51 protein-coding genes (1 of these 51 only partly in view) are annotated in these 56,173 nt (G+C 72.5%); 21 read left to right on the top strand and 30 right to left on the bottom strand.

The features are described 5' to 3' along the window. Both ACZ7MF_RS27385 and ACZ7MF_RS27390 read left to right on the top strand, forming a co-directional pair. On the top strand, positions 1–656 hold the 3' end of the coding sequence (locus ACZ7MF_RS27385; RefSeq protein WP_471480535.1) for a molybdopterin molybdotransferase MoeA. The gene continues 727 nt to the left of window position 1, outside the view; only the last 656 of its 1,383 coding nucleotides appear in the window; the start codon falls outside the window, past its left edge; it ends in the stop codon at positions 654–656. Next, positions 653–1,750, top strand: a complete 1,098-nt coding sequence (locus ACZ7MF_RS27390) for a potassium channel family protein (RefSeq protein ID WP_388526648.1) — start codon at positions 653–655, stop codon at positions 1,748–1,750. The genes ACZ7MF_RS27385 and ACZ7MF_RS27390 overlap by 4 nt, the downstream gene beginning before the upstream one ends. A gap of 45 nt (positions 1,751–1,795) precedes the next feature. Here the strand turns inward: ACZ7MF_RS27390 and ACZ7MF_RS27395 are convergent, their stop codons facing one another. Further along, positions 1,796–2,644, bottom strand: a complete 849-nt coding sequence (locus ACZ7MF_RS27395; RefSeq protein WP_471480537.1) for an ABC transporter permease — start codon at positions 2,642–2,644, stop codon at positions 1,796–1,798. Continuing rightward, positions 2,641–3,669 (bottom strand): ATP-binding cassette domain-containing protein, encoded by a 1,029-nt coding sequence (locus ACZ7MF_RS27400; RefSeq protein ID WP_471480539.1) that lies wholly within the window; start codon positions 3,667–3,669, stop codon positions 2,641–2,643. The genes ACZ7MF_RS27395 and ACZ7MF_RS27400 overlap by 4 nt, the downstream gene beginning before the upstream one ends. Positions 3,670–3,810: 141 nt before the next feature. Between ACZ7MF_RS27400 and ACZ7MF_RS27405 the strand changes: the two genes are divergently transcribed. After that, the gene (locus tag ACZ7MF_RS27405) at positions 3,811–4,791 is read left to right on the top strand and encodes an NAD(P)H-quinone oxidoreductase (protein WP_471480541.1); all 981 of its coding nucleotides are present in this window, start codon (positions 3,811–3,813) and stop codon (positions 4,789–4,791) included. A 257-nt stretch (positions 4,792–5,048) separates the two neighbouring features. Here ACZ7MF_RS27405 and ACZ7MF_RS27410 read toward each other — a convergent pair whose 3' ends face one another. Next, positions 5,049–5,786, bottom strand: a complete 738-nt coding sequence (locus ACZ7MF_RS27410) for a hypothetical protein (protein ID WP_471480543.1) — start codon at positions 5,784–5,786, stop codon at positions 5,049–5,051. Between the two features lie 202 nt (positions 5,787–5,988). Between ACZ7MF_RS27410 and ACZ7MF_RS27415 the strand changes: the two genes are divergently transcribed. Next, positions 5,989–6,528, top strand: coding sequence for a bacterial proteasome activator family protein (locus ACZ7MF_RS27415; RefSeq protein WP_003975113.1), 540 nt, complete (start codon positions 5,989–5,991; stop codon positions 6,526–6,528). Between the two features lie 114 nt (positions 6,529–6,642). On the opposite strand, the gene ACZ7MF_RS27420 is transcribed toward ACZ7MF_RS27415, so the two are convergent. Then, positions 6,643–8,316 carry a protein kinase domain-containing protein gene (locus ACZ7MF_RS27420; protein ID WP_471480547.1) on the bottom strand — a complete coding sequence of 558 codons (1,674 nt, stop codon included), beginning with the start codon at positions 8,314–8,316 and terminating at the stop codon, positions 6,643–6,645. A gap of 346 nt (positions 8,317–8,662) precedes the next feature. On the opposite strand from ACZ7MF_RS27420, the gene ACZ7MF_RS27425 reads away from it, so the two are divergent. Next, positions 8,663–10,291 carry a protein kinase domain-containing protein gene (locus tag ACZ7MF_RS27425; RefSeq protein ID WP_471480550.1) on the top strand — a complete coding sequence of 543 codons (1,629 nt, stop codon included), beginning with the start codon at positions 8,663–8,665 and terminating at the stop codon, positions 10,289–10,291. An 86-nt stretch (positions 10,292–10,377) separates the two neighbouring features. Here the strand turns inward: ACZ7MF_RS27425 and ACZ7MF_RS27430 are convergent, their stop codons facing one another. Both ACZ7MF_RS27430 and ACZ7MF_RS27435 read right to left on the bottom strand, forming a co-directional pair. Further along, complete coding sequence (locus ACZ7MF_RS27430; RefSeq protein ID WP_471480552.1) at positions 10,378–10,785, bottom strand: pyridoxamine 5'-phosphate oxidase family protein; 408 nt, start codon at positions 10,783–10,785, stop codon at positions 10,378–10,380. Positions 10,786–10,912: 127 nt separating this feature from the next. Beyond that, positions 10,913–11,569, bottom strand: a complete 657-nt coding sequence (locus ACZ7MF_RS27435) for a response regulator (protein ID WP_471480555.1) — start codon at positions 11,567–11,569, stop codon at positions 10,913–10,915. 323 nt (positions 11,570–11,892) lie between these two features. Between ACZ7MF_RS27435 and pdhA the strand changes: the two genes are divergently transcribed. From pdhA to ACZ7MF_RS27450, 3 genes are read left to right on the top strand one after another with little or no spacing between them, the layout of a single operon-like run. Beyond that, positions 11,893–13,146 (top strand): pyruvate dehydrogenase (acetyl-transferring) E1 component subunit alpha, encoded by a 1,254-nt coding sequence (gene pdhA / locus ACZ7MF_RS27440; RefSeq protein WP_471480558.1) that lies wholly within the window; start codon positions 11,893–11,895, stop codon positions 13,144–13,146. A 1-nt stretch (position 13,147) separates the two neighbouring features. After that, positions 13,148–14,128, top strand: a complete 981-nt coding sequence (locus ACZ7MF_RS27445; RefSeq protein WP_471480561.1) for an alpha-ketoacid dehydrogenase subunit beta — start codon at positions 13,148–13,150, stop codon at positions 14,126–14,128. 10 nt (positions 14,129–14,138) lie between these two features. Next, on the top strand, positions 14,139–15,536 hold the full coding sequence (locus ACZ7MF_RS27450) for a dihydrolipoamide acetyltransferase family protein (protein WP_471480564.1): 1,398 nt from the start codon (positions 14,139–14,141) through the stop codon (positions 15,534–15,536). A 133-nt stretch (positions 15,537–15,669) separates the two neighbouring features. On the opposite strand, the gene ACZ7MF_RS27455 is transcribed toward ACZ7MF_RS27450, so the two are convergent. The 3 genes from ACZ7MF_RS27455 to ACZ7MF_RS27465 form a co-directional block, all read right to left on the bottom strand. Beyond that, the gene (locus ACZ7MF_RS27455) at positions 15,670–16,671 is read right to left on the bottom strand and encodes a DUF1648 domain-containing protein (protein WP_471480566.1); all 1,002 of its coding nucleotides are present in this window, start codon (positions 16,669–16,671) and stop codon (positions 15,670–15,672) included. Next, positions 16,668–17,015, bottom strand: a complete 348-nt coding sequence (locus tag ACZ7MF_RS27460) for a GntR family transcriptional regulator (RefSeq protein ID WP_003975124.1) — start codon at positions 17,013–17,015, stop codon at positions 16,668–16,670. The genes ACZ7MF_RS27455 and ACZ7MF_RS27460 overlap by 4 nt, the downstream gene beginning before the upstream one ends. A 104-nt stretch (positions 17,016–17,119) precedes the next feature. Next, positions 17,120–18,064: a D-alanyl-D-alanine carboxypeptidase family protein gene (locus tag ACZ7MF_RS27465; RefSeq protein WP_471480569.1), complete on the bottom strand. Its 945-nt coding sequence runs from the start codon at positions 18,062–18,064 to the stop codon at positions 17,120–17,122. Positions 18,065–18,284: 220 nt separating this feature from the next. On the opposite strand from ACZ7MF_RS27465, the gene ACZ7MF_RS27470 reads away from it, so the two are divergent. Continuing rightward, a complete protein-coding gene (locus ACZ7MF_RS27470; protein WP_471480571.1) occupies positions 18,285–18,935 on the top strand; it encodes a GntR family transcriptional regulator in 651 nt (216 codons plus the stop codon). Continuing rightward, positions 18,932–20,242 carry an MFS transporter gene (locus ACZ7MF_RS27475; RefSeq protein ID WP_471480573.1) on the top strand — a complete coding sequence of 437 codons (1,311 nt, stop codon included), beginning with the start codon at positions 18,932–18,934 and terminating at the stop codon, positions 20,240–20,242. Before ACZ7MF_RS27470 ends, ACZ7MF_RS27475 begins: the two co-directional genes overlap by 4 nt. Before the next feature lie 99 nt (positions 20,243–20,341). Here ACZ7MF_RS27475 and ACZ7MF_RS27480 read toward each other — a convergent pair whose 3' ends face one another. Next, complete coding sequence (locus ACZ7MF_RS27480; RefSeq protein ID WP_471480575.1) at positions 20,342–21,166, bottom strand: maleylpyruvate isomerase family mycothiol-dependent enzyme; 825 nt, start codon at positions 21,164–21,166, stop codon at positions 20,342–20,344. A gap of 181 nt (positions 21,167–21,347) precedes the next feature. Here ACZ7MF_RS27480 and ACZ7MF_RS27485 point away from each other — a divergent pair, with 181 nt between their 5' ends. Next, positions 21,348–22,142 (top strand): carbon-nitrogen family hydrolase, encoded by a 795-nt coding sequence (locus tag ACZ7MF_RS27485; RefSeq protein ID WP_471480576.1) that lies wholly within the window; start codon positions 21,348–21,350, stop codon positions 22,140–22,142. Between the two features lie 66 nt (positions 22,143–22,208). After that, positions 22,209–22,673: a hypothetical protein gene (locus ACZ7MF_RS27490; protein WP_471480578.1), complete on the top strand. Its 465-nt coding sequence runs from the start codon at positions 22,209–22,211 to the stop codon at positions 22,671–22,673. A gap of 22 nt (positions 22,674–22,695) precedes the next feature. Here the strand turns inward: ACZ7MF_RS27490 and ACZ7MF_RS27495 are convergent, their stop codons facing one another. The 4 genes from ACZ7MF_RS27495 to ACZ7MF_RS27510 all read right to left on the bottom strand — a co-directional run bounded on the left by ACZ7MF_RS27495 (position 22,696) and on the right by ACZ7MF_RS27510 (position 26,866). Then, the gene (locus ACZ7MF_RS27495) at positions 22,696–23,190 is read right to left on the bottom strand and encodes an LURP-one-related/scramblase family protein (protein ID WP_356862095.1); all 495 of its coding nucleotides are present in this window, start codon (positions 23,188–23,190) and stop codon (positions 22,696–22,698) included. An 85-nt stretch (positions 23,191–23,275) separates the two neighbouring features. Then, complete coding sequence (locus tag ACZ7MF_RS27500) at positions 23,276–23,527, bottom strand: DUF6458 family protein (protein ID WP_189740256.1); 252 nt, start codon at positions 23,525–23,527, stop codon at positions 23,276–23,278. A 116-nt stretch (positions 23,528–23,643) separates the two neighbouring features. Beyond that, positions 23,644–24,942, bottom strand: a complete 1,299-nt coding sequence (locus ACZ7MF_RS27505) for a M18 family aminopeptidase (protein WP_471480582.1) — start codon at positions 24,940–24,942, stop codon at positions 23,644–23,646. Positions 24,943–25,039: 97 nt separating this feature from the next. Further along, the gene (locus tag ACZ7MF_RS27510; protein ID WP_471480584.1) at positions 25,040–26,866 is read right to left on the bottom strand and encodes an acyl-CoA dehydrogenase; all 1,827 of its coding nucleotides are present in this window, start codon (positions 26,864–26,866) and stop codon (positions 25,040–25,042) included. A 148-nt stretch (positions 26,867–27,014) separates the two neighbouring features. Between ACZ7MF_RS27510 and ACZ7MF_RS27515 the strand changes: the two genes are divergently transcribed. The 3 genes from ACZ7MF_RS27515 to ACZ7MF_RS27525 all read left to right on the top strand — a co-directional run bounded on the left by ACZ7MF_RS27515 (position 27,015) and on the right by ACZ7MF_RS27525 (position 29,749). Continuing rightward, complete coding sequence (locus ACZ7MF_RS27515; RefSeq protein ID WP_003975142.1) at positions 27,015–27,485, top strand: SseB family protein; 471 nt, start codon at positions 27,015–27,017, stop codon at positions 27,483–27,485. Positions 27,486–27,605: 120 nt separating this feature from the next. Then, positions 27,606–28,583 (top strand): pirin family protein, encoded by a 978-nt coding sequence (locus ACZ7MF_RS27520; protein WP_356862103.1) that lies wholly within the window; start codon positions 27,606–27,608, stop codon positions 28,581–28,583. Between the two features lie 65 nt (positions 28,584–28,648). Beyond that, positions 28,649–29,749 (top strand): AI-2E family transporter, encoded by a 1,101-nt coding sequence (locus tag ACZ7MF_RS27525; protein WP_471480587.1) that lies wholly within the window; start codon positions 28,649–28,651, stop codon positions 29,747–29,749. Here the strand turns inward: ACZ7MF_RS27525 and ACZ7MF_RS27530 are convergent. After that, entirely contained in the window at positions 29,665–31,845 is a 2,181-nt protein-coding gene (locus tag ACZ7MF_RS27530; protein WP_471480589.1) for a SpoIIE family protein phosphatase, read from the bottom strand. The genes ACZ7MF_RS27525 and ACZ7MF_RS27530 overlap by 85 nt on opposite strands. Positions 31,846–32,040: 195 nt before the next feature. Between ACZ7MF_RS27530 and aspS the strand changes: the two genes are divergently transcribed. After that, a complete protein-coding gene (aspS, locus tag ACZ7MF_RS27535) occupies positions 32,041–33,804 on the top strand; it encodes an aspartate--tRNA ligase (RefSeq protein ID WP_471480591.1) in 1,764 nt (587 codons plus the stop codon). 83 nt (positions 33,805–33,887) lie between these two features. Beyond that, positions 33,888–34,661 carry a glycosyltransferase family 2 protein gene (locus tag ACZ7MF_RS27540; protein WP_356862111.1) on the top strand — a complete coding sequence of 258 codons (774 nt, stop codon included), beginning with the start codon at positions 33,888–33,890 and terminating at the stop codon, positions 34,659–34,661. A 31-nt stretch (positions 34,662–34,692) separates the two neighbouring features. On the opposite strand, the gene ACZ7MF_RS27545 is transcribed toward ACZ7MF_RS27540, so the two are convergent. The 3 genes from ACZ7MF_RS27545 to ACZ7MF_RS27555 all read right to left on the bottom strand — a co-directional run bounded on the left by ACZ7MF_RS27545 (position 34,693) and on the right by ACZ7MF_RS27555 (position 38,178). Further along, positions 34,693–35,058, bottom strand: coding sequence for a PH domain-containing protein (locus ACZ7MF_RS27545; RefSeq protein WP_356862113.1), 366 nt, complete (start codon positions 35,056–35,058; stop codon positions 34,693–34,695). 100 nt (positions 35,059–35,158) lie between these two features. Continuing rightward, entirely contained in the window at positions 35,159–36,775 is a 1,617-nt protein-coding gene (metG, locus tag ACZ7MF_RS27550) for a methionine--tRNA ligase (protein ID WP_471480594.1), read from the bottom strand. A 116-nt stretch (positions 36,776–36,891) separates the two neighbouring features. After that, on the bottom strand, positions 36,892–38,178 hold the full coding sequence (locus ACZ7MF_RS27555) for a VWA domain-containing protein (protein ID WP_471480596.1): 1,287 nt from the start codon (positions 38,176–38,178) through the stop codon (positions 36,892–36,894). A 263-nt stretch (positions 38,179–38,441) separates the two neighbouring features. Here ACZ7MF_RS27555 and ACZ7MF_RS27560 point away from each other — a divergent pair, with 263 nt between their 5' ends. Continuing rightward, a complete protein-coding gene (locus tag ACZ7MF_RS27560; RefSeq protein WP_471480598.1) occupies positions 38,442–40,520 on the top strand; it encodes a PhoX family protein in 2,079 nt (692 codons plus the stop codon). Between the two features lie 26 nt (positions 40,521–40,546). Here ACZ7MF_RS27560 and ACZ7MF_RS27565 read toward each other — a convergent pair whose 3' ends face one another. The 4 genes from ACZ7MF_RS27565 to ACZ7MF_RS27580 all read right to left on the bottom strand — a co-directional run bounded on the left by ACZ7MF_RS27565 (position 40,547) and on the right by ACZ7MF_RS27580 (position 43,524). Next, positions 40,547–41,563 carry an endonuclease/exonuclease/phosphatase family protein gene (locus tag ACZ7MF_RS27565; protein ID WP_471480600.1) on the bottom strand — a complete coding sequence of 339 codons (1,017 nt, stop codon included), beginning with the start codon at positions 41,561–41,563 and terminating at the stop codon, positions 40,547–40,549. A gap of 35 nt (positions 41,564–41,598) precedes the next feature. After that, entirely contained in the window at positions 41,599–41,970 is a 372-nt protein-coding gene (locus ACZ7MF_RS27570) for an ADP-ribosylation/crystallin J1 (RefSeq protein ID WP_471480602.1), read from the bottom strand. Between the two features lie 45 nt (positions 41,971–42,015). Continuing rightward, entirely contained in the window at positions 42,016–42,933 is a 918-nt protein-coding gene (locus tag ACZ7MF_RS27575; protein ID WP_471480604.1) for a hypothetical protein, read from the bottom strand. 84 nt (positions 42,934–43,017) lie between these two features. Further along, complete coding sequence (locus ACZ7MF_RS27580) at positions 43,018–43,524, bottom strand: hypothetical protein (RefSeq protein WP_471480606.1); 507 nt, start codon at positions 43,522–43,524, stop codon at positions 43,018–43,020. Positions 43,525–43,617: 93 nt separating this feature from the next. On the opposite strand from ACZ7MF_RS27580, the gene ACZ7MF_RS27585 reads away from it, so the two are divergent. Continuing rightward, complete coding sequence (locus ACZ7MF_RS27585) at positions 43,618–44,877, top strand: PP2C family protein-serine/threonine phosphatase (protein ID WP_471480608.1); 1,260 nt, start codon at positions 43,618–43,620, stop codon at positions 44,875–44,877. Positions 44,878–44,958: 81 nt separating this feature from the next. Next, entirely contained in the window at positions 44,959–46,038 is a 1,080-nt protein-coding gene (locus ACZ7MF_RS27590; RefSeq protein WP_471480611.1) for a hypothetical protein, read from the top strand. A gap of 206 nt (positions 46,039–46,244) precedes the next feature. On the opposite strand, the gene ACZ7MF_RS27595 is transcribed toward ACZ7MF_RS27590, so the two are convergent. Beyond that, positions 46,245–47,009, bottom strand: coding sequence for a hypothetical protein (locus ACZ7MF_RS27595; RefSeq protein WP_471480613.1), 765 nt, complete (start codon positions 47,007–47,009; stop codon positions 46,245–46,247). 322 nt (positions 47,010–47,331) lie between these two features. Then, a complete protein-coding gene (locus ACZ7MF_RS27600; RefSeq protein WP_361014066.1) occupies positions 47,332–47,508 on the bottom strand; it encodes a hypothetical protein in 177 nt (58 codons plus the stop codon). A gap of 112 nt (positions 47,509–47,620) precedes the next feature. On the opposite strand from ACZ7MF_RS27600, the gene ACZ7MF_RS27605 reads away from it, so the two are divergent. Then, the gene (locus ACZ7MF_RS27605; RefSeq protein WP_471480617.1) at positions 47,621–48,970 is read left to right on the top strand and encodes a helix-turn-helix domain-containing protein; all 1,350 of its coding nucleotides are present in this window, start codon (positions 47,621–47,623) and stop codon (positions 48,968–48,970) included. Positions 48,971–48,995: 25 nt separating this feature from the next. Here the strand turns inward: ACZ7MF_RS27605 and ACZ7MF_RS27610 are convergent, their stop codons facing one another. The 6 genes from ACZ7MF_RS27610 to ACZ7MF_RS27635 form a co-directional block, all read right to left on the bottom strand. Continuing rightward, the gene (locus ACZ7MF_RS27610; protein ID WP_471480619.1) at positions 48,996–49,685 is read right to left on the bottom strand and encodes a hypothetical protein; all 690 of its coding nucleotides are present in this window, start codon (positions 49,683–49,685) and stop codon (positions 48,996–48,998) included. Positions 49,686–50,127: 442 nt separating this feature from the next. Then, positions 50,128–51,798 carry a glycoside hydrolase family 13 protein gene (locus ACZ7MF_RS27615; protein WP_471480623.1) on the bottom strand — a complete coding sequence of 557 codons (1,671 nt, stop codon included), beginning with the start codon at positions 51,796–51,798 and terminating at the stop codon, positions 50,128–50,130. Positions 51,799–51,898: 100 nt separating this feature from the next. Further along, on the bottom strand, positions 51,899–52,879 hold the full coding sequence (locus ACZ7MF_RS27620; protein ID WP_471480625.1) for a nucleoside hydrolase: 981 nt from the start codon (positions 52,877–52,879) through the stop codon (positions 51,899–51,901). 231 nt (positions 52,880–53,110) lie between these two features. Continuing rightward, entirely contained in the window at positions 53,111–54,334 is a 1,224-nt protein-coding gene (thrS, locus tag ACZ7MF_RS27625; protein WP_471480628.1) for a threonine--tRNA ligase, read from the bottom strand. A gap of 230 nt (positions 54,335–54,564) precedes the next feature. Then, positions 54,565–55,692 (bottom strand): M24 family metallopeptidase, encoded by a 1,128-nt coding sequence (locus ACZ7MF_RS27630; RefSeq protein WP_471480630.1) that lies wholly within the window; start codon positions 55,690–55,692, stop codon positions 54,565–54,567. 4 nt (positions 55,693–55,696) lie between these two features. Further along, positions 55,697–56,068: a DUF6479 family protein gene (locus ACZ7MF_RS27635; protein WP_385352400.1), complete on the bottom strand. Its 372-nt coding sequence runs from the start codon at positions 56,066–56,068 to the stop codon at positions 55,697–55,699. Positions 56,069–56,173 lie beyond the last annotated feature (105 nt).

The following is a 56,173-nucleotide window of genomic DNA, read 5'->3' on the forward strand; positions in this document are numbered from 1 at the left end:
AGCTGCTCACCCAGGGGCTCCCGCACGACGGCCTCATCCGTGACGCGCTCGGCCCGATGCTGCCGCCATGGCTGCGCGCCCTCGGCGCCGAGGTCCGCACCGTCCGCCGGATCGGCGACGACGCCAAGGCCCTGCACCGCGCCGTCACGACCTCCGAGGCCGACCTGATCGTCACGACCGGCGGCACCGCCGCGGGCCCGGTCGACCACGTTCACCCCACCCTGCGCCGCATCGGCGCCGAACTCCTCGTGGACGGCGTCAAGGCCCGCCCGGGCCACCCCATGCTGCTGGCCCGCCTCAAGGACGACCAGCACCTCGTCGGGCTGCCCGGCAATCCCCTCGCCGCCGTCTCCGGACTGCTCACCCTCGCCGAGCCGCTGCTGCGCACGCTCGCCGCCCGACCGGCGCCCGAGCCGTACACGCTGCCGCTGCGGGACGCGGTGCACGGGCACCCGTACGACACCCGGCTCGTGCCCGTCGTGCTGCGCGGCGAGGGCGCCGTGCCGCTGCACTACAACGGCCCGGCGATGCTGCGCGGCATCGCGGCCGCCGACGCCCTGGCCGTCGTACCCCCGGGCGGTGCGCGGTCGGGACAGGAGGCCGAGCTGCTCGACCTGCCCTGGGCCACCGGCGGAATCGGGGTGTGTTTCACGTGAAACTTCCGGGCCAGGACGCCATCGCGCGTCAGGCGGACGAGCACTTCGTGACCCACAAGGTGAAGCTCCCCAGGAAACTGGTGGAGCACCCGTTCCGTCAGGTCGCCAAGCGGCTGTCCATCGCCCTGCTGGTCCTCCTGGTGACGGCCGTCATCGTCTACGCGGACCACGACGGCTACACCGACAACTCCGACGGTTCCGTCGACCTCCTCGACTCCTTCTACTACGCCACCGTCACCCTCTCCACCACCGGCTACGGTGACATCACGCCCGTCAGCGACGCCGCCCGGCTGACCAACATCTTCGTCATCACGCCCCTGCGCGTGCTCTTCCTGATCATCCTGGTCGGCACCACGCTGGAAGCCCTCACCGAGCGCACTCGGGAGGAGTGGCGCCTGAACCGCTGGAGGTCCGCCTTGCGGGATCACACCGTCGTCGTCGGCTTCGGAACCAAGGGGCGGTCGGCGATCCAGACCGTCTGCGCGACCGGGCTGCGCAAGGACCAGGTGGTCGTGGTCGACCCGAGCGGCAAGGCCATCGAGGCCGCGACGGCCCACGGCTATGCGGGTGTGGTGGGTGACGCGACCCGCAGCGACGTACTCAACCGGGCCGAGGCGTACCGGGCGAAGCAGATCATCATCGCCACGCAGCGCGACGACACGGCCGTGCTGGTCACGCTGACGGCCCGGCAGCTCAACCGCGGCGCGAAGATCGTGGTCGCGGTCCGCGAGGAGGAGAACGCGCCGCTGCTGAAGCAGTCCGGCGCCGACGCCGTGATCACCAGCGCCAGTGCCGCGGGGCGGCTGCTCGGGCTCTCCGTGCTCAGCCCCGCCGCCGGCATGGTCATGGAGGACCTGATCAGCCAGGGCAGCGGACTCGACCTCATCGAACGGCCCGTCATAAAGGCCGAGGTGGGCAAGCACCTGCGGGAGGTGGACGACCTGGTGGTGAGCGTGCTGCGCGGGCACCGGGTCCTGGGCTACGACGACCCGGCCGTCGGCGGGCTGGAGCTGACGGACCGCCTGATCACGATCGTACGGGCGACGCCGGCCACCCATGTGGCGCCCGACGCCCGCCCGCTCCCCCGCGACTGAGCCGCTCCACACGGCCCGGTCGCGGGGCCCGCTCCCCGGGGCGCGCTACTTGCGGTTGTAGAGCCGCATCGTGACCGGGCCGAAGACCAGCAGGAACAGGGCCGCCCAGCCCAGGGTCCAGGCGATCTCGGCGCCGGGCCAGCCGCCCGCCATCAGGCCGCGCACCGCGGACGCCAGATGGGTGATCGGGCTGTTGTTGACGAAGGCCTGCAGCCAGCCCGGCATGGTCTTCGGGTCGACGAAGACGTTGGACAGGAAGGTGAGCGGGAAGATCACCATCATGCTGACGCTCATCACCGACTTCTCGGTGCGCAGCATCAGCCCGAACATCGTCCAGATCCACGAGAAGGCGAACGAGAAGAGCAGCAGCAGCGCGATCCCGGCGACCACGCCGACGAACCCGCCGTCGGGCCGGTATCCGAGCAGCAGCCCCACGGAGAGCATCACGACGGACGCGATCGTGTAGCGCAGCGCGTCGCCGAGGAGATAGCCGACCATCGCCGAGGGCCGCCAGATCGGCAGCGAGCGGATGCGGTCGAAGACGCCCTTCTCGATGTCGATGTTCACCGAGACCCCGGTGTACATCGTGATCATCACGACCGACATCACGAGGATGCCCGGCAGCACGAACTGGATGTAGTCGCTGGGCGAACCCGCCAGCGCACCGCCGAAGAGGTACGTGAACATCAGCAGGTTCATGATGGGGAAGGCGGTGACGTCGAAGAGCTGCTCCGGCACGTGCTTGATCTTGAGGATCGCGCGCCAGCCGAAGGTCAGGGACGTGGACAGGGCGCTGGGCCGCGGCGGCCGCTCCCTGGTCACCAGCAGGGCCGCCAGCGACTCGGTGCTGACCGGCGAGAGTTCCTTGTTCTCGGTGCCCGTGGCCGTACTCATGCCGCCAGCCCGCCCTTCGTGTCGGTGTCGGTGCCTGAGTCGCCGTCGGTGCCCTGGCCGGTGTCGTGCCCGGTCAGCGCCAGGAAGACCTCGTCGAGGCTGGGCTGGCCCAGGGAGAAGCTGTCGACGGTGATGCCGGCCCGGGCCAGCTCACCGAGCGCCTTGGCGGCCTGGTCGGCGGCGGTGTCACTGGCCGCCACCCCGAGGCGCGCGGTCAGCGCCACCGGGTCGGGCTCCGGCTGCACCTCGGCCACCAGCAGGTTCCGCAGCACCCGCTCGGCCTCGGGCCGCTCCTCCGCGTCCCGCAGCCGCAGATGCACGGAGCCCGCCCCGACGGACGCCTTCAGCTCGCCCTTGGTGCCCTCGGCGATCACCCGCCCCTTGTCGATGACGGCGATCCGGGACGCCAGCTGGTCCGCCTCGTCCAGGTACTGCGTGGTCAGCAGCACGGTCGTCCCCTGGGCGACGACCGCCCGCACGATGTCCCACACCTGGTTGCGGCTGCGCGGGTCGAGTCCGGTGGTGGGCTCGTCGAGGAAGAGCAGGTCGGGGGTGTTGAGGATGGAGGCGGCGATGTCGATGCGCCGCCGCATGCCGCCGGAGTAGTGCTTGACCTGCTTCGCCGCGGCCTCCGTCAGGCCGAAGGCCGCCAGCAGCTGGTCGCCCCGCTCCCGTGCGGCCGCCTTGCCGTGCCCGAGGAGCCGGCCCAGCAGGACCAGGTTCTCGGTGCCGGTGAGGTCCTCGTCCACGGACGCGTACTGCCCGGTGAGGCTCACCCGGCCGCGCACCTCGTCCGCCTCGTGCACCACGTCGTGACCGAAGACGCGGGCGTGGCCGTCGTCCGGCCGCAGCAGGGTGGCGAGCATCTTCACCGTGGTGGTCTTTCCGGCGCCGTTCGGGCCGAGGACGCCGTAGACCGTGCCGGCGGGCACGGCGAGGTCCACCCCGTCCACGGCCCGGGTCTCACCGAACGTCTTCACCAGTCCCGCGGTCTCGATGGCGAGTCCGGACGTGTGCGTGCTCATGCTGTGGGTCCTTCCGCGTGCTGGAGTACGCGTTCTTGGGCTACGCATGGGGAGACCTTTACCGTCGCGCAAACTCATCGGCGACGCACGGGGATTTTTCGGCGGAGGGCCACGCGGGCGCGCAGGAGTAGCGTCGCCCTCATGCATGCGATCACGATTTCCGAACCCGGGGGCCCCGAGGCGCTGGTGTGGTCCGAGGTCCCCGACCCGCAGCCCGGCGAGGGCGAGGTGCTGGTCGAGGTGACGGCCAGCGCCGTCAACCGCGCCGACATCATGCAGCGCCAGGGCTTCTACGACCCGCCGCCCGGCGCCTCCCCGTACCCCGGCCTGGAGTGCTCCGGGCGCGTGGCCGAGGTCGGTCCCGGCGTGTCCGGCTGGGCCGTCGGCGACGAGGTGTGCGCGCTGCTCGCGGGCGGCGGCTACGCCGAGAAGGTCGTCGTCCCGGCCGGCCAGCTGCTGCCGGTGCCGCGGGGCGTCGACGTGAAGGGGGCCGCGGCGCTGCCCGAGGTGGTCTGCACCGTCTGGTCGAACGTCTTCATGGTCGCCCACCTGCGCCCCGGCGAGACGCTGCTCGTGCACGGCGGCTCCAGCGGCATCGGCACCATGGCGATCCAGCTCGCCAAGGCCGTCGGCGCGAAGGTCGCGGTGACGGCCGGCACCAAGGAGAAGCTGGAGCGCTGCGCCGAGCTGGGCGCGGACATCCTGATCAACTACCGGGAGCAGGACTTCGTCGCCGAGGTGAAGGACGCCACCGGCGGCGCGGGTGCCGACGTCATCCTGGACAACATGGGCGCGAAGTACCTGGACCGCAACGTCCAGGCCCTCGCCGTGAACGGCCGGCTCGCGATCATCGGCATGCAGGGCGGCCGGAAGGGCGAGCTGAACATCGGCACGCTGCTCGCCAAGCGCGCCGCCGTCAGCGCCACCTCGCTGCGGGCCCGGCCCCTGGAGGAGAAGGCGGCCATCGTGGCGGCCGTCAAGGAGCACGTCTGGCCGCTGTTCGCCGGGGGACACGTCCGCCCGGTCGTCGACCGCGAGTTGCCGATGAGCGAGGCCGCCGACGGCCACCGGGTGGTGGAGGAGAGCGGGCACATCGGCAAGGTCCTGCTGGTCACCTCGTAGGCGACGCACGGTCGGGTCGCGGTGCGGTCCCTAGGGCCTGTCCGGCGGATCAGGTCGCAGGAAAGAAGCGGTACCTCGTCGGCGCTGGTGAGCGGGGGCGATGGGGAGCGTGCAGCTGCAAGGCGGAGGAGGGCGTCGACGCGATGGGGGTCCCCCCGCGCGAGCGCAGTCGAGCGTGGGGGAGTCGGCAACCGACGACAACGCCGCAGATGCGCGTGCCAGACCCCGCGTCTGCGGCATGATCCGCCGGACAGGCCCTAGTCCCGGCGCAGACGCAGTCCCACGAGGCCGAGGGCCAGGCCGAGCCCGATGAGCACCAGTCCGCTGCCCAGCGGCAGCACCCGCAGGAGGGGCTCGGCGGCGGCCCGGGTGGGCGTGCCGCTCTGCGACGGGGACCGGGACGGGGTGGCCGGGAGCACCTCCGCCGCCTCGGTCCGGCCGGGCGGTACGGCGGTGGCCGGGTCCTCGGGGACCCCTTCGCCGCCGTCCCCGTACCGGTCGGCGTCCTCGTCCGGGCCGTCCCGCTCCGGCGCCCGCTCCTCGGTGCGACCGGGCCGCTGCCTCCCCTCGCCCGGCCGGCTCCCGGCCCGGGAGGGCTCGGGGCCGGTCTCAGTGCCGGACGCCGACGGTGAACGGGAAGAGGACGGGGAAGGGCGGGAGGGCTTGGGCGAACCGCGCCCCGCGCTGCCGGCCGGGCCGGAGTCCTCGGCGGGCCGGGAGGCGGATCCGGCGTCCGGGCGCTCCGTACGGTCGTGGCCGTCGGGGCGCCGGGGACGTTCGTGACCGCCCCGCCCGTCATGGGTGCCGGAGCCGTCCGGGACGGTGGCCGCCCCCGGCGTGGCGGGCTCCGGTGACGGCGCCGCCGTGAACGGCGCCACCACCGCCGGGAACCCGGCGCCGTGGGCCGGGGCCGCCCCGTACGGCGCCACCACCGCGCCGACGCCCAGGGCCCCCACCAGCCCCGTCGCCCGCAGTGTGCGCAGCCATGGAGTCACGTCCGTGACCCCCTCCCGATGACGAGCAGTCGTGAAAGACGACAGAACAGAAGCGACGGAACAAAAGCGAAGGAACAAGATCGACGGAACCAGCCTCGCACCGGCCGGCGGCACCGGCATTCCGGGAGCCGCCGAACGCGTCGGCGCGGTTTGCGCGGGGGCACCGCCCGCCCGGGACCGGGGTGTGCGAGACAATGGCGGCATGGAGATGCCGAGGAACGACAGGTCGCCGGAGAACCCCCAGATCCTGGTCGTCGGCCAGGACGGAATGGCGCTCAGCGGCGGCGGGGACGACGACTCCCGCGAGATTCCGGTGACCGAGCAGGTGGAGCAGCCCGCCAAGGTCATGCGGATCGGCAGCATGATCAAGCAGCTGCTCGAAGAGGTGCGGGTCGCCCCCCTGGACGAGGCGAGCCGGGTCCGGCTCAAGGAGATCCACGCCAGCTCGGTGAAGGAGCTGGAGGACGGTCTGGCCCCGGAACTGGTGGAGGAGCTGGAGCGGCTCTCCCTGCCCTTCACGGACGACGGCACCCCGACCGACGCGGAGCTGCGGATCGCGCAGGCCCAGCTGGTCGGCTGGCTGGAGGGCCTCTTCCACGGCATCCAGACCACGCTGTTCGCCCAGCAGATGGCCGCGCGTGCCCAGCTGGAGCAGATGCGCCGCGCGCTTCCGCCGGGCGCCGTCCCGGAGGGTGAGGAGCCCCCGCACCCGGGCGGCCGTTCCGGCGGCCCCTACCTGTAGGACGACGACCTACTCACGACGACCCCTGCGCAACGACGACCACCGACACCGCGAAGGGCCCGGCAGCAGGCGCTGCCGGGCCCTTCGACGTCAACCGCCCGTCACCTCACGGGCTCATTCGGACGGCGGGTTGCCCGTCGAGACCTTGAGCTGGATCTCCGGCATGTTCTCCGGGTCGACGTCCGTGCCGGCGGTGGGGAACTGGTCCCGGACCGAGCCCTCGCCATAGGTGTTCTCGTCGACCTCGACGACCTTCATCCGCCAGCCCGCGGCGTTGAAGCACTCCTTGACCGAGCCGATGTACTTGAACGTGAAGTCCGGCACCTTGATCTTCTCGGGGTCGTTGTACGACTCCTCCGGCTCGGTGCACTCGTCCTTCTCGATCGTCTTCTCCTTGTCGGGCCCGCGGTAGCCCGCCGCCTTCGACGGCGACGCGGAGACCGACGCGGTGGAGGAGCCGCCGCCACCGGCTTCCGGGTCCTCGTCCCCGCCGCCGTTCATCAGCAGCGCGCCGATCAGCCCGCCGACAGCCACGACGGCGACCACGATCGAGCCGATGATCACCGGCTTGTTGCTCTTGCCGCCTCCCGCGGAACCGGAACCGGAGCCCGGGGCCGACGACGCCAGGTTGTACGGCGGCGGCGTGGCCGCGCCATGCTGCTGCGCGTACGGCGCCGGGGCGGGCGTCTGGTAGCCCGCCTGCTGCGGATAGCCGTACGCCGGCGAGTGCGCCGCCGGGGCCGGGGTGCCGTACGGGTTCGGGCCGGGGGACGGCGTCGGCTGGTACGGCGTCTGGACGGGGCCCGTGGGGGCCGGGGTGCCCTGGCCGACCGGCGGGAACACGGCGGAGCCGACGCCCGCGCCGCTCGACGTCTGGGCGCCGGGCACGATGCTCGGCGGGGCCGCCTGGAAGGAGGCCGCCACGCGCAGGCACTCGTCGCGCATCGCCTCGGCGCTGGGGAAGCGTTCGTTGGGGTTCTTCTTCAGCGCCCGGGCCACCAGCGCGTCCACCGCCGGGGGCAGGGCGCGGTTGACGGCGGACGGGGCCACCGGCTCCTCCTGCACGTGCGCGTACGCGATCGCCAGCGGCGAGTCGGCGTCGAACGGCAGGCGCCCGGTGACCAGTTGGAACAGCATGATGCCGACCGAGTACAGGTCGGAGCGGGCGTCGACGCCGCGGCCGAGGGCCTGCTCCGGCGAGAGGTACTGCGGGGTGCCGACGACCATGCCGGTCTGGGTCATCGAGGTCACGCCGGACTGCATGGCGCGGGCGATGCCGAAGTCCATCACCTTGACCACGCCGCGCTTGGTCATCATCACGTTGCCCGGCTTGATGTCCCGGTGGACCAGGCCCATCTCGTGGCTGATCTCCAGCGCGGCCAGCACGTCCGCGGTGATCTTCAGCGCCTTGTCGGCGGGCATCGCGCCCTGCTGCCGCACGTCCTCGTCCAGCACCGAACCCAGCGGCCGGCCCTCGACGTACTCCATGACGATGTACGGCGTCGTCATGCCGTCCAGATCGTCCTCGCCGGTGTCGAAGACCGAGACGATGTTGGTGTGCGTGAGCTTGGCCACGGCCTGGGCCTCGCGGCGGAAGCGCTCGCGGAAGGCCTGTTCGCGACCCAGCTCGGTGTGCAGCGTCTTGATCGCGACCTGGCGGTCGAGGACCGAGTCGTACGCCAGGTGCACGGAGGCCATGCCGCCCTCGCCGAGCAAGTCGCGCAGCTGGTAACGGCCACCGGCGAGCGCCCGCCCCGTGTACCGTCCCTGTCCGGCGTCCTGGCTCATGTGTCTGCGTCCCCCATTGGCGGCGGGCGCCGGTGGCAGCGGCACGCGCGCTTGTGATCGAAAGTGCTATTCCCGGCCAAGTCTGCCCCAGGGCACCGACACGTCAAGCGCGGTGCCCGTTCCGTGACCGTACGCGAAAGAAGCGTCGCGGAAGCGTTACAGCCGGCGTACTGCCGCTACACGGAATTTGCACGAGAGTACGGAACCAGGGTTTCATGACCGGTCCGTCTCATGTCCGGTCCCGGCGCCCATCTCGGACCGGAGGCCCCCGCGAAGCCTGTAGCGTGGCCGACGGAGACCGTAACAACACCGCGCGTACCGCGGGCAGAAACGACGGCGAGGACTGATGGCACAGCAGCAGCGCGCCCAGGGCCCGTCCGAACCCGAGGCATCTGGTGGCGGTATGTCTGACGCGCCGGAGAACTGGGGCAACGGCGGCCTGGTCGGCGACGGCCGGTACCGGCTGACCCGCAGGCTCGGGCGGGGCGGCATGGCCGAGGTGTTCGCCGCCGAGGACGTCCGCCTCGGACGCACCGTGGCGGTCAAGCTGCTGCGCGCCGACCTCGCCGAGGACCCCGTCTCCAAGGCCCGCTTCACGCGCGAGGCACAGTCGGTGGCCGGCCTCAACCACCACGCCATCGTGGCGGTGTACGACTCGGGCGAGGACGTCGTCGGCGGCCAGTCCGTGCCGTACATCGTGATGGAGATCGTCGAGGGGCGCACCATCCGCGACCTCCTCCTCAACGCCGAGGCGCCCGGCCCCGAGCAGGCGCTGATCATCGTCTCCGGTGTCCTGGAAGCGCTGGCCTACTCCCACCAGCACGGCATCGTGCACCGCGACATCAAGCCCGCCAACGTCATCATCACCAACAACGGCGCGGTCAAGGTGATGGACTTCGGCATCGCGCGCGCCCTGCACGGCGCCCAGTCGACGATGACCCAGACCGGCATGGTCATGGGCACTCCGCAGTACCTCTCCCCCGAGCAGGCGCTCGGCAAGGCCGTCGACCACCGCTCCGACCTGTACGCGACGGGCTGCCTCCTCTACGAACTCCTCGCACTGCGCCCCCCGTTCACGGGTGAGACCCCGCTGTCGGTGGTCTACCAGCACGTGCAGGACATCCCCACGCCCCCGTCCGAGGTCTCCGACGCCACCCCGCCGGAGCTGGACGGCCTGGTGATGCGCTCGCTGGCCAAGGAGCCCGACGACCGTTTCCAGACCGCCGAGGAGATGCGCGGCCTGGTCCAGTACGGGCTGCAGATGCTGTACGAGCAGGGCGGCCACACCAACACCTGGAACACCGGCCCGGTCGCCGCGCACGACGGCCGGCACACCCCGTCGGCCGGTCTCGCGGGCACGACGGTGCTGCCGCACCCCGACCACCACGGGGCGTCCGGCACCCAGCAGATCCCCCAGCCGATCCTGCCGGGCGGGTACGGCGGGGGCGACGACGGCGGCTTCGAGGGCCACGGCAACAAGGGCAGCGGCCGCGGCAAGCTGTGGATACTGGCCGTCTTCGCGGTGATCGCCATCGCGGCGGGCGTCGCGCTGGCCCTGAACAACGGCGACGACGGCAAGGGCGGCACCGAGACGGACAAGAGCCCGTCGGCGACCACCTCCCAGAGCACCGGCGAGGAGTCGCCCAGCTCCTCGCCCAGCGACGAGGCGACGCAGGAGACCACCGACCCGGGCACCGAGCAGGGCTCGGGCGGGGGCGGCACCGGCGACGGGGACTGGGACAAGCCGTACACACCGACGTGGACACCGTCGGAGACCGCGACGGACGATCCGACCGGCGACCCGACCGGCGATCCCACGGGTGACCCGACCGGCGATCCGACGGGTGACCCGACCGACGGCGGTGAGCCGACCGGTGGTGGCGACCCGACCGGCGGCGGCGATCCCACAGGCGGTGGCGAGCCGACGGGCGGCGCGACCGGCGCCCCGGGCGGTTCCGAGGGCGGCGAGGGCTGACCCGTACCGCCACCCCTGCGCGCGCGTGCGGCCCGGAAACGGGCTCCACGCGCGCGTTGCGTTGCGGGGACGCCGTCGCGGGGAGGTCAGAGCGGCCCCGCCGACCCGTCCGTGAAGTGCACCGTGCCGAACTGCGGGTCCACGCGCAGGTAGGCGGGCTCGAAGGGCTCGCCGTCCACCCGGTCCGGCGTCGGACCGAACCGCTCCAGCTCGGCGGTGTTCGGCTCGTGGGCCTCGCACCGGCCCACGACCTGCACGGTCCACAGGCTCTCGCCGGGCCGCGCGGAGGTCAGGTTGTCCGCTCCGTACGCGACGACGCTCCCGGCGCACACCCGGTGGTACCCCCAGCTCCTCGGCATGCGCAGCAGGACCCGGCCGTCGGCCACGATGTGCCGCGCGTGGGCGAGGAAGGGCAGGGCGCGCAGGGTGGTGGCCGCCCGGCCGTAGGCGGTGCGGCCGAGCAGGCCGACGGCGAGCTGTTCGTCGGAGGGCATGGTCTCACTGTGCGGGAGCCCGGGGCCCGGGAACAGGGCCGCCCGCCCCGGCAGGAGGGGACGTAAGTCCCGAATAAGTCGTCCCGGACGAGCCCGGAGCGCGCCCGGGCGGGGGACAGGACCCCCGTCAGCGGTTCTCGGCCTCCAGGCGGGCCACGAAGGCGGCCGCCTGGGAACGCCGCTGCATGCCGAGCTTGCCCAGCAGGCTCGACACGTAGTTCTTGATCGTCTTCTCCGCCAGGTGCAGCCGCTCGCCGATCGCGCGGTTGGTCAGCCCCTCGCCGATCAGGTCCAGGATGCGGCGCTCCTGCTCGGTGAGACCGGCCAGCCGGTCGTCCGGCTTCGCTCCGCCGTCGCGCAGCCGCTCCAGCACGCGCGCGGTGGCCGCCGGATCGAGCAGCGACTTCCCGGCCGCCACCTCCCGCACGGCGCCGAGCAGCTCGGCGCCGCGGATGTCCTTGAGGACGTAGCCGGAGGCGCCCGCCATGATCGCGTCGAAGAGGGCCTCGTCGTCGGCGAAGGAGGTCAGCATCAGGCAGCGGACGGACTCGTCCCGGGAGCGGATGTCCCGGCAGACCTCGACGCCGCTGCCGTCGGGCAGCCGCACGTCCAGGACCGCGACGTCCGGGCGGGTGGCCGCGACCCGGGCCTGTGCCTCGGCGGCCGTACCGGCCTCGCCCACCACCTCGATGTCGGCCTCGCCGGAGAGCAGATCGTGCACCCCGCGGCGGACCACCTCATGGTCGTCGAGGAGGAATACCCGGATTTTTCCGTCTTCGTGCACGCGGTCAGTGTCACACACCGACTCTTCCCGTGCCCGGGGTGGCCGGGATAACGTGCCGTTGTTCCGGCCCCCTGCAAGGCTGTGACCAGTAAAACTTCCGTCCTTCGCCGATTTACTTGGAAATCCGAGTAAAAACGCAGGTCAGGAGGGGTTTCACAGAAATGTGGAGCACTGGGTAACGTGCTGTTCGCAGGGCGCTCGCCGGGGCACCTGTCACGCCTGTTCCCGATCGGGCCGCACCCACCCTTGTGCGTCCGCCGGGCCGCAGGTGAGCCGCACTGGCTTCCGGCGAACCCGGGGGCCGGACCGACGGAGGAGCACACGTGACCGAGAGCACTGCCGCGCGCAAGCCGCGACGCAGCGCCGGAAGCAAGGCGGCCGGCACCACCGGCACCAAGGCGGCCGGGACCACCGGCAGCAAGGCCGGCACCGGCAAGCGCACGACTCGCACCACCAGCACCACCCGTAACGCTGCGAAGAAGGGCTCCGAGACGGAGCTGGTGCAGCTGCTGACGCCCGAGGGCGAGCGCGTCGAGGACGCCGCTCACGCCGAGTACGCCTCGTACGTCGCCGACATCACCCCGGACGAGCTGCGCGGTCTGTACCGCGACATGGTGCTCACCCGGCGCTTCGATGCCGAGGCCACCGCCCTGCAGCGCCAGGGCGAGCTGGGCCTGTGGGCCTCCCTGCTCGGCCAGGAGGCCGCCCAGATCGGCTCCGGCCGGGCCACCCGCGAGGACGACTACGTCTTCCCGACCTACCGCGAGCACGGCGTCGCCTGGTGCCGCGGGGTGGACCCGACCAACCTGCTCGGCATGTTCCGCGGGGTGAACAACGGCGGCTGGGACCCCAACAGCAACAACTTCCACCTCTACACCATCGTCATCGGCTCGCAGGCCCTGCACGCCACGGGCTACGCGATGGGCGTGGCCAAGGACGGCGCCGACTCGGGCGTGATCGCGTACTTCGGCGACGGCGCCTCCAGCCAGGGCGACGTCAGCGAGGCGTTCAACTTCGCCGCCGTCTACAACGCGCCCGTGGTGTTCTTCTGCCAGAACAACCAGTGGGCGATCTCCGAGTCCAACGAGAAGCAGACCCGGGTGCCGCTCTACCAGCGCGCCCAGGGCTTCGGCTTCCCCGGCGTCCGCGTCGACGGCAACGACGTGCTGGCCTCCCTCGCGGTCACCCGCTGGGCCCTGGACCGCGCCCGGCGCGGCGAGGGTCCTGCCCTGATCGAGGCGTACACGTACCGCATGGGCGCCCACACCACCTCGGACGACCCCTCCCGCTACCGGCACGACGACGAGCGGGCCGCCTGGGAGGCGAAGGACCCGATCCTGCGCCTTCGCCGCTTCCTGGAGTCCGCAAACCACGCGGACGAGGGATTCTTCGCGGAACTGGAGGCCGAGAGCGAGACGTTGGGCAAACGAGTGCGCGAAGTGGTCCGTGCCATGCCGGACCCGGACCGGTTTGCCATCTTCGAGAACGTGTACGCGGACGGGCACGCGCTCGTGGACGAGGAGCGGGCCCAGTTCGCCGCCTACCAGGCATCGTTCGCAGACGCAGAGGGGGTCTGACATGGCAGCGGAAAAGATGGCGCTGGCGAAGGCGATCAACGAGTCGCTGCGCCGCGCACTGGAGTCGGACCCCAAGGTCCTGATCATGGGCGAGGACGTCGGCAAGCTCGGCGGTGTCTTCCGGGTCACCGACGGCCTGCACAAGGACTTCGGCGAGGACCGGGTCATCGACACCCCGCTGGCCGAGTCCGGCATCGTCGGCACCGCCATCGGCCTGGCCCTGCGCGGGTACCGCCCGGTGGTGGAGATCCAGTTCGACGGCTTCGTCTTTCCGGCCTACGACCAGATCGTCACCCAGCTGGCGAAGATGCACGCCCGCTCGCTCGGCAAGGTCAAGATGCCGGTCGTCATCCGCATCCCCTACGGCGGCGGCATCGGCGCGGTCGAGCACCACTCCGAGTCCCCCGAGGCCCTGTTCGCGCACGTGGCGGGCCTGAAGGTGGTCAGCCCGTCCAACGCGGCGGACGCGTACTGGATGATGCAGCAGGCCATCCAGAGCGACGACCCGGTGATCTACTTCGAGCCCAAGCGCCGCTACTGGGACAAGGCCGAGGTCGACAAGGAGGCCATCCCGGGCCCGCTGCACACCGCGCGCGTGGTGCGCGAGGGCACCGACCTGACGCTGGCCGCCTACGGCCCGATGGTGAAGCTCTGCCAGGAGGTCGCCGACGCGGCCGCCGAGGAGGGCCGCTCCCTGGAGGTCGTCGACCTGCGCTCGATCTCGCCGGTCGACTTCGACACGATCCAGTCGTCGGTGGAGAAGACCCGCCGTCTGGTCGTGGTCCACGAGGCGCCGGTGTTCCTGGGCTCGGGCGCGGAGATCGCGGCCCGGATCACGGAGCGCTGCTTCTACCACCTGGAGGCCCCGGTGCTGAGGGTCGGCGGCTACCACGCGCCGTACCCGCCGGCCCGCCTGGAGGAGGAGTACCTGCCCGACCTGGACCGGGTGCTGGATGCCGTCGACCGCTCGCTGGCGTACTGAGGAGGGGAGCGTGACGACGATGACGGACAGCTCCGTGCGTGAGTTCAAGATGCCCGACGTGGGCGAGGGGCTCACCGAGGCCGAGATCCTCAAGTGGTACGTCAAGGCCGGTGACACGGTCACCGACGGGCAGGTGGTGTGCGAGGTCGAGACGGCCAAGGCCGCCGTCGAGCTGCCCATCCCCTACGACGGCGTGGTCCGCGAGCTGCACTTCCCGGAGGGCACCACGGTCGACGTGGGTACGTCGATCATCGCGGTGGCCGTCGGCGGCGGCGCGGCGGCGGCCGCGGAGCCCGAGCCGGTGCAGGAGGCCGTGGCGGAGGAGCCCAAGCCTGAGGGCCGCCAGCCGGTCCTGGTCGGGTACGGGGTCTCCACCTCCTCGACCAAGCGCCGCCCCCGCAAGGGCGCGGAGGCCCTGGCCGCCGCGCAGGCGCCTGCGGCGGCGATCCAGGCCGAGCTGAACGGCCACGGACCCGCGGCGCCGGCCGCGCCGGTCACCGGCGACCGCCCGCTGGCCAAGCCCCCGGTGCGCAAGCTCGCCAAGGACCTCGGCGTCGACCTGGCGACCGTGGTCCCGTCCGGCCCGGACGGGATCATCACCCGCGAGGACGTGCACGCGGCGGTGTCGGGGCCCGAGCCGGCCCAGGCGGCGGCCCCGCGTTCCGAGCCGGCCGCGCCCGCCCCGTCCCCGACGTCGTACGACACGACGCGCGAGACCCGTGTCCCGGTCAAGGGCGTGCGCAAGGCGACGGCGGCGGCGATGGTCGGCTCGGCGTTCACCGCGCCGCACGTCACCGAGTTCGTGACGGTCGACGTGACGCGCACGATGAAGCTGGTCGAGGAGCTGAAGCAGGACAAGGAGTACACGGGCCTGCGCGTGAACCCGCTCCTCCTGATCGCCAAGGCCCTCCTCGTCGCGATCAGGCGCAACCCGGACATCAACGCGTCCTGGGACGAGGCCGCCCAGGAGATCGTGGTCAAGCACTACGTCAACCTGGGCATCGCCGCCGCCACCCCGCGAGGCCTGATCGTCCCGAACATCAAGGACGCCCACGCCCAGACCCTGCCGCAGCTGGCCGGTTCGCTGGGCGAACTGGTGTCGACGGCCAGGGAGGGCAAGACCTCCCCGGCCGCCATGCAGGGCGGCACGGTGACCATCACCAACGTCGGCGTCTTCGGCGTCGACACCGGCACGCCGATCCTCAACCCGGGCGAGTCCGCGATCCTCGCGGTCGGCGCGATCAAGCTCCAGCCGTGGGTCCACAAGGGCAAGGTGAAGCCGCGTCAGGTGACCACCCTCGCCCTGAGCTTCGACCACCGCCTGGTCGACGGCGAGCTGGGCTCCAAGGTCCTCGCCGACGTGGCGGCGGTCCTGGAACAGCCGAAGCGGTTGATCAGCTGGGCATGAGAGCCACGAACCGACTGGCTTCATGACGGAAGGGGCGCCGCAAGTTGGAGTTGCGACGCCCCTTCCGCCTGCGGGAACGCTGAGACCGTAACTTCCAGTTACGGTCTCGGGCATCTCTCGGTGCGGGTCGGGATCAGCCCCGGGGCCGGTTCGGGTGCAGGGTGTTGAGGAGGGCTGCGCCGCGTTCGGCGTCGTCGATGCTGATGGCGAAGTCGGTTCGGCGGCCACGGGGGCGTATGACCAGGCACTCGCCGGCGCGCAGCATGACCGTGGTGCCGAGGCCGCTGAGGCGGTAGCCCCAGCCGCCGACCTCGGCGGGGCGGCGGACCTCCATCCGGGCCGTGTCGATGTCGCCGGGTGCCCAGCGGCGTCCGGGCCAGCCGAGCGGGCCGAAGGAGACCTCCAGGCCGCGCTCCGAGACGCGGGCCTGGACGGAGGAGAACATGGCGCAGGCGACGGAACCGGCGCCGCAGCCGGCGAACAGGGCCCACAGGGCGCCCGGGGCGGCCAGGCCGCCGACCAGGGCGACGAGCGCGCCCACGGCCACCAGGCCGATCGCGGCCGCGAGCAGTTGGAGCCAGGGGTTGGCGGTGCGGGAGAACCAGACCAGCCGGCGGCCCTTGGGGATGTCCAGCGCGGGGGTGCCCTCGTCGGGCGTCGTGGCGTCGTAGGTGCCGCGCCGCCGGGTGACGAGCAGCCAGCCGGCCACGCCCGCGAGTACGGCCGCGGCCAGGAGCGCGACGACCCAGGCGGTGGGCTGACGGGCCTCGTGCCAGTCCGCGCGGTCCAGGTTGGCCCGGATGACCGCGGCCTGCACGCCGGTGAGGACGATGCCCGTGGGGAGCAGGGTCACGGTGGTCCAGGGGCGGGCCGCCGGGCCCGCCCGCATCAGGGGGACGGTGACCGCGGCCGCCGTCACCAGCCAGACCAGCGCGGGGACGAGGGAGGCTGCCCACAGGGGCATCGAGCCGTTGGGCGCTTCGCCGTCCAGGCCCCAGTGGGTCCCCAGCCGGTCGGGCAGCCGGTCCCGTGCCAGGAGCGGCATCGCGGCGAGCACCGCCGTGACCCCGGCCGTCCAGACCACCGTCGTCCAGACCACCGCCGTCGTACGCCCCGCCGCTGTCGTGTCCCTCATGGCATCCCCCTGATCATGTCGATGAGATCGGTCCTGCTGTAGCCCAGCCGAGCGGCCTCGGCGAGCAGTTCCCGTACCCGGATCTGCAGTTCGGAGTGGGGCCGGGCGCCCTCGGCCACCGTCACCCCCCGGCCCCGGCGGAACTCCAGCAGGCCCTCGTCCCGCAGGCCGCGCAGTGCGCGCAGCACGGTGTTGACGTTGACGTCCAGGGCCTCGGAGAGGTCGCGGGCCGAGGGCAGTCGGTCCCCGGGGGCGCACTCCCCCTCGGCGATGGCGCGCCGGAGGGCGCCGGCCACCTGTTCGTGCAGGGGGCGGGTGTCGGTCTTGTCCAGACTCAGCAGCATGGTGCTAATGAAACTATCACCATGCGCTTCATCGGTACAGGGAGACCGGCACAGCGAGAAGGGCCCGTCGCGTCGGCGGCGGGCCCTTCGACGGGGTGTCGGGGTTACTTCGTGAAGGCGTGGTTCATGAGCTTCGTGGCGTCCTTGGCGCGCTGCGCCGACGACGAGGACGCCAGGACCGTGCCGATCACCGTCTTCCCCTTCCGGGTCGCGGCGAAGACCAGGCAGTACCTGGCCTCCGGTCCCGACCCGGTCTTCACGCCGATCGCTCCGCTGTAACTGCCCAGCAGCGTGTTGGTGTTGGTCCAGGGCGCCATCGTGCGGGTGCCGCCCTTCTTCGTCCTCGTCTTCGCCGTGTACTTCTTGGTCCTGACGATGGTGCGGAAGGTGGAGTTCTTCATCGCGCTGCTCGCGATCTTCGTCAGGTCGCGCGGCGTGGAGTAGTTCTTGCCGTTGCCGATGCCGTCGAACGAGTCGAAGTGCGTGTTCTTCAGGCCGAGGCTCTTGGCGGTCGCGTTCATCTTGCCGATGAAGGACTTCACCCGCGCCGCCCGCGTCCTGCCCGAGCCGAACTTGTCGGCGAGTGCATAGGCGGCGTCGCAGCCGGAGGGCAGCATCAGCCCGTACAGCAGCTGGCGGACCGTCACCTTGTCGCCGACGATCAGGCGGGCGGACGAGGCGTTCTTCGACACGATGTAGTCGCTGTACGCCATCTGGATCGTGACCTTGGCGTCCAGGTTCAGCTTCGGCTGGGAGAGCACGACCTTGGCGGTCATGATCTTGGTCGTGGAGCCGGTGGAGCGCTTCGTGTCGGCGGCCTTGGTGTAGAGCGACCTGCCGGTCGCGTTGTTCATCACGAAGCCGCCCTTGGCGGCGATCGAGGGCACGGCGGCGGCCCGCACGGGTGCCGCGAGCACGCGGTCGGGTGCGGCGGCCTGCGCGGGTGCGGCGGCGAGGACGCCGGTGGCGAGGACGGCGGTGCCGGTCAGGGTGGCGGCGAGGGCCCTGCGCAGACGGACGGATTCGGTGGCGCCCGGAATGGCATTCATTGAGTTGATTACCCCGATTGTGGTGAATTCGCCTGGAGTGCGGCCGAGTTGTGGTCGGTGGAGCGTGGCCGCGACAGTCCGACCCCCGGAGAGGGGGAATGGTTGCGCGGCGGGGCGGGGGGAGGCCCCCGGTTCCCCCTGAAGGGTGAGCGGGGCGGGGTCGGCGTCCGGATGCTGGACCGGATCCCTCTTGTGTCCCTGTTGTATCTATCCTGTCGGCATGACCACGGCAGTGAAGCAACCCCCCGCGGCGGACCGCGTCTACACCCACGTCAAGCAGGGCGTCCTGGAGCGCCGTTACGAGGGCGGGACGCTGCTCACCGAGGGCGAGCTGGCCGAGGCCGTGGGCGTCTCCCGCACCCCGGTGCGCGAGGCGCTGCTGCGGCTGCAGGCCGAGGGCCTGATCCGGCTCTACCCCAAGAAGGGTGCCCTGGTCCTGCCCGTCTCCGCGCAGGAGATCGCCGACGTGGTGGAGACCCGGCTGCTGGTCGAGGAGCACGCGGCCAGGAAGGCCGTACCCGCCCCGCCGGGGCTCGTGGAACGGCTGGAGGAGCTGCTCGCCCGGCAGCAGGAGCAGGCCGCCGCCGGTGACTTCGCCGCCGCCTCCGTCACCGACCGCTGCTTCCACGCCGAGATCGTCCGCAGCGGCGGCAACGAGATCCTCTCCCGCCTCTACGACCAGCTCCGCGACCGCCAGTTGCGCATGGGCGTCGCCGTGATGCACTCCCACCCCGACCGGATCGCCCACACCCTCGCCGAGCACGAGGAGATCCTCGACGCGCTGCGCGCCGGGGACGCGGAGGCGGCCGTCGCCGTGGTGGGCCGGCACGTGGGCTGGTTCTCGAACCTGGCGCGGGGGGAGGTCCGATGAGTACGGCCACCTCGGCCGGCCGTGCCCTGCCCGGTGACCCGCCGGGGGGCCGGCGTGCGATCGCCGTGTGGGGCATCGGCGTCTCCGTCTACTTCGTCGCCGTCATCTTCCGTACGTCCCTCGGGGTCGCCGGTCTCGACGCCGCCGACCGCTTCCACGTCAACGCCTCCGCGCTGTCCACCTTCTCCATCCTCCAGCTGCTGGTCTACGCCGGTATGCAGATACCCGTCGGCCTGCTGGTCGACCGGCTCGGCACGAAGAGGGTGCTGGGCCTCGGCGTCGTGCTGTTCACGGCGGGGCAGCTGGGCTTCGCCTTCTCCCCGTCGTACGGCATGGCACTGGCCTCGCGGGCGCTGCTGGGCTGCGGGGACGCGATGACGTTCATCAGCGTGCTGCGGCTGGGCACCCGCTGGTTCCCCGCCCGGCGCGGGCCGATGGTGGCCCAGCTCGCCGGTCTCGTCGGCATGGCGGGCAACCTGGTCTCCACGCTCGTCCTGGCCCGGCTGCTGCACGGCATCGGCTGGACCGCGGCGTTCGCGGGCAGCGCGCTCGCCGGTGTCGTCGTCTTCGTCCTGCTGCTGCTCTTCCTCAAGGACCACCCCGAGGGCCACGAGCCGGAGCCGCTGCCGCACCAGGGGGCCGCGTACGTACGGCGGCAGATCGCGCTGTCCTGGCGGGAGCCGGGGACGCGGCTCGGGCTGTGGGTGCACTTCACCACCCAGTTCCCGGCGATGGTGTTCCTGCTGCTGTGGGGGATGCCGTTCCTGGTCGAGGCGCAGGGGCTGTCCCGGGCCACGGCGGGCACACTGCTCACCCTGGTCGTGCTGTCCAACATGGCCGTCGGCCTGGTCTACGGCCAGGTCATCGCCCGGCACCACGCGGCGCGGCTGCCGCTGGCGCTCGGCACGGTGGCGGCGACGGCGCTGCTCTGGGCGGCGACGCTGGCCTACCCGGCCGAGCATGCGCCGATGTGGCTGCTGGTGGTGCTGTGCACGGTGCTGGGGGCGTGCGGGCCGGCGTCGATGATCGGCTTCGACTTCGCGCGGCCGGCGAATTCGGCGGAGCGGCAGGGGACGGCGTCCGGGATCACGAACATGGGGGGCTTCGTGGCGTCGATGACGACCTTGTTCGCGGTGGGGGTGTTGCTGGATGCGACGGGGGACGACTACACCGTCGCGTTCTCCTCGGTGTTCGTGCTGCAGGCGCTCGGGGTCACGCAGATTCTGCGGTTGCGTAAGCGGGCCGCGTCGCGGGAGCGGGAGCGGTTGGTTGCCAGTCGGGTGGAGACGGTGCACGTGCCTGTGTAGGTACCCGGCGTGGGTGCGGGCCGGGCTGGGGGCTGCCGCCCCCAGACCCCCGCTTCGGCCTGAACGGCCTCGTCCTCAAGCGCCGGACGGGCTGGAATCTCACTGCGTGACGGTGAAGTTGCGCAGGATCGCTGCCGTCAGGTCCGGGTCGCCCTCTGTCTTGATGCGGTCCGCCGCCGCCTCCGGGGTCACCCGGCCGCAGGCCAGGCGGACGTACGTCTCCCAGTCCAGGGTGAGGGTGGCGGCGGGGCCGAGGGCCGGGGACGATTCGAGGGTGCCGCGGCCCTGGATGTCGACGCGGATGGTGCGCAGGAACTCGACCGGGCCGTGCACGTCGAAGACGACGGCCGAGCTGCGCGGAGCGTCCGCCCGCTCGGCGACGACGGCGGGCAGTTCGCCGAGCAGCACGTCACGGGCGACGTGCGCGCCGGGGGAGTCGAGGTTGCCCGGGCGGCCGAGGGTCGTGCGCAGGTCCTGCTCGTGCGCCCACACGTCGAAGGCGTGCCGGCGCATCGCCTCCTGAAGGGTCAGCTCGGTGCCGAGCGGGCCGCGCACCTTCGTGCCGGGGTCCCGCGACTCGTTCCGCAGCTGGCGGTTGCGCCGGATGATCATGTATTCCAGCTCGGACGTCATCTCCGGCGCCGTGTGGTGGCGGCGGACGTCGACCTGCATCTCCATGTAGCGCTGGTGGTCGTTGGTGACGTGGTAGAGGTCGCGCGGGAGGGTGTGGATGGGGCGGGGGTCGCCGAGCATCTCGGAGTCCAGACCCAGGACGTGCGAGACGATGTCGCGCACCGACCAGCCCGGGCAGGGGGTCCGGCGGTTCCACTCTGCTTCCACAAGCGGCTGGACCAGCTCGGATATCGCCTCGATGGAGTGAGTCCAGGCGTCGGCGTAGGGCTGGAGGGCGGGATGCAGACTCACGGAACGGGACCCCTCGGCGGTCGGTACACGGGCGGTTGGTGGCGGCGGTGCCAGTGGCGGTGGCGGCAGTCGGCGGGCGTCTTGGAACGCTAAGTTACGCTGCTGTGCGGCACCCCGGCAGTGCTTTCGTGTGACGATCGTAGGCCCGTGTGGACGGCTCGAATGCCAGGACGGTGGTAGTGTGCGCGCCTCTTTGATTCAAATCGCCGTGAACGAGGACGAAACGGTCGAAGCGCGTCGCGTGCGGGCGGCGGCTCTGGTAAGGGAGCAGGCGGGCGCCGACCTCGTCGTGCTGCCGGAGCTGTGGACCACGGGCGCGTTCGCCTTCGAGGAGTTCGACGCGGCGGCCGAGCCGCTGCGCGGACCGACGTACGAGGCGATGGCCAAGGCGGCGAGCGACACGGGCGTGTGGCTGCACGCGGGGTCGGTCCCCGAGCGCGGCCCGGACGGACGGCTCTACAACACCTCGCTCGTCTTCTCCCCCGCCGGTGATCTCGCCGCCTCCTACCGCAAGATCCACCGCTTCGGCTTCGACAAGGGCGAGGCCGTGCTGATGGGCGCGGGGCGCGAGCCGGTGACGGTCCGGCTGCCGGACACCACCCTCGGCGTGGCGACCTGCTACGACCTGCGCTTCCCCGAGCTCTTCCGCTCCCTCGTCGACGCCGGTGCCGAGATCCTCGTCGTCCCGGCGGGCTGGCCCGAACGCCGTCGGGCCCACTGGACGCTCCTGGCCCAGGCGCGGGCCGTGGAGAACCAGGCCTTCGTCCTCGCCTGCGGAACGGCCGGGACGCACGCCGGAGTTCCGCAGGCCGGTCACTCGATCGTGGTGGATCCCTGGGGCGAGGTGCTCGCGGAGGCCGGTGCGGACGAGGAGGTCCTCACGGTGGAGTTCGACCCGGTGAAGGTGGCGCGGACCAGGGAGCAGTTCCCGGCCCTGAAGGACCGGGTACTGGGTCTGGAGCCGCCGCGCGGCTGAGCGCGGAGTGTGAGCAGGGGTGACACCGCGTGTTTGACGTGGCGTCGCGCTGCCCAGTATGCCGGTATGACACGGACGCGTACCGGTACCTCCGCCATTCGCCGGGTGCGGGTGGACCCCCTCGGCGCCCCTTTCGCGACGGCTTTCGAGCTTCCGACCGCGGGTCTTCCCCGGCTGACGCCCGAGGAATGGGTGCGCGCCAGCTTCGAGGACGTCCCGGTGATAGTGCGTGAGCTGTTCCGGACGGGGTGGGCGGGCGGGCTTGGGCTGCGACTGGGGCCGCGCACCTCGCGACGGCACGTGGTGGGCTGGCGCGTGCTGGAGACCGGGCCGGCCAGGGTCGCCCTGGAGGCCCGCGCGCCGTCGCTGACCGTGCGCAACGTCGTGACCGTGGACGACGCGCGGCTGCTCTGGGCGACGTACGCGTTCTACGAGCGCCGGGCCGACCGGCTGCTGTGGGCCCTGGCGGCACCCGTGCACCACCTGGCCGTGCCGCTGCTCCTCGGCCGCGCCGTCCGCCGCACGGCGTGAGGAGTGGCCGGTCCGCCGGTCCTCAGTCGTCCTCCCGCTCCTTCTCCGCCAGGTGGATCACGCACACCGTCAGGGCGATCAGCAGCGCCGGGTCCGCGTCGTCCCGGACGACGTCCACGCCGTAGGTGTCCCGGAGGGTCAGCCAGCGCCGGGAGGCGACGGCCAGCAGTTCGCCGTCGTACTCGATGGCGAACTCCCGGTCGAGGATCTTGCCGCTGACGTCCAGTTCGGTGCCGTCGGCCAGGACGACCCGGTAGTGGTTGCGGAGCAGGGAGAGACGTTTGCGCTTGATGCGGGCCAGGGGCTCGCCGGCCCGTTCGATCACCATCGTGTCGCGCAGGGCGAACATCTTCTGGTGGATGTCGATGAGCACGCGCCCCTGGGCGTCCTTCAGCTCCCAGGTGTCCCGCAGCCGCATCGCCTTGCCGTCGACGAGGAAGACCTTGTTGCCGCGGTCGTCCTCGATCCAGTAGTCGTCACCGATACCGAGGAGCCGGTCGTACACGAGGAATCTCATGCTCTGACCGCTTCCCCGTCGGCCGCCGCGGAACCCGGACGGTAGGCCGACAGGCTGAGTGCGGCGCGGTGTGCGCGCGGTCGGCTCAGGCGCCGTAGCCGTTGTGGTAGCCGTCCTGCGTGGGGTGGTGGGGCCGTTCCTCGACGACCGGGGTCGACGGCGGCATCACGACGCGGCGGCGCCGGGCGATGCTGCTGAACGTGGCGACGCCGATCAGGCCGACGACCATGAAGATCACACCGACCAGGTCGAGGTTGACGCCCTGCATGTCCCAGTCGGTCGCGAACGTGAGGATGGCTCCCACGGCGATGAGGATGATGCACCCGCCGAGGCCCATGAGTGTTGCCTCCCTGTCAGATCCGGTCGGTTCCGGGTTTCCGGCCGATCCGGTTCCGTGCGGGTACCCCCGGCTTCAACCCTCATGCCGTGGGGCGGTGTTGCGCGCCCTCCCGGCTACGGCTGGAGGAAGGACACCAGTGCGTTGGCCAGCAGGTGCGGGTCGTCGGCGCCGCACAACTCCCGGGCGCTGTGCATCGACAGGATGGCCACGCCGATGTCGACGGTGCTGATGCCGTGCCGGGCCGCGGTGATGGGGCCGATGGTGGTGCCGCACGGCATGGAGTTGTTGGAGACGAAGGTCTGGAAGGGGACGTCCGCCTTCTCGCAGGCGGCGGCGAACACGGCGCGGCCCGAACCGTCGGTGGCGTAGCGGTTGTTGACGTTGACCTTGAGGATGGGGCCGCCGTTGATCCGCGGGTGGTGCGTCGGGTCGTGCCGTTCCGCGTAGTTGGGGTGGACGGCGTGGCCCGTGTCGGAGGACAGGCAGACGGTGCCGGCGAAGGCACGCGCGCGGTCCTCGTAGGTGCCGCCGCGGGCGAAGACCGAGCGCTCCAGCACGCTGCCGAGCAGTGGTCCGTCGGCGCCCGTGTCCGACTGGGAGCCGGTCTCCTCGTGGTCGAAGGCGGCCAGCACGGGGATGCAGGAGAGGTCGGCGCCGGAGGCCGCGACCGCGGTCAGGGCGGCCGTACCGGCGTGCACGGACAGCAGGTTGTCCATCCGCGGGCCCGCCACCAGCTCGCGCTCGCGGCCCAGGTACGCCGGGGGCTCCACGGAGTGCGTCATCAGGTCCCAGCCGGTGACCTCGCCGCGGGCGAGGCCCGCCTCGTCCTCCAGGAAGGCGATCAGGTCGCCGTCGCGCACGGTGTCGCCCAGGCCCCAGACGGGCTGGAGATGGCGCTGCTTGTCGAGCTTGAGGCCCTCGGTGGAGACGTTGCGGTCCATGTGGATGGCGAGCTGCGGGACGCGGAGCAGCGGGCGGTCGACGTTGACCAGGCGGGTGGAGCCGTCGCGCAGCGAGAGGCGGCCGGCCAGGCCCAGGTCCCGGTCGAGCCAGGAGTTCATCAGCGGGCCGCCGTAGATCTCCACCGCGACCTGGCGCCAGCCGTGCGCCCCGGCGTCCGGGCGGGGCTTGACGCGCAGGTTGGGGGAGTCGGTGTGGGCGCCGACGATGCGGAAGGGGGTGTGCGCCGCGGCGCCCTCCGGGACGTACCAGGCGACGATCGCACCGCCGCGCAGCACGTAGCGGCCGCCGCTCGTCCCGTCCCAGGCGTCCGTCTCCGCGACCTGGCGGAAACCGGCCTTCTCCAGCCGCGCGGCGGCGCTCGCCACGGCGTGGTACGGGGTCGGGCTCGCCGACAGGAAGGTCATCAGGTCGTCGGTGTGGCCGCGGTCGAAGCGGGAGGGTGCGCTCATGGGGTTCACCTTAACGACGTGCGAGGGCCCGCTTCCCGTCCGGCGGGAGCGGGCCCTCGTGGGGCGTGCGGAACGGCCTCGGGCGGCCGGGCCCGTCCTAGAACGCGGCCTCGTCCAGCTCCATCAGGTCCAGCTCGACGCCCTGGGCGACCTTGCGGGCCAGGGTGAGGCCGGGCAGGACGTTGGCCGCGAAGAACTTCGCGGCGGCGATCTTGCCGGTGTAGAACGCCTTGTCCTTGGCGGAGGCGGTCGGCAGCTTCTCGGCGGCGATCGCGGCGCCCTTGAGGAGCAGGTAGCCGACGATCACGTCGCCGGAGGCCTGGAGCAGGCGGGTGGTGTTGAGGCCCACCTTGTAGATGTTCCTGACGTCCTGCTCGGTGGCCGCGAGGTCGGTCAGCATCAGGCCGACGATGGCCTCCAGCTCGACGGCGGCCTTGGCCAGGTGCTCGCGGGCGCCGGACAGCTCCTCGCCGCCGGTGGCGAGCGCCAGGAACTTCTTGATGTCCTCGGCGAGCGAGTTCAGCGCGGCGCCCTGGTTGCGGACGATCTTCCGGAAGAAGAAGTCCTGGCCCTGGATCGCCGTGGTGCCCTCGTACAGGGTGTCGATCTTGGCGTCGCGGATGTACTGCTCGATCGGGTACTCCTGGAGGAACCCGGAGCCGCCGAAGGTCTGGAGCGACTGCGCGAGCTGCTCGTAGGCCTTCTCGGAGCCGTAGCCCTTGACGACGGGCAGGAGCAGGTCGTTGAGGGCGTGCTCGGTCGAGGCGTCCTCGCCGTTCGCCTCCTTGACCTGGATCTCGTCCTGGACGGAGGCGGTGTACATGACCAGGGCGCGCATGCCCTCGGCGTACGCCTTCTGCGTCATGAGGGAGCGGCGGACGTCCGGGTGGTGCGTGATGGTGACCTTGGGGGCCGCCTTGTCCATGAAGTTGGCGAGGTCCGGGCCCTGGACGCGCTCCTTGGCGTACTCCAGGGCGTTGAGGTAGCCCGTGGAGAGGGTGGAGATCGCCTTCGTGCCGACCATCATGCGGGCGAACTCGATGATGCGGAACATCTGGCGGATGCCGTCGTGCTTGTCGCCGATCAGCCAGCCCTTGGCGGGGTGGCGGTCGCCGAAGGTCATCTCGCAGGTGTTGGAGGCCTTCAGGCCCATCTTGTGCTCGACGTTGGTGGCGTAGACGCCGTTGCGCTCGCCCAGCTCGCCGGTCTCGAAGTCGAACTCGTACTTCGGGACGAGGAAGAGGGACAGGCCCTTGGTGCCGGGTCCGGCGCCCTCGGGGCGGGCGAGGACGTAGTGGAGGATGTTCTCCGACATGTCGTGCTCGCCGGACGTGATGAAGCGCTTGACGCCCTCGATGTGCCAGGAGCCGTCGGCCTGTTCGACGGCCTTGGTGCGGCCGGCGCCGACGTCCGAACCGGCGTCCGGCTCGGTGAGGACCATGGTGGAGCCCCACTGCTTCTCGACGGCGAGCGAGGCGATGTGCTTCTGGACCTCGTTGCCCTCCTCGAAGAGGATGCCGGCGAACGCCGGGCCCGAGGAGTACATCCACACGGCCGGGTTGGCGCCGAGGATCAGCTCCGCGTACGCCCAGATGAGCGAGCGCGGGGAGGTGGTGCCGCCGATCTCCTCGGGCAGGCCGAGGCGCCAGTACTCGGAGTCCATGAAGGCCTGGTAGCTCTTCTTGAAGGAGGCCGGGACCGGGGCGGTGTTGGTCTCCGGGTCGAAGACCGGCGGGTTGCGGTCGGCGTCGGCGAAGGACTCGGCCAGCTCGTTCTCCGAGAGGCGGGTCAGCTCCTCGAGCACGCTCCTGGCGGTGTCGGTGTCCATCTCCGCGAACGGGCCCGTGCCGTAGACCTTGTCACGGCCGAGCACCTCGAAGAGGTTGAACTCGATGTCCCGGAGATTCGGCTTGTAGTGCCCCATGGCGACGCTCCCTTGAGAGATCGGCGAGGCACTCGCTCCTCGCATCCGTACACGTACCAACTAGTAGCTACGATGATGCTACCCGTCGGTAATAAGAAGCAACCCCGGGCCGCCCATCTGTGACTCGTTACTCGTTACTCTGTGCTGCATGTACGGCTACGACCAGACCGCGGGCCAACAGCAGCAGCAGTACGCCCCGCCCCCGCAGCAGCCGATGGGCGGCGGGTACGGGCAGCAGCCGCCGCTGTACCCCGAGCCGTCCCCGCCCTCGCTCGCGGACGCGGTGCGCGCCTTCACCACCGGCCAGATGTCCGCCGAGGACTTCCAGCAGATCTTCGCGACCTCGAAGGTCTACTGCCCGCGCGGCGACAATCCCGGCTTCCTCGCGCTGCACAACACCCAGCAGCCCGTGATCCCGATGTTCACCGGACTGAAGGAGCTGCGCCGGTACGCGGGCAAGGAGTCGAAGTACTTCGTGATCACCGGCGCGGAGGTGATCGACCTGCTGCCGACCGGCTACGGCTTCGTCCTGGACATGGAGGGCGAGCACCGGATGGTGTTCGACGCCAAAGCTGTCGAACAGATGGTCGATTTCGCCATGCGCCGCATGTATGGCTAGGCGCCGCCGAACGGATGTCCGCGGGCCCGGAGGGAATGACCTCCGGGCTTTCGTGGTTCCAGGTGGCAAGAAGTTCAATGCTCAACTAAAGTGGGGCGTACGCCGCCCGAGGAGGTCGACATGCCCGCCGTGACCGTCGAGAACCCGCTGACGCTGCCCCGCGTATCCGCACCCGCCGACGCCGTCGCACGTCCCGTGCTCACCGTGACGACCGCGCCCAGCGGTTTCGAGGGCGAGGGCTTCCCGGTGCGCCGCGCGTTCGCCGGGATCAACTACCGCCATCTCGACCCGTTCATCATGATGGACCAGATGGGTGAGGTGGAGTACGCGCCCGGGGAGCCCAAGGGCACGCCCTGGCACCCGCACCGCGGCTTCGAGACCGTCACCTACATCGTCGACGGGATCTTCGACCACCAGGACTCCAACGGTGGCGGCGGCACCATCACCAACGGCGACACCCAGTGGATGACGGCGGGCTCGGGCCTGCTGCACATCGAGGCGCCGCCGGAGCAGCTGGTGATGTCGGGCGGTCTCTTCCACGGGCTCCAGCTGTGGGTGAACCTGCCGGCCAAGGACAAGATGATGGCCCCGCGCTACCAGGACATCCGCAGTGGCAGCGTCCAGCTGCTCACCTCCCCCGACGGCGGCGCGCTGCTGCGCGTCATCGCCGGTGAGCTGGACGGGCACGACGGCCCCGGCATCACGCACACGCCGATCACGATGGTCCACGCCACGCTGGCGCCGGGCGCCGAGGTGACCCTGCCCTGGCGGGAGGACTTCAACGGCCTGGCGTACGTCATGGCCGGACGCGGGTCCGTGGGCGCCGAGCGGCGTCCGGTCCACCTCGGGCAGACCGCCGTCTTCGGCGCCGGGGGCTCGCTGACCGTCCGCGCGGACGAGAAGCAGGACGCGCACACCCCGGACCTGGAGGTCGTGCTGCTCGGCGGCCGGCCGATCCGGGAGCCGATGGCCCACTACGGTCCGTTCGTGATGAACACCAAGGACGAGCTGATGCAGGCCTTCGAGGACTTCCAGAAGGGGCGCCTCGGCACCGTCCCGGCGGTGCACGGGATGTCCGAGGAGGGCCCCGGCGCCTGACCGCGCGTCACCCGGGCGGGCCGTCCGCGCAGGACAGCCCGCCCGGTGCGTGATCGGGTGGGGGCGTGCAGCTGCTCCCCGGTCCGGTGCGCCGGTTCGCCGCCTGGTGCGCCGTCATCCTGCTCGCCAGCGGTGTCGTCTACGTCGCGGTCCGGCTCTGCGTCGAGTTCCGCACGGCGGTGACTCCGGCGCTGCTCGCGCTGCTCGGCACCGCGCTGCTCAGGCCGCTGCACGCGCGGCTGGTGAAGGCCCATGTGCAGCGGTCGCTGGCCGCCGGGCTGACCTGTGTCGCCGTGCTGGCGGTGGTCGGCGGGGCCGTCTACATCGTGGTCTCCGCACTCGTCGAGACCGGCGACCAGATCGTCACCTCGCTGCGGGACGCGGCGAAGGGCATCGCCGACCACTTCGGTGCGGCGGGCACCTCGCTGGACGACGTGGCCTCCAACGCGCGCGAACTGCTGGGCAAGTTCGGCGGTACGGCCGCCTCCGGCGTGGTGACCGGGATCAGCGTCGTCGGCGAGATGATGGCCATGGCCGTACTCGCCCTGCTGCTCGTCTTCTTCTTCCTGCGCGACTCCGACCGCGCCGTCACCACGGTGCGCGCCCTCGCCCCGCCCGGCGGTGCCGACACGGTCGAGGCCATGGCCCGGCGGGCCTTCGGAGCCGTCGAGGGCTTCATGCGCGGGACGACCCTGATCGCCCTCATCGACGCGCTCTGCATCACCGTCGGCCTGCTCGTCCTGCGCGTCCCCGGCGCGGTCGGGCTCGGGGCGCTGGTCTTCGTCGGCGCCTACATTCCCTATCTCGGCGCCTTCATCTCCGGGGCCGTCGCCGTGCTGGTGGCACTGGCCGACCGGGGGTTCGTCATCGCGCTGTGGGCGCTCGGCGTGGTGCTGGCCGTGCAGGTGCTGGAGGGACACGTGCTCCAGCCGATGATCCAGAGCCGTACCGTCCAGATGCACCCGGCGGTCGTGCTGCTGGCGCTCACCGCGGGCGCGTCGGTGGCGGGCATCCTGGGGATGCTCCTCGCCGTGCCCCTGACCGCCGCGGCGTTCGGGATCGTGCACGAGCTGCAGGGGCGTTACGGGGCCTCGGCGGCCGCCTCAGGGCCTGCCTCCGGGCCAGACGCGGGACCGGCACCGTCGACCGGGGCCGCGGGCTCGTAGAGCTCGTACCAGATGCTCTTGCCCTCGCCGCGCGGGGCGACGCCCCACGCGTCCGCGAGCAGCTCGACCAGCATCAGCCCGCGTCCGGAGGACGCCATCTCGCCCGGCCTGCGCTTGTGCGGCAGGTCGTCGCCGTTGTCGGTGACCTCCACCCGGATCCGCCGCTCGCCCCACTCCCCGGCCACCTCGGCGACGAGCAGGGCGTCGGTGTCGGTGTGGACCAGGACGTTCGTCAGCATCTCGGAGAGCAGGAGCACCGCCGCGTCGCGCTGCTCCTCGTCCGGCCAGTCGTGCAGCAGGTCGCGCAGGTGCTGCCGGGCGGCGGCGATCCGGGCGGGCTCGGCCTGGGCGACCGTCAGCATCGTGCGGCGCACCGGCGCCCGGGTCGCGGTGGATGCGCCGCAGCCACAGCCCTCGCCCTGCCGGCACAGCAGCAGCAGCGCGATGTCGTCCTCCCGGCGGTCGGACAGCGGGCCGACGGTGTGGTGCGAGGAGGGGCCGTGCACGGCCTGGACCAGCGCGTCGGCCAGCTCCTCCAGGCCGGCGGCGTGCTCCTCAAGGATCACGCGCAGGCGGTGCCAGCCACTCTGCAGATCGTGGCCGCCGGTCTCGACCAGGCCGTCCGTGCACAGCATCAGGGTGTCCCCGGGTTCCAGGGCGAGCCGCGTGGTCGGGTAGTCGGTGTCCGGGTCGATGCCCAGCGGCAGCCCGCCCGCCGTGGCGAGGATCAGTGCCGTCCCGTCCGCCATCCGCACCACCGGGTCCAGATGCCCCGCGCGGGCGCTCTCCATGGTGCCGGTGGCGGGGTCGACCTCGGCGTAGTAGCAGGTCGCGAAGCGCAGGTCGCCGGGGTCGTCCTCGGCCGCGGCGAGGCCGTGGAAGAAGTGCGAGGCGCGGGCGAGCACCGCGTCGGGGCGGTGGCCCTCGGAGGCGTAGGCGCGCAGGGCGATGCGCAGCTGCCCCATCAGCCCGGCCGCCCGCACGTCGTGGCCCTGGACGTCGCCGATCACCACGGCGAAGCGGCCCCCGGGCAGCGGGATCATGTCGTACCAGTCGCCGCCGACCTGAAGGCCGCCGCCGGTGGGGACGTAGCGGGCGGCGATGTCCATGCCGGGGATCTCCGGGCCGAGCATGGGCAGCATCGAGCGTTGCAGCCCCTCGGCCAGCTCCCGCTGGGTTTCCGCGGCGCCGGCCCGGGACAGGGCCTGGGCGAGCATCCGCGCCACCGTGGTCAGCACCGAGCGCTCGTCCGGCGTGAACGCCACCGGGTAGGCGAAGGCGGCCATCCAGGCGCCCATCGTGCGGCCCGCCACGGTCAGCGGCAGATAGGCCCAGGAGCGGCGGCCGAAGCGCTCGGCGAGCGACCACGTCATGGGATAGCGGGACCGGTACTGCTGCGGGGAGGAGAGGTAGACCGCGCGGCCGGTGCGGACCACCTCGGCGGCCGGGTAGTCGGTCTCCAGGGACATGTCCACGAACGGGTTGGCCTCGTCGTCCGGCTGCCCGTGGTGCCCGATGACGGTGAGGTGGTCCCCCGAGACCCCGAACACCGCGAGCCCGTCCGGGGAGAACCCCGGCATCGACAGCCCCGCCGCGACCCGCAGCACCTCCTCGGTGGACCGCGCCTCGGCCAGTGCCCGGCCCGCGTCCAGCAGGAAGGCCTCCCGCGAGCGCCGCCACTCGCCGGTGACCGCGCTGCGCCCCGCGGGGGTGCCCGGCCTCGGCTCGGCGACCTCCTGGAGGGTGCCGGTCAGCAGGTACGCCTTGCGCTCGGGGTCGAAGGAGGGCTTGGAGCGGCTGCGTACGACCCGGACGACATGGCCGTGCTCGTCCATGATCCGGATCCGGACCTCGGCGAGCGTGCCCTCGGCGACGGCGAGCTGGACCACCCCGGTGATCTCGTTCCAGTCCACCGGATGCAGCCGGGCCCGTACCTGCGCCTCGGTGAGGGTCGCCGGTTCGGCGGGCAGGCCGAGCAGGCGGGCGGCCTCTCCGTCCACCGTGACCTCACCCGTAGCGGTGTCCCAGTGCCACAGTCCGGTCGCGAGGGCGGCAAGGACGTCCCCCACCTCGGGCAGGGGCTCACCAGTGCGCATTGCCCCACTTTAAGAAGAGGTCGTCGAACGCTGCCACCGCTCGCCGGGGCGTCCGAGCGGGGTGGGAGCGGGCTCGTGGCGGGCTGCCGGCGGGTCAATCGGGAGGAAGGCAGCCGTGGCTGCCCGGTACGCTGGGGTTGTTTCACGTGAAACGCGAAACACCATCCCCGATCCGCGAAGGCTGGATGAACGACGATGCATCGGTACAGGTCCCACACCTGCGGCGAGCTCCGCTCCTCTGACGTCGGCACCGACGTCCGACTGAGTGGCTGGCTGCACAATCGGCGCGACCTGGGCGGCATCCTCTTCATCGATCTGCGCGATCACTACGGCATCACGCAGCTCGTCGCCCGTCCGGGCACCGAGGCGTACGAGGCGCTGGACAAGCTCACCAAGGAATCGACCGTTCGTGTCGACGGCCGGGTCGTCTCGCGCGGCGCCGACAACATCAACCCCGACCTGCCCACCGGCGAGGTCGAGGTCGAGGTGGGCGAGGTCGAGCTGCTCGGTGCCGCCCAGCCGCTGCCCTTCACCATCAACACCGAGGACGGGGTCAACGAGGAGCGGCGGCTCGAGTACCGCTTCCTGGACCTGCGCCGCGAGCGCATGCACCGCAACATCATGCTGCGCACGTCGGTCATCTCCTCGATCCGCAGCAAGATGGTCGCCCTCGGCTTCAACGAGATGGCGACGCCCATCCTCACCGCCACCTCCCCCGAGGGCGCCCGCGACTTCGTCGTGCCCTCCCGTCTGCACGCGGGCCGCTTCTACGCCCTCCCGCAGGCGCCGCAGCAGTTCAAGCAGCTGCTGATGATCTCGGGCTTCGACCGGTACTTCCAGATCGCGCCCTGCTTCCGCGACGAGGACGCCCGCGCCGACCGCTCGCCGGGCGAGTTCTACCAGCTCGACGTCGAGATGAGCTTCGTCGAGCAGGAGGACGTCTTCCGCCCGATCGAGCAGCTCATGACCGAGCTGTTCGAGGAGTTCGGCAACGGCCGCCACGTGACCTCGCCGTTCCCGCGGATCCCGTTCCGCGAGGCGATGCTGAAGTACGGCTCCGACAAGCCGGATCTGCGTGCCCAGCTGGAGCTGGTCGACATCACCGACGTCTTCGAGGGCTCGGAGTTCAAGGCCTTCGCCGGCAAGCACGTGCGCGCGCTGCCCGTCCCGGACGTGTCGGGCCAGCCCCGCAAGTTCTTCGACCAGCTCGGCGACTACGCCGTCTCGCAGGGCGCCAAGGGCCTGGCCTGGGTCCGCGTCGGCGAGGACGGCAAGCTGTCCGGCCCGATCGCGAAGTTCCTCACCGAGGAGAACGTCGCGGAGCTGACCAAGCGGCTCTCGCTGGCCCCCGGCCACGCGGTGTTCTTCGGCGCGGGCGAGTTCGACGAGGTCTCCAAGATCATGGGCGCGGTCCGCGTCGAGGCCGCCAAGCGCGCCGGCCACTTCGAGGAGAACGTCTTCCGCTTCTGCTGGATCGTCGACTTCCCGATGTACGAGAAGGACGAGGAGACGGGGAAGATCGACTTCTCCCACAACCCCTTCTCGATGCCGCAGGGCGGCATGGACGCCCTGGAGAACCAGGACCCGCTGGACATCCTCGCCTGGCAGTACGACATCGTCTGCAACGGCGTCGAGCTGTCCTCCGGCGCCATCCGGAACCACGAGCCGGAGATCATGCTCAAGGCCTTCGAGATCGCGGGCTACGACGCCGAGACCGTCGAGCGCGAGTTCGCCGGCATGCTGCGCGCCCTCCGCTTCGGCGCCCCGCCGCACGGCGGCATCGCCCCCGGCGTCGACCGCATCGTCATGCTGCTGGCCGACGAGCCCAACATCCGCGAGACCATCGCCTTCCCGCTCAACGGCAACGCCCAGGACCTGATGATGGGCGCCCCGACCGAGCTGGACGAGACCCGGCTGAGGGAACTGCACCTGACGGTGCGCAAGCCGCAGCCGAAGTAGTCAGCGGCGGCAGTCCCGCAGCGACTGCCGTCGAGATCCGCCGTTCCTGATCCGCCGTTCCCGATCCACGAAGGAGATGTGCTGTGCCCCTGGTGTCCGTCGTGATGCCCGTGTACAACTCGGCGGCCACCCTGGGCGCAGCCGTCCGATCGGTGCTCACGCAGACCCACAGCGATCTGGAGCTGCTGGTCACCGACGACCAGTCCTCCGACGGCTCCATGGACCTGCTGCGCGAGTTCGCCGCCCAGGACGAGCGCGTCCTGCCCCGCTCCTCGCCGGAGCGGGGCGGCGCGGGCCGGGCCCGCAACCTCGCCATCGAGCGGGCCCGCGGGGACTACGTCGCCTTCCTCGACTCGGACGACATGTGGCTGCCGGAGAAGACCGAGAAGCAGCTCGCCTTCGCCGCGGAAGGCACTGCGCCTCTGACGTTCACCTCGTACTTCAAGATGGATGCCGAGCACGACGGCGAGAGCACCGACTGGGTCCCGAACGGCCGGGTGATCCGGGCGCGGGAACACGTGGACTACCGCGCGATGCTGGTCCAGGACCACATCGGTGCTCTCACCGCCATGTACGACCGCAACGTCCTGGGCACCAGGCTGATGCCGGAGATGCGCAAGCGCCAGGACTACGCCCTGTGGCTGTCGATCATGCGGGACGGCGCCGACGCCCGGGGGCTGGCCGAGCCGCTCGCGGTGTACAGGGCCCATCAGGCGGGATCGCTGTCCTCCAACAAGCTGTCGCTCGTGGAGTACAACTGGGCCCTGTACCGCGAGCACGAACACCTGTCGGTCCCGCGGGCGACGCGGGCACTGGCCGGCGCCGTGTGGCAGTCGCTGCGCAACTCGCGCATCTAGCGCGACGCAGCCTACCGCGGCCTACCGGGGCCTACCGGGCCACGAACTGGGTCAGGATCGCCTGGACCTCGTAGATGTCGACGCCCTTGGTGAAGGTCTTCTGGACGGGGGTCTGGGAGCCGGAGAGCCAGATCTTCAGTTCGGCGTCGAGGTCGAAGTGGCCGGCGGTCTCGACCGCGAAGTGCGTGATGCTGCGGTAGGGGATCGAGTGGTACTCGGTCTTCTTGCCGGTGATGCCCTGCTTGTCGATCAGGATCAGCCGCCGGTCGGTGAACAGGATGGTGTCGCGGATCAGCAGGTAGGCCGCGTGGACCTGCTCGCCGTGGCCGAGCAGCCGCGCGTACTCCTGCTGCGCCTGGGCCGGGTCGATGCTGTGCGCGTTGCCGAACAGTGCCATGGATGTCCCCCACGTGAGCTGGCTGTTCGTTCGATTTTCGCAAAGCGGAGGGCCCGGGAGAAGCTCCTGCCTCTCCCGGGCCCCTGCTGTAGCGAGCGCGTTACGCCGCCGGCTTCTCCTCGAGACGCGGGAAGAGCACCGCGCCCTTGGTGACGGTCGCGCCGGCGGGCAGCCGGCCCCAGTCCGCCGCGTCCTGGACCTTCTGGTCCGCGAGGCCGCCGAGGGACGGCTCGGCGCCGAGGGAGTCCCAGAGCTTCTGGGAGGTGTCCGGCATGATCGGGTTGAGCAGGACCGCCACCGCGCGGAGTGCTTCCGCGGCCGTGTAGAGGATCGTCGCCAGGCGGGCCTTGCCCTCCGGGCTGTCGTCCTTCGCGACCTTCCAGGGCTCCTGCTCGGTGATGTAGCCGTTGACCTGCTTGACGAAGTCGAAGACCGCCAGGATGCCGCCCTGGAAGTCCAGCTCCTCGCCGATCTTCCGGTCCGCCTCCGACACGGCCTTGGTCAGGCCGTCGTGGATGGCCTTCTCCGCGTCGCCGTCGGCCGTCGCGGCCGGCAGCTCGCCGCCGAAGTACTTGTTGACCATGGCCGCCACGCGGGACGCCAGGTTGCCGTAGTCGTTGGCCAGCTCGCTGGTGTAGCGGGCGGAGAAGTCCTCCCAGGAGAACGAGCCGTCCTGGCCGAAGGCGATCGCGCGCAGGAAGTACCAGCGGTACGCGTCCACACCGAAGTGCATGGTCAGGTCCTGCGGCTTGATGCCGGTCAGGTTGGACTTCGACATCTTCTCGCCCCCGACCATCAGCCAGCCGTTCGCGGCGATCTTCCCCGGCAGGGGCAGGCCCTGCGCCATCAGCATCGCCGGCCAGATGATCGCGTGGAAGCGGAGGATGTCCTTGCCGACCAGGTGCACGTCGGCGGGGAACGTCGACTCGAACTTCTCCGGGTTCTCGTTGTAGCCGACCGCCGTGGCGTAGTTCAGGAGGGCGTCGACCCATACGTAGATGACGTGCTTGTCGTCCCAGGGGACCGGCACGCCCCAGTCGAAGGTCGAGCGGGAGATGGAGAGGTCCTGGAGGCCCTGGCGGACGAAATTCACGACCTCGTTGCGCGCGGACTCGGGCTGGATGAAGCCCGGGTTGGCCTCGTAGTGGGCGAGCAGCTTCTCGCTGTACTCGCTCAGCTTGAAGAAGTAGTTCTCCTCGCTGAGGATCTCCACCGGCTTCTTGTGGATCGAGCACAGCTTCTGGCCCGCGTACTCGCCCTCGCCGTCGAGCAGCTCGCCGGGGAGCTTGTACTCCTCGCAGCCCACGCAGTACGGGCCCTCGTAGCCGCCCTTGTAGATCTCGCCCTTGTCGTACAGGTCCTGCACGAACTCCTGGACGCGGTCGGTGTGCCGCTTCTGCGTGGTGCGGATGAAGTCGTCGTTCGCGATCTCCAGGTGCTCCCACAGGGGCTTCCAGGCCTCGGTGACGAGCTTGTCGGCCCAGGCCTGCGGGGTGACCCCGTTCGCCTCGGCCGTGCGCATGATCTTCTGACCGTGCTCGTCCGTGCCGGTGAGGTACCACACCTTCTCGCCGCGCTGGCGGTGCCAGCGGGTGAGCACGTCGCCTGCGACGGTCGTATAGGCGTGGCCCAGGTGAGGAGCGTCGTTGACGTAGTAGATGGGGGTCGAGACGTAGTACGCCTTCGCCCCCTGCTTCTCGTTTCCAGTGGCCGCCATGGTCGAAATCCTACTGGGCCCGCGGAGATCGACTCACACGCGTTTCGGGGGGTGGACGGAGGGCTTCCCCTTCGTCCACCCCCCGAAAGGGTTGACCGTGCGGCTGTGGTGACCGGCTACGGGCGCCAGGTGGCCAGTACGGCCTCGTACAGCTCCTTGTCGGTCAGCTCCTTCGGGGTCTCGCCGGCCAGGAAGTGGGAGGCGTTGCCCGTCTTGAGCTTGCGGAGGTAGTCGAAGGCCTTGTTCTCCGGGTCGCCGAAGGCGACGAAGGAGAAGTGGACGTTCGGGTGGTTCGCGGCGGCGTCCGTGAGGGCCTGGGTGGCGGGGGTCTTGGCGTCGGGGGCGCCGTCGGTCTGGAAGACCACCAGGACGGGGGTGCCGGGGGCGTCCTTCTCGGCGTGGTGGGCGAGGACGGCCTCCACGGCTGCGTGGTAGCTGGTGCGGCCCATGCGGCCGAGCGCCGCGTGCAGCTCGTCGATCTTGTTCTCGTGGTCGGTGAGGGTCAGGTCGCCGGTGCCGTCCACCTCGGTGGAGAAGAACGTGACGTGGACCGTGGCCTCGGGGTCGAGGTGTGCCGCGAGGGCGAGGGTCTGCTCGGCGAGGGCCTGGGCGGAGCCGTCCTTGTAGTACGGGCGCATGGAGGCGGAGCGGTCGAGGACCAGGTGGACCTTGGCGCGGGTGCCGGTGAGGTCGTGCTTCTTGAGGGCGGTGGCGGCGGCCTTGTAGGCGGTGGTGAGGCCGGGGGCGCGGGAGCGGAGGCGTGCCGCGGGGGTTGCGGGTTTTGACGCCTCGGCTGCGCCTTCGGCGTCCGTGTTCCCACGGGGTGCCTCCGGCGGGGTGGCGGACTGTGACGCCTCGGCTGCGCCTTCGGCGTCCGTGTTCCCACCCGCACCACCCGTGCTGCCTTCGTTGTCGGGTGCGGGTGGCCCCTGTGGGGCTTCCTCGCCGTCGGCGGCCGCGGGCTCGGGGGTGGCCTGCGGCTCCGCCTCGGCCTCCGGCTCGGGCTCAGCGTCGGGCTTCGCCTCCGCCTCGGCCTTTGCCTCCGGCTCGGGGTTCGGGGCAGGGGCTGCCTCGGGCTCTGCGGGCGTGGGATTCGGTTCCGGGGGTGTCTCCGGGGCCGAGGGGGTGGCCGTTGGTGTCGGGACCGTGATGTTGGTGAAGGCGGCCTTGACGAGGTCGTGCTCGTCGGGGGTGGATTCCGAGCGGGGCTCGGGGATCTGGGAGGACTCCGGCTCGGCCGAGGTGGTCTCGGCCGGCTCCGGGGGTGCGGTGGGCTGGGACGGGAGCTTCGGCTCCGGTGCGGTGACCGGCGGTGCCGTCTCCTGCGTCGCACCCTCCGCCTGTGCGGTCCGTTCCTTGCGTGAGCGGCCGAACGCGTTCCGCAGGAGAGTGAGAATGCCCATGTGCGCAACCCTTCGAGTGAGTTGGTGCCGTCAATCCCTGGCCAGGACGGACACGTAAGGTTAGCGGTCCCGGCTTGTGATCTTGTGCAGGGTCTGATGTACGGGCGGCGAGGCGTCAAGGCCGGATCCGGTCGTCGTCGCAATTCCCCTGCGGATTCCGCGGGTTCACCCTCCGTTCACCGCGACGCCCGGTCCCCGCACGTATGCGCGCCTACGGTCGCGCTGACACCAGGGCATACAGGGATTCTCAAGGGGAGAACACAGTGCGCAAGCTACTGCCGTTGATCGGGACGCCGTCCGGTTCGCATCCTGGCGGACGGTCGGCGATGACCTGCCGTTTCCGGTGTGGTGACGCCTGCTTCCACGAGGTGCCGAACACCAGCTCCAACGAGTACGTCGGCGATGTCATCGCCGGGGCGCTCAGCCGCCGTTCCATGATGCGGGCCGCCGCCGTCGTGACCGTCGCCGCGGCGGGCGCCGGGGCCGTCGGCGTGGCGGGGGCGCCGTCGGCGCAGGCCGCGCCCGCGGCCGGAAAGGGGCACGGGCGGCCCCCCGGGGCATCCGGTGCGCGCGGGCTGCGGTTCACGCCCGTCGCGCCCAACACCGACGACGCCGTGACCGTTCCGGAGGGGTACCGGCAGGACGTCGTCATCCGTTGGGGTGAACCCATTCTGCGTGGGGCGCCCGCCTTCGACCCGGAGAAGCAGAGCGCCAGGGCGCAGGCCGGGCAGTTCGGGTACAACAACGACTTCCTCGCGCTGCTGCCGCTGCGGGGCGAGCACGACCGCCAGCTCCTCGTCGCGAACCACGAGTACACCGACGAGGTGCTCATGTTCCGCGGCTACGACCCCGAGAACCCGACCCGCGAGCAGGTCGAGATCGCCTGGGCCGCGCACGGGCTGTCGGTCGTCGCCGTGGAGGCGGAGCGCAGGAGCGGGCGGCTCACGGCGGTGTCGCGGCATCGGCTGAACCGGCGGGTCACCGCCACCAGCGAGTTCCGGCTGACCGGCCCGGCGGCCGGGTCCGACCTGGTGAGGACCTCCGCCGACCGCACCGGCCGCAAGGTGCTCGGCACCCTCAACAACTGCTCCGGCGGCACCACCCCCTGGGGCACCACGCTGCACGGCGAGGAGAACTTCAACCAGTACTTCGCCAACAGCAGCCGGGACACCGACAAGCGGTACGGGATCGGGACCGGGGCCACCGAGCGCAAGTGGGAGCGGTTCGACAAGCGGTTCGACGTCGCCCGGGAGCCGAACGAGGTGCATCGGTTCGGGTACGTCGTGGAGCTGGATCCGTACGATCCCGAGTCGACGCCGCGCAAGCACACCGCGCTCGGCCGGTTCAAGCACGAGGCCGCGACCGTGCGGCTGACGCACGACGGGCGGCCGGTCGTCTACACCGGCGACGACGAGCGGTTCGACTACTTCTACAAGTTCGTCGGCAGCAAGCGGATGCGGCACGGCACCTCACGCTGGGCGCGCGAGCACAATCTCTCGCTGCTCGACGAGGGGACGCTGTACGTCGCCAAGCTCGACGGTGACTCCCCGGCCATCGAGATCGACGGGACGGGGACGCTGCCGCGCGACGGCGAGTTCGACGGCGGCGGCGAGTGGATTCCGCTGGTCACCGCCACGGAGCGCGGTGCCGTCTCGCACGTCGAGGGGATGAGCGCCGAGGAGGTGTGCGTCTTCACCCGGCTCGCCGGGGACAAGGTCGGCGCGACCAAGATGGACCGGCCCGAGGACATCGAGCCGTCGCCGACGACCGGCAAGGTGTACGTCGCCCTCACCAACAACTCCAACCGGGGCAAGGCCGGTTACGCGGGTCCCGACGAGGCCAACCCGCGCAACTCCAACAAGCACGGCCACGTCCTGGAGCTGACCGAGCGCTGGAACCGGGCCGACGCCACCCGCTTCGGGTGGTCGCTGTTCCTGGTCGCCGGTGACCCGGAGGACCCGGCGACCTACTTCGCGGGATTCCCCAAGGACCGGGTCAGCCCGATCTCCTGCCCGGACAACGTCGCCTTCGACGACCACGGCAACCTGTGGATTTCCACCGACGGCAATGCCCTCGGCACCCACGACGGGCTCTTCGGCGTGGCGACCAGGGGCGACCGGCGCGGTGAGCTGAAGCAGTTCCTGACCGTGCCGACCGGCGCCGAGACCTGCGGTCCGCTCGTCCAGGACCGGCGGGTGCTGGTCGCCGTGCAGCACCCGGGCGAGGTCGACGGTGCCTCGGTGGAGCAGCCGGCCAGCACCTGGCCCGACGGGCCCGGGAAGATCGTGCGCCCGGCGGTCGTGGCGGTGTGGCGCGCGGACGGCGGCGACATCGGCGTCTGAGCCGGCCGGGAAGCAAGAGGGAGCGGTCAGCCGGCCGCCGCGTGCAGGGTCAGGTCGACGACCAGTGCGCGGTGGTCGGTGCCCGCCAGGTCGAGGAACCGGGCGTCGCGCGCGGCGAAGTCCTCGGACACCAGGACGTGGTCGATCTGCGTGCCGAACACGGGGAGGGTCCTCGCGGGCCAGCTGGGTGTGCGGTCCTCGCCCGCGAGCCGGGCCGCGTCGCGCAGCCCCGTGTCCAGGATGCGGCGGAAGGCGGCGTGGTCCTGCGAGGCGTTGAAGTCGCCGGCCAGGACGGTGGGCGTGCCGCGGTCCCCCGCGGCGGCGTCGCGCAGGGCGTCCAGCTCCTCGCGCCACAGGTCCACCCGGTCCGCCAGCGGCGGCATCGGGTGGGCGAGCCGGAGCCGTACGGCGTGGCCGCGCACGTCGGCGACGGCGGCGGGCATGCCCATGGTGCCGGGGACGGCGGGGGCGGCCCGGAGCGGGAAGGCGCTCAGGATCACGGAGCCCTTGGAGCCGTCGCCCTCGACGGCCCGCCGGTGCGGAAAGCCGGCGGCCAGGTCGCGCCGCAGCGCCGCGTCGCAGGTGCGCTCGCACTCCTGTACGAAAACGAGGTCGGGCTTCTCGCGGCGCACGGCGGCGATCAGCGCGTCGGTGCCCTGCCCGAACTCCACGTTGGAGGTCAGCACCCGGATCTCGGCGAGGGGCGGTCCGGTGGGCTCCACACTCTTGCCGTACGGCTCGATGAACCACGCGAGGAGCCCGAGCAGCGCGACGCCCCACACGGCGCCGGTCCACCACCGGGCGAGCAGCGTCAGCAGCAGCCCGGCGCCGGTCGGCACCAGCAGCCAGGGCAGGAAGGCGAGGAGTTGCGGTACGGGGGTGACGCCGTCGCTGTCGGCGGCCCGGCAGCCGACGACCACGCTCACCCCGGCGAACAGCAGCCCCGCGCACCAGGCACCGAGGCGCCGTCCGGTGCGGCGGGGCGTCCGCCCGTCGTGGGCGTCCGTCCACGTGCCGGTCGCCGTGTCGGTCTCGGTGTCCAAGTCGCGGCCCTTCGCTCGCGGTGCGATGCCCGAATCTACGCCCGGTCGTGGAACTCCCGGACGACCTCGATGCGGCCCACGATGTGCCGGTTGAACTCCGCCAGTTCCTCCGCCGGGACCCACAGCTCCAGGATGGTCTCGCCGCCTGCCTGGCGGACCGGGTAGCGGGCCAGGAACGCGGTGTCGGCCTCGAACCGGGTCACGTATCCCGAGCCGGACGCGGGAACGTTCCAGTTGCGGGCGATGCGGACGGCGTAGTCCTCGTTGAGGACCGGGTAGAAGATCGGCTGCTCGGGCAGGCGCGGGGGCCAGGCCGTCCAGCCGGATGCCTCGACGAGCGCCAGCTCCTCGGGGCCGGTGGGCCGCCACAGGGTCGTCGTGCCGCGCTCGGTCCGGTTCTCGGTCATGGGCGGCGACGTTAGCCGCCCGGGCGCGGTCCCCGCCAAGGCGTTTCAGAGGCGGGTGCGGGTCGGCCGGGGCGGGCCGGGCTCGGCGGCGGGCGCGGGGGACCGGCGGCGCGGCGGACGCCCGTACCGGCCCGTGAGCCAGGAGGCCAGGGCGACCGTGAGGCCGAGGGCGACGAGGAGCCAGGAGGCGGTGCGCAGCGTTTCGGTGAGGGCGTCGTACACGGCGCCCGCGGCGGGGCCGTCCACCGGGCCGGGGAGTTCGGCGACGGTGAGCCGGCGGCCGACCAGGACGGCGAGGGCGAGCAGGGCGCCGCCGAGGGCGGTGCCGATCCCGGCGGCCGTGAGGGCGCGGCGGCGGCAGGCGGCGACGGCGATTCCGGTGACCGCGAAGACGACGGCCGCCAGCGGCAGCCAGAAGGCGGCGACGTCGAGCACGTGGTAGCCCTTCCTGAGCCGGTCCGCCTCGTGGGCCGGGAGCACGGTGACCGCGAGATGGCGGACCGGGATGCGCCGGGCGAAGGGCACGTGGTCCGCGGCGAGCCGGTCCCGCACGCGTTCGGTGACGGGGGCCAGGTCGACGGTGACCGGGCGCCCCGCCGCGCCGTCGTCCCGCAGGGCGCGCAGCACGGCGGCGTGGACGGTGCGGTTCGCCGCGTCCCAGCCCTCGTGGAAGGCCTCGGTCCGGGTGAACGACCGGGCCGCGTCCCGCACGAAGAGCCGCACGCTGCCGTTCACGGGGCCTGCCGCGACCTCGTCGACGAGCCCCGCGAACCCGGCGCCCAGCGTGTCGGCGGCCGCGTCCCGCACGTCCGGATCGTCGGCGAGCGGCGCCATGGACGCGACGTAGCGGCCCGTGTCGGCCGGCCCGTGCATCGCCCAGCCCGCCAGCGTGGCGCACGGTGCGAGCAGGCAGGCGAGGACGATCAGGGCGGCCGACAGGGCGCTCCGGAGGCGGCGGGACACCCTCCCAGGCAAACCCCCGCGCCCCCGGCGGGCCACCGGCGTGACTGCATATGGCCCCCGAAGACGCCCCCGGGGACGAGCCGGTCAGGTGGTGCGGGTGAGGGTGCGGTGCCTGGCCGCCCGGGCATCCTCGGCGTCCTCGTGGGTGGCGTAGAGGTAGTACAGCCCGGCCGTGACCGCTCCCGCGAGCAGCAGGGAGGCGAGGACGCAGGTGAACATGGCCACGCCGCTGCCCGAGTACAGGAACCCCACGGCGCTGCCCGTGAACGCCCCCCACAGCACCGCGTGGCCCTCGCGCGGCAGCCGGTCGGCCACGGCGCGGACCGCGTACCAGAGGAGGGCGAAGGCGAGCACCGTCATGAAGCCGAACAGCAGGTTCCAGCCGGTGATGGGGCCGCCGTGGCGGCGCACGGACGCCGCCCAGTAGCCGTAGACCAGCCCGATCGCCAGCGGCATCGCCCACTTCGCCAGCAGGTGGGTCCGCGCGCCGAAGACGTCGGGCGTACGGCGCCCGGACGTGTCCCGTCCCGTACCGGTGCCGCCGGTGCGGGCGCCGGTGGACGTGGTGCGTGTGGGTACCGCGTGAGTCATGAGAGCACTCCTCTCGCCTCGCCCCGTCTGCCCCCGTCTACCAGCGCACACCTGGGCCCGCCGACTGGCAAGTCAGGACGCGGGCCGGTCGGGATGCGGGCCGGTCGGGCGCGTGTTTCGCTGGGGCCCGTGAGGGGTCGTGTCCGCAGGCCGGTGCGCGCCCGGTGGCGGCCGCTCGGCCGGCTCGTGCACGCCGCCGGCTGGGGCGACGCCGTGTCCCGGCACGAGCTGCTCAGTGTGCGCGGCCGCACCGTGGCCTGGGTGTTCCCCCTGCTGCTGCTCGTCGGCATCGCCGCGGGCGACGTCACCACCGGCGCCTTCGAGATCATCTCCTGGACCGTGCTGGTGCCGGGCGTCGCAGCCGCGATCTGCGGGGTGCGGGGAACGGCCGCCTTCGCCGTGCTCGCGGTCGTCGTCTACGTCTGTGCCGACACCGTGTGGCAGCACCGCGACGAGACCGGGCTGCCCGGTCTGGTCCTCGTCGTGCTGGGCGGCGCCATCGCCGTGGTGGCCGCCGCGTTCCGGGTCGACGGCGAGCGGCGCATGCTGCACATGCGGGACATCGCCGACACCACCCGCCGCACCGTGCTGCGCCCGCTCCCGGTGGGTTTCGGCGGCCTCGACCACGCCGCCGTCTACCTCTCCGCGGACAGCGAGGCCCGCGTCGGCGGCGACTTCTACGACATCCAGCCCGGACCGCACGGCACCCGGGTCCTCGTCGGCGACGTGCAGGGCAAGGGTCTCGGCGCGGTGGAGACGGCCGCCGCGCTGCTCGGCACCTTCCGCGAGGTCGGCTACCACGAAGCGGACCTCGCGACGGTCGCCGAGCGCCTGGAGACCCGCATGCTGCGCCACCGCGGGCACACCGCGGGCCTCGGCCGGGCCGACGGCGACCGGTTCGCGACCGCCGTGCTGATCGGTTTCCCGCCCGGCCTGCCGGACGCCGTGGACGCCGTCGTCTTCGGTCACGAACCCCCGATGGCGGTCGGCCCGCGCGGGGTGCGCCTGCTGCCGGTCGTGGGCGGGCTGCCGCTGGGCATGGCCGAACTGGCGCCCACCGGCCGGTCCGGGACGCCGCCGGTGCACCGGCTGCACCTGGCCGAGGACGAGACGCTGCTGCTGGTCACCGACGGGGTGACCGAGGCCCGGGACCCCGGCGGGGTCTTCTACCGGCCGGCCGACGACATCGCCCGCGCCGTCGCCGCCGACGCCCGCAACGCCGTGCCCGCGCGGCTGGTGTCCCTCGTCCGGGACGGCACGCTGCGGCACTGCCGGGGGCGGGTGGCCGACGACACCACGGTCTTCGCGGTACGGCGGACACCGGCCGGTCGGGAGCCGGCCGACGGCGGCTGAGTGCCCGCTTCGCGGCCGCAGCGGTTACGGTGCTGCGGTACGTGATCGACCTGCGTGATCGACAGGGGGAGGGACAGGGACATGCCCGGAACCGTGCTGCTGCTCGCGGCGGCGCCCGTGGGCCGCGGGTGCCTGGTGGACGCCGCCTCCGTGCTCCCCGTGCTCGCGGCCGTGCCGCCCGCCGTGCTCGCCGGCACGGACACGGCGAACGTCGTCGAACTCGCCGACCCGCTGGAGCCGCAGGCCGTCCTGACCCGGCTGCGGGCCGCGGCGGCGGCCCCCGGACCGCTCACGGTCTACGTCGCCGGGCAGCTCCAGCTGGACCGGCGCCAGCGCCTGCCGCACCTGGCGCTGGCCCGCACGACCCCGTCGACCGTCCGCTACACGGCGCTGCCCTGGCACTGGATCCGCGAGGAGCTGCGGCTGCGGCCGAGCGGCGCGACGACGCTGCTGCTCGATCTGCACGCCGACCACGAGACCTGGCAGTGGCTGCGGACCAACCCGCTGGACTCCGGGCGCAACAACGCCGTCTACGGTCGCGTCGCGCCGCCGCCCGCACGGCGGGCGGTGGCCGTCCCGTCGTACATGCGGGGCGTGGCGACGATCCTGCGCAGCGGGCACCGGCCGGCGCCGGACGAACTGCACCAGCAGGCGCTGGCCCGCGCCGCCGCCGACGCCGCGGGCAGCGGCGCGGTGACCGGCGCCGACCTGGTGCTGACGGCGCCGGGGCCGGTGGCGGGCGACCCGCACGCCGTCATCGCCGCCGCGGTGCGCTCCGGGCGGCACGGGGACGCCGACGCGCTCGCCGCCCGGCACGAGCGGGCCGCGGCCCACGGGCACGGGCCCGCCTCCGAGGACGCGCTGCACTGGACGGAGGTCCGGGCCGACCTGGCGATGTTCGCGGGGGACCCGGTGCGCAGCTGCCGGGCCTGGCTGACGGTGGCCGAGGCCCGGCTCGGCGCCGGGCAGCCGCCGCAGGCGCCCGCCGTGGAGGCGGCCGTCGACCGGGCCCACCACCAGTGGGGGCGGATCCGCGACGCCGGACCGGCCCGCGAACTGGGTGCGGCCCTCGCCGCGCTGCGCGGCCGCGTGCCGGGCCGCCGCGAGGGCGCCCTGGACCACGTCCAGCGCGAACTGAGCCGCTTGCAGACGCAGGGCTGACGGGCCCTAGGGCCTGTCTGACAATTCCCGTCTGCCGCGCGACGCCATGCACGCACTCTCGCCGCACCGGCCCCAGACCCGAGTACGGCCAGTACGCGGGCCTGGGGCCGGCACTCCCCCAGCCTCCGGCCGGGGGGACCCCCAGAGCACGCACCTGACGCCGCGCGGCCGCCCTTCGGGCGACGACGCGAATGGTCAGACAGGCCCTAGGCGGGGCCGGCCTTGGACCGGGTGCGGCGGCCCCGCTCCAGGATGCTGTTGATGATCTGGGTGTGCTGGCCCTTGAGCGCCGCGACGGGTATCTCGATCTTCTTGTGCTCCGTGTGCTCGCCCTGCCGTTCCTTCACGCTGTCCTTCTCGTGCCGGCGCAGCTCCGGCCCGCCGGCCTCGATGTGATCCATGCCCGGAACCGTCTGGAGCACCACGCGTTGGCCGGTCTTCGGATCAGGAAGCTCGATCCAGAAGTGGTCGGGAACCGCGATCCTTCCCGTCTTCTTGTAGTTGCACACGACCCAGCCCGCCGCATTCGCCGGCTCGGTCACCTGAAGGCCGTGGGCTCGCACGAAGCCCTCCGTCGCCTGTTTCATGAGGGGCCCGAGGGTGTCTTCCGGGTGCTTCTCGTCGATCTTGAAGGGGTCGTACTGCAGTCCGGCGGCCGTGATCTGGGAGCGCAGTTGGTCGAGTTGCTGCTTGACCGCGGGGGCGATCTGGTTGAGCTTGCTCGACTCGCCGTTGCTGATCAGGTAGTTCCAGCACTCTTCGTGGGAGAGGCCGCCGCCGTCCGAGGCGGCGCGGACCGCCCACTCCCAGCAGGCGCCCTCTTTGTGGTCCTTGGGCAGCTTGTGCGACTGGCCACCCTTGTCCTCCCAGGCCTTCGTGCGGCCGAGTTCCCCACCGAGCATGCTCACCGCGACCGGGTCGATCGCGCCCTGGGTGCTCTCCTCGTGGTCGCGTTTCGGCGCCCGCTGCACGGGGCCCCGTGCGCCGCGCCCGGATGTCCGGACCGGCGGAGCGTCTCCGTGACGGCGTCGTTCCCGACGCTCTCCTGCAGACCGAGCAGCCGAGCCGCTCCCGGGTCCTGCTCGGGGCGGCGGACGGTGCGCCGTGGCCCGGCGGCCGACTCCCGTTCTTCGTCCCGGTGGTGTGCCCGCACATCCGTTCCTCTCCGCCGGATCCCGTCAGGGCTTGACCCCTCTGTTTATCGGAGTGCGGCCGAGGAAAGGAGTGGGCGACGGGCAGGATCCGTGGCCTTCGGGGCAGTGTCCGTCGCCCTCGGCGCTGCCCCCGCGCCCCTCAGCGCTGCACCGAGGCCGGTTCGCCCAGGTGCGGGGCGCTCTCTCCGGCCGGTGCGGGGGAGCCGGCCGCGGCCGTCGGGCCCGCGTTCGAGGCCAGCAGCAGGCAGACCACGGCGGCGACGGCGGCGGCGAGCGCTCTGGCGTAACGTTCGGCGGTGCGGAAGCGTACGGGCACGGTGTCCTCTGCGGGATGAGGAATTGTGTCAAGCGCGGTTAAGCGCGCTTAATCCGCGGTTTAACCTAGAGCCGTCCGCGCGGAACGGCAAGAGCGTCATGGGGAGTTGGCAGTGGGGGACCGCGACGACCGAAACGCCATCGGGCGCCGGGTGCAGCGGCTGCGGGCCGAGCGCGGGATGACCCAGCGCCAGCTCGCGGAACCGGCGTACACACCCGCCTACATCTCCACCCTGGAGGCCGGCCGTGTCCGCCCCTCCGACGAGGCGCTGCGGCACCTCGCCGACCGCCTCGGCGTCGGCTACGAGGAGCTGGTCACCGGCCGCCCCGCCCGCCTCGCCACCGACCTGCGGCTCAGGCTCACCGAGGCGCAGCGCACCCTCGCCACCGAGGGAGCGGAGCAGGCGGCCGCGCAGTACACCGGGCTGCTCACCGAGGCCGAGACGTACGAGCTGGCCGAGGAGCGGGCCGCCGCGCTGCTCGGGCTCGGCGAGTGTGCCGTGGAGACCGGCGAACTGGCCGCGGGACGCCAGTACTTCGAGCGGGCCGAGCAGTGCCTCGTCGACGCCGGGGCCCCGCTGCCCGCCCGGGTCCCCGCCCTGCGCGGACGCGCGCTCTCGCACTACCTCGCCGGTGAACTGCGGTACGCCGTCTACCTGCTGGAGTCCACCCTCGACGAGCTGAACCGCGGCGGCCTGCACGACCCCGACGCACTGCTGCTGCTCTACGCCAGCGCGATCGGCCCGTACATGGACATGGGCGCCCACGCGCGCGCCGCCCAGGCCGCCGAACTCGCCCTCGCCCTCGCGCCCAGCGCCGGTGACCCCGCGCTGGTGGCCCGCATGCACCGCTCGGTCGCCCGCACCCTGCTCGCCGAGGGCCGCCTCGCCGAGGCCGACGCCTCGCTCGCCAAGGCGGCCGAGCTGTACCGCACGCTGCAACTGGGCACCGAGCTGGCCAACTGCCACTGGATGCGCGGCTACGTCTGTGCCCAGAACGGCGAACTGCCGCGCGCCGAGGCGGAGATGCGCGAGGCCCTCGCCATGCTCTCGGCCACCCGCGCCGCGCTCTACAGCAGCCAGGTCGCCGTCGAGCTGGCCGACGTACTGCACCGGCGCGGCAAGTCCGAGGAGGCCGCCGAGCTGCTGCACGGGGTCCTCGACGACCTCTCCTCCGAACGCGGCGCCGTGCACTCCGCGGGCGCGCACCGGCTGCTCGGCATCATCGCCGAGGACGCCCGGGACACCGAGGCCGCCGAGGAACACTACGTCCGTGCGCTGAGCCTGCTGGAACGGGCCGGCGCCGCCGGTGACCTGGCCGACCTGTGCCGCCTCCTCGGCGACCTGCTGCGCCGCACCGGCCGCGTCGAGGCCGCCCTGGACGCCTACCGCACCGGCCTCGGGCACCGCACCGCGCCCGGCACGACCACCCTGGGCCCGGCCCCCGCCCAGCCACCGCTCTAGGCCCGCGGCTTCCCTGGCCCTGGCCCTAGACCTGGGCCCGGCCCTGTCGCCGGGCCTCCGTCAGGCGGCCGGTGCCCACCTCGACGGAGGTCCGGGTGGCGTCGTCGGCCGGTGCGCCGAGGGTGCCGTTGGTGAGGCTGATCGCGTCGTCGCCGAGGCGGACGGCGACCAGGTCCACGGTGAGGATCTCGGCGCGGGCGTCCCCGCCGGAGCCGTCGTCCGGCGCCGTGCCGCCCACCGTCACCCGCAGTCCCCGGCGGGCGTCCCCCGCCTCCGGCAGGGTCAGGCCGCTGACGTGGACGTCCCGGGCGGTGCCGCGGGCGGGCCGGGCCGTGAAGTGCCCGCACGTGTCCGGCAGCGTCCCGAGCCACGCCAGCGTGCGGTCCAGGTCGGCGGCGCGGTAGGAGGTGACCCGGTAGTGCAGCTGGGCCCCGCCGTCCGCGTCGTCCAGGGCGGCCTTGGCCCGGGGCGCGGTGGCGGCGCCCGCGCCGAAGAGGTCCTCGGTGTAGAGGACGTCCAGCAGCCGTCGGCAGTCGGGCCGTTCGGCGGTGGCCTTGAGCAGTTCGTCGCGCCAGGTCGCGGCACCCCGCGTCGGCTCCCACCCCTCCCCCAGGTCGGCCGCCGTGACCAGGGCCGCCCGCGCCTGCCCCCGGGTGAGCACCGGCGGCAGGCCGGGTGACGGATGCGCCGCGGGTGACTGCGCGGTCGGCGGCACCGGACCGACCGGCCCCTCCGTCCCCCGCCCCCCGACAGCACAGGCGCTCGCCCCCAGGGCCACCACCGCTGCCAACACGGCACCGAACAGCGCACGGCCGACGGCGCGGTGCGACGGGCGGGTCGAGGCGCGGTGCGACGGGTGGTCTGCGGTGCCGAGTGCAGGGCGGGTCGCGGGGGTGTGTGACGCGGGGCTGGCGGCGTCGAGCAGCGGGTGTGTGGCGGGGGTGCGTGACGCGGGGTCTGCGGTGCCGAATGGTGGGTGTGTGGCGGGGGCGTGTGACGGGCGGGCGGCGGGGGCGTGCTGCATCGGTGCCTCCTGGAGGGCCGGTGCGACCGGCGCCGTTCAGGATCGGTCACGTTTCCACGGCACCACCGTCCCCGCCCCGCCACCAGCGTGCGCGGCCGTCCGGGTGAGCGCGCCGGGCGACCGCGCGGACCGGTTACAGGCCCAGCCACACCGTCGTGTCCGGGCCCAGCCGGCCGTCCTCCAGGGGAGCGCTGCTGAGCAGCACCTCACCGGCCGGCAGGTCGACCGCGGTGCCGGAGAGGTTGGTGACACAGCGCCAGCCGTCCGAGCGGTCGAACCGCAGCACCCCCGCCGGGACGTCGTCCGACCAGGTCAGCGACTCGCCGTCGAGCAGCTTGCGGCGCAGGCGCAGCGCCGTGCGGTACAGCTCCAGCGTCGAGCCCGCCACCCCGTCCTGGGCCTGGACGGCGTACGCCGCGAAGCCCGGCGGCTGCGGCAGCCACGCCGCGCCCGCGCCGAAGCCGTACGAGGGTCCCTCCGTCGTCCAGGGCAGCGGCACCCGGCAGCCGTCGCGGCCCTTGCGGACGTGGCCGGTCTGCTCCCAGATCGGGTCCTGGAGGACCTCGGTGGGCAGGTCGGCCACCTCGGGCAGCCCCAGCTCCTCGCCCTGGTAGACGTAGGCCGAGCCGGGCAGCGCCAGCATCAGCAGTGTCGCCGCGCGGCCCCGGCGCAGTCCGGCCGCCGGGTCGACGGCGGGTGCGTGTCCGCCGGACAGCAGCCAGGCGTCGGTGTCCGTGCCCGGCGGCAGGACCAGGCGGGTGGCGTGCCGGACGACGTCGTGGTTGGAGAGCACCCAGGTCGCCGAGGCGCCGGCGGCCCGCGCGTCGGCCAGCGAGCCGGTGATGACCTCGCGCAGCTCGGCGGCGTCCCAGCCGGTCTGGAGGTACTCGAAGTTGAAGGCCTGGCCCAGTTCGTCCGGGCGGGCGTACAGGGCGCGCCGGGCGCCCGGGACCCAGGCCTCGGCGACGGCCGTGCGGGGCGGGGTGTAGGCGTCGAGGATCTTGCGCCAGTCGCGGTAGACCTCGTGGACGTCGTCGCGGTCGTAGAAGGGGTGGGTGCCCGGCGCGAACCGGGCCAGGGCCGCCTCGCCGCTCAGCTCGGGGTCGCCCAGGTCGCGCAGCGGTTCGGCCAGGTCCTTGACCAGCGCGTGCGCGACGTCGACGCGGAAGCCGTCGACGCCCCGGTCGCACCAGAACTTCAGCGTGGTGCGGAAGTCGGCGCGGACCTGCTCGTTCTCCCAGTTCAGGTCGGGCTGCTGGGGCGCGAACAGGTGCAGGTACCACTGCCCGTCGGGCACCCGCCGCCAGGCGCTGCCACCGAAGACGGACTGCCAGTCGGTGGGCGGGAGTTCGCCGTGCGCGCCGCGGCCGTCGCGGAAGACGTACCGGTCGCGGGCGGCCGACCCGGGACCGGCGTCCAGCGCCTCCCGGAACCAGGCGTGGCGGTGCGAGGTGTGGTTGGGCACCAGGTCGACGATCACCTTCAGGCCCAGCCGGTGTGCCTCGGCGGCCAGCGCGTCGAAGTCGTCCAGCGTGCCCAGGCGCGGGTCGACGTCGCGGTAGTCGTCGACGTCGTAGCCGCCGTCGGCGAGTTCGGAGGGGTAGAAGGGGCTGAGCCACAGGGCGTCGACGCCGAGGGCGGCCAGGTGGGTCATCCGCTGGGTGACGCCGCGCAGGTCGCCGAGCCCGTCGCCGTCGGCGTCGGCGAAGCTGCGGGGATAGACCTGGTAGATGACGGCCTGCCGCCACCAGTTGGGGTCCTTGGACGACAGATCGGGGGTGCTGGCGGTGCTGCGTACGGTCACGCGGCCTCCTTCGCGATGCGTGCGGGCGACACGAACTGATCTGTTACGTCTGTCCAGACCACCCGAAAAGCGAACCCGTGCGCCCGCGACGCGCCGGTGACTACGCTCCCGTGCGCTCGACCGTGCCGAGGTAGAGCTCCACGTACCGGGCCACGTCCACGTCCAGGGCCACGTCGACCAGGGGCTGTTCGCGCATGCCGTCGTGCAGTTCGGACTCGCCGACGCGCAGCCGGCGGTCGACGAGGGTCTGGCCGCGGGACGGGCCGGGAGCCAGGGACACCTCGACGGGCAGCCGGTGCGTGGTCAGGCCCGCCGGGTCGATCACCGCGCAGACCGCGCCCGCGTCGCCGAGCCCGCCGCCGGGGTCCGTCGCGTCGGTGGCCGGGCCGCGGTGGGCGAGCAGCTCCCCGGCGAGCCGGGTGCCGGGCTCGGCGCTCGCGCGCAGCCGCCGGACGGCCGGGCCGGGCACGATCACCCGCTCGAACACGTCGAGGCCGTACATCGTGATCGGCACCCCGGCCGTGAGCAGGATCGCGGCGGCCTCCGGGTCGTGCCACACGTTGAACTCGGCGACCGGCGTCGCGTTCCCGGTGGCCACCGCGCCGCCCATGAACACGATCCGCCCGATGTTGCCGGTGACCTCCGGGTGGGTGCGCAGCAGCAGCGCGATGTTGGTCAGCGGCGCGGTGGGGATCAGGGTGACCGGCCGCGGGGAGGCGAGGATCTCCCGGCGCAGCAGCGTCACCGCGTCCACGTCGGTGGGGGCGCGGGTGGGCGCCGGGAGCCCGAGGTCGCCCATGCCGTCGGCCCCGTGCACGTGCCGTGCGGTGCGCACGCCCTCGATCAGCGGCCGCTCGGCACCCCGGGCGACGGGAACGTCCGGGGCACCGGCGCGCTCCAGCACGGTCAGCGTGTTCCGTACGACCCCGGCCACGTCCGTGTTCCCGGCCACGCAGGTGACCGCGCGCAGGTCCAGACGCGGGTGCCGGACCGCCAGCAGCAGGGCCAGGGCGTCGTCGATGCCGGTGTCGCAGTCGATGATCACCGGAATGGGCTGCTGCTGCTCGGAGACGGTGCTCACGGCCGGGGGCTCCTAGTCACTTCGCGGGGACGCCGATGCCGGTGACCCTACGCGGGCCCGGCCGTGTCCCCGCAGCTCGGCACCACGACGGCGCCTGCCCGCCCGGCGCGCGGCGGACGGGCGCCGCGGCCCCCGGCGCGGGGGCAGGCGGGGTTCGGGCGGCTCGGGTCGCGTGTCCCGTCCGCTCTGCGGCCGGCCGTGGCGGCTCGGCCCTGCACGGGGAGTGCGGGCTCAGTCGGACGGCCACAGCTCGGGGCCGCGTGCCTCGACGCGGCCGGTGATGCGGTGCAGAAGCTCGGTGCCGGACAGTTGTCCCGGCCTGCGGCCGTCGCGCAGGCGTACGTCGACGAGGTCGCCGTCCTGCGCCTCCCGCGCGCCGATCACCGCCTGGTACGGCACCTTCCGGGCCGCCCGGATCCGGGCACCGAGGCTGCCGCGCTCCGGATCGGCGACCTCGGCGCGCAGGCCCAGGCCGTCGGCCCGCCGTGCGAGGGCGTACGCCGCCTCCCGCTGCGCCCCGGCCACCGGGAGCACCACCAGCTGCACCGGGGCCAGCCATGCCGGGAACGCGCCGCCGTGCACTTCGATCAGGTGGGCGACCGCTCGTTCCACGCTGCCGATGACACTGCGGTGCACCATGACCGGGCGGTGCCTGGCGCCGTCGGGGCCGATGTAGCGCAGGCCGAAGCGTTCGGGCTGGTGGAAGTCGATCTGGACGGTGGACAGGGTGGACTCGCGTCCGGCCGCGTCCTCGATCTGCACGTCGATCTTGGGGCCGTAGAAGGCGGCCTCGCCCTCCACCTCCTCGTACGGCAGCCCCTCCAGGGCCTCGCGGAGCAGCGCGGTGGCCCGCCGCCACAGCTCCGGGTCGGCGACGTACTTGCCGCCGGGGCCCGGCAGGGACAGGCGGTGGCGGGCGGCCCGGATGCCGAGGTCGGCGTGGGCGCGGCGGATGAGCCCGAGGGCGGCGCGGGCCTCGGCGGCGGCCTGGTCCGGGGTGCAGAAGATGTGGGCGTCGTTGAGGTGGATGGCCCGCACGCGGGTCAGTCCGCCGAGGACGCCGGAGGGCTCGGAGCGGTACATGGCGCCCAGCTCGGCGATGCGCAGGGGCAGTTCGCGGTGACTGCGGGAGCGGGAGCGGTAGACGAGGGCGTGGTGCGGGCACAGACTCGGCCGCAGCACGACCTCCTCGGCGCCCAGCTCCATCGGCGGGAACATGTCGTCGCGGTAGTGCTCCCAGTGCCCCGAGATCTCGTACAGCTCGCGTTTGCCGAGGACGGGTGAGTAGACGTGCCGGTAGCCGGCCCGGCGCTCCGCCTCGCGGACGTACTCCTCCAGGGTGTGGCGCACCACCGCGCCGTCGGGCAGCCAGTACGGCAGGCCCGCGCCCATGAGGGGATCGGTGTCGAACAGCGCCAGTTCGCGGCCGAGCCGCCGGTGGTCGTGGTCGTGCATGGTGGGCTCCCTCGGAACGGTCCGAACGGTCCGAACGGTCCAGGGGACGAGCACCGCGCGACGAAGCCCCGGGGCGCTCGCCCCGGGGCTTCGGACTTCTGGTCAGCAGTCAGCGCGCCGGGACGGTCCCCGGCGTCGTCATCAAGGACGGGCAGGCGCGCTTCATGGGGGCGACGGTACGCGGGGCCGGGCGCGGACGCGAGCGAATTTCCCCGGCCCCCGGCGCGCCGTCAGCGCACGATCGCCAGCTCGTGCGAGGTGGTGTTGAGCCGTCGGCCCCCGTCCTCCGTACAGGTCACGACGTCCTCGATGCGGACGCCGAAGCGGTCCGGGAGATGGATGCCGGGCTCGATGGAGAAGCACATGCCCGGTTCGAGGGGCTGTTCCTCGCCCTCCACCAGATAGGGCGGCTCGTGGGTGGTGACACCGACGCCGTGGCCGGTGCGGTGCGCGCCGTGCCCGGCGTGCCCGGCCTCCTCGATCACCGCGCGGGCCGCCCGGTCGACCTCCTGGCAGGACACCCCCGGCCGTACCGCCTCGAAGGCCGCCCGCTGTGCGGCCCGGACGGTCTCGTGGACCCGCCGCTCCTCGTCCGTCGGCGCCCCGACGTGGACCGTGCGGGCGATGTCGAAGCCGTAGCCGTCCTTGAGGCCGCCGAAGTCCAGGACGACCATGTCCCCGTCCTCCATGACCCGGTCACCGGGCCGGTGGTGCGGGTCGGCCGCGTGGGGTCCGGCGCCGACCACCGTGAAGTCGACGCGGCTGTGGCCGTGCGCGCGCAGCAGCCCGGCCAGGTCGGCGGCCAGCTCGCGCTCGCTGCGCCCGCCGAAACGCAGCCCGAGGACCTCCTCGTACGCGGTGTCCGCCGCCGCTGCCGCGGCCGTCAGCCGGGCCACCTCCTGCTCGTCCTTCACCGCGCGCCGCATGGGCAGCACGACGGACAGCGGCTGGTAGGTGGCCAGCGGCAGGGACGCCTGGAGGCAGAGCAGGTGCAGTGCCCACGTCGCGTCGGAGACGGCGTACCGGCCGTGCGGGCGCAGCAGACCGGCCGCGGCGGCGTAGGCGTCCTGCCCCTCCCACCAGTCGGAGACCCGTATCGCGCCCGCGCCGGGGGCCGCCTCGGCGGTCGGGCGGTCGATCGCGGGCACCAGGAGCCGGGGCTGGGAGGTGGCGGTGAGGACGAGGAGGGTGAGGCGTTCGGTGGGGGCGGTGGGCCGGTAGCCGCACAGCCACACCAGGTCGGGGCCCGGAGTCACCAGCACCCCGGCGAGCCCGAGGGCGGCGGCCTCGTAGGCGGTGCGGTCCATGCGGGCCGCGTAGACCTCGTCCGCGAAGGCGCCGGGGGCGGCGTCGTCCACGACCTCAGACGTGTCCCGGCCCACCGCTGCCGAAGGCCCCGCTCGACCCCGGCAGCCAGCGGCGCCGCTTCTGGTCCTCGCCGCGGCGGCTGCCCGAGTGGTGCAGCTCGTAGGGCATGAGCCGCGGGCTCCCGTCGTTGTTCAGCGGGATCTCGTCGGGTTCGCGCATCTCGCGCTCCTCGCGGACGGCCCCGGTGTCCGGGAGGTGCGGCTGTTCGTCGGCGCGGGGGCGGTCCGGCTCCCGGTCCATGACGCGCATGCCGACGCGTACGGCCCAGACCAACGCCCCGGCGATCACCAGTCCGATGATGAAGACCACTGCCACCTTGGCCCCGCCCGAGGGCGCGGCCAGCAGTACATACGTTGCCGTACTCATGTTCTGATTATGTACCCCCAAATGAGATAAAGCGCCTGATATGTCCCTGTCTGTGTCCTGACGTGCGAACGCGCGATTGGGGCGGGCCGGTGGCTGGTACCCGGG

The organism is Streptomyces sp. NPDC111628 (genome assembly GCF_055635195.1).

Coding starts and splice junctions, on each gene's coding strand:
- ACZ7MF_RS27420 (WP_471480547.1), bottom strand. CDS start 8,316: ATGAGCCAGGACGCCGGACAGGGACGGTACACGGGGCGGGCGCTCGCC.
- ACZ7MF_RS27465 (WP_471480569.1), bottom strand. CDS start 18,064: ATGAATGCCATTCCGGGCGCCACCGAATCCGTCCGTCTGCGCAGGGCC.
- ACZ7MF_RS27505 (WP_471480582.1), bottom strand. CDS start 24,942: ATGAGCGCACCCTCCCGCTTCGACCGCGGCCACACCGACGACCTGATG.
- ACZ7MF_RS27395 (WP_471480537.1), bottom strand. CDS start 2,644: ATGAGTACGGCCACGGGCACCGAGAACAAGGAACTCTCGCCGGTCAGC.
- ACZ7MF_RS27460 (WP_003975124.1), bottom strand. CDS start 17,015: ATGCTGCTGAGTCTGGACAAGACCGACACCCGCCCCCTGCACGAACAG.
- ACZ7MF_RS27585 (WP_471480608.1), top strand. CDS start 43,618: ATGCGGGCCGGTCGGGCGCGTGTTTCGCTGGGGCCCGTGAGGGGTCGT.
- ACZ7MF_RS27415 (WP_003975113.1), top strand. CDS start 5,989: ATGGAGATGCCGAGGAACGACAGGTCGCCGGAGAACCCCCAGATCCTG.
- ACZ7MF_RS27495 (WP_356862095.1), bottom strand. CDS start 23,190: ATGAGATTCCTCGTGTACGACCGGCTCCTCGGTATCGGTGACGACTAC.
- ACZ7MF_RS27530 (WP_471480589.1), bottom strand. CDS start 31,845: ATGCGCACTGGTGAGCCCCTGCCCGAGGTGGGGGACGTCCTTGCCGCC.
- ACZ7MF_RS27430 (WP_471480552.1), bottom strand. CDS start 10,785: ATGCCCTCCGACGAACAGCTCGCCGTCGGCCTGCTCGGCCGCACCGCC.
- ACZ7MF_RS27520 (WP_356862103.1), top strand. CDS start 27,606: ATGCCCGCCGTGACCGTCGAGAACCCGCTGACGCTGCCCCGCGTATCC.
- thrS (WP_471480628.1), bottom strand. CDS start 54,334: ATGCACGACCACGACCACCGGCGGCTCGGCCGCGAACTGGCGCTGTTC.
- ACZ7MF_RS27570 (WP_471480602.1), bottom strand. CDS start 41,970: ATGACCGAGAACCGGACCGAGCGCGGCACGACGACCCTGTGGCGGCCC.
- ACZ7MF_RS27445 (WP_471480561.1), top strand. CDS start 13,148: ATGGCAGCGGAAAAGATGGCGCTGGCGAAGGCGATCAACGAGTCGCTG.
- aspS (WP_471480591.1), top strand. CDS start 32,041: ATGCATCGGTACAGGTCCCACACCTGCGGCGAGCTCCGCTCCTCTGAC.
- ACZ7MF_RS27515 (WP_003975142.1), top strand. CDS start 27,015: ATGTACGGCTACGACCAGACCGCGGGCCAACAGCAGCAGCAGTACGCC.
- ACZ7MF_RS27455 (WP_471480566.1), bottom strand. CDS start 16,671: ATGAGGGACACGACAGCGGCGGGGCGTACGACGGCGGTGGTCTGGACG.
- ACZ7MF_RS27405 (WP_471480541.1), top strand. CDS start 3,811: ATGCATGCGATCACGATTTCCGAACCCGGGGGCCCCGAGGCGCTGGTG.
- metG (WP_471480594.1), bottom strand. CDS start 36,775: ATGGCGGCCACTGGAAACGAGAAGCAGGGGGCGAAGGCGTACTACGTC.
- ACZ7MF_RS27475 (WP_471480573.1), top strand. CDS start 18,932: ATGAGTACGGCCACCTCGGCCGGCCGTGCCCTGCCCGGTGACCCGCCG.
- ACZ7MF_RS27510 (WP_471480584.1), bottom strand. CDS start 26,866: ATGGGGCACTACAAGCCGAATCTCCGGGACATCGAGTTCAACCTCTTC.
- ACZ7MF_RS27470 (WP_471480571.1), top strand. CDS start 18,285: ATGACCACGGCAGTGAAGCAACCCCCCGCGGCGGACCGCGTCTACACC.
- ACZ7MF_RS27545 (WP_356862113.1), bottom strand. CDS start 35,058: ATGGCACTGTTCGGCAACGCGCACAGCATCGACCCGGCCCAGGCGCAG.
- ACZ7MF_RS27590 (WP_471480611.1), top strand. CDS start 44,959: ATGCCCGGAACCGTGCTGCTGCTCGCGGCGGCGCCCGTGGGCCGCGGG.
- ACZ7MF_RS27555 (WP_471480596.1), bottom strand. CDS start 38,178: ATGGGCATTCTCACTCTCCTGCGGAACGCGTTCGGCCGCTCACGCAAG.
- ACZ7MF_RS27500 (WP_189740256.1), bottom strand. CDS start 23,527: ATGGGCCTCGGCGGGTGCATCATCCTCATCGCCGTGGGAGCCATCCTC.
- ACZ7MF_RS27490 (WP_471480578.1), top strand. CDS start 22,209: ATGACACGGACGCGTACCGGTACCTCCGCCATTCGCCGGGTGCGGGTG.
- ACZ7MF_RS27580 (WP_471480606.1), bottom strand. CDS start 43,524: ATGACTCACGCGGTACCCACACGCACCACGTCCACCGGCGCCCGCACC.
- ACZ7MF_RS27400 (WP_471480539.1), bottom strand. CDS start 3,669: ATGAGCACGCACACGTCCGGACTCGCCATCGAGACCGCGGGACTGGTG.
- ACZ7MF_RS27635 (WP_385352400.1), bottom strand. CDS start 56,068: ATGAGTACGGCAACGTATGTACTGCTGGCCGCGCCCTCGGGCGGGGCC.
- ACZ7MF_RS27425 (WP_471480550.1), top strand. CDS start 8,663: ATGGCACAGCAGCAGCGCGCCCAGGGCCCGTCCGAACCCGAGGCATCT.